The organism is Paraburkholderia antibiotica, assembly GCF_012927125.1.
Classification (GTDB): domain Bacteria; phylum Pseudomonadota; class Gammaproteobacteria; order Burkholderiales; family Burkholderiaceae; genus Paraburkholderia; species Paraburkholderia antibiotica.
In genome coordinates, this window is the sequence record NZ_JABBFZ010000021.1 from 57672 (window position 1) to 114960 (window position 57289).

Here is a 57289-nt window from a genome sequence, read left to right on the forward strand (position 1 = left end):
CTGTTCATGATCTATGCTGCCGGCAATTTCATCGAGGCGTCGGCGGTGAATCCGTATTTCCAGATCGGTGAGGCGAAGTACGGCAAGCCGATCATCGACCGCGTGCTGACGCCGTCCACGCCGCTCGACGAAGCGGCGAAGTCCGCGCTGATCTCGATGGACTCGACGCTGCGCTCGAACCTCTCGGTGGGGTTGCCGCTCGATCTGCTGGTGTACGAGAAGGATGCGCTGCGCGTCACGCGCTTCGTGTCGATCGATCGCGACAACGCGTACTTCGACATGCTTCACCGCACGTGGGGCGAGCGCCTGCGGCAGGTGTTCGCCGAGATTCCGGATCCGGACTGGCAGCAGTCGCTGAACGCGCCGCCGGTGCAGTCGGAGCATGCGCTGGTGCTGTATCACGCACCGGTCGACGCCGACGGTATCGAGCACGAGCGTGATCTGGCGCCCGCGCAGACGCTCGCGCAGGCGGAGAGAGGCAAGGCGCAGCGGCGCTAAAGGGAGAGGCGCTGGAGGCGTCTGACGCGTCCTGGGTGGGCGCGCAGCGTGGTCACAGGCTCGCGTCATGGAACATGAAGCGCGCCGCACCATGTCCACCATGCCGGGCATCACAAGCTCGCGCTTCACACCTCACTACACGTCGCGCACCACCCGCCGCCCAAACCTCAGGACGAAAAAAAGCCAGCCATCGGCAATGCCTTTGGCTGGCTTTTCGACCGCTACGCAGCTCGTCAGCTGCGTAGCAGATCCGTTCGACAGTCCGATTAGAACTTGTGACGGATACCGACGCTGACCATGACCTGGTTGTCGGTGCTCGACTGGTTGCCGTACGAACCGATCGAAGCCGTTGCCGACACGAGGCCGCCGGTCGTCGGATCGCGCTGTTCGCCGCTGGCGTGCTGCCATGCGCCGACTGCGTAGAAGTCCGTACGCTTCGACAGCGAGTAATCCGCGCCCAGCGAAACCTGGTTGTACGTCGCCGTTGCGTCGCCCGTGCCGCGCGTGTAGGCGTAGCCGAGACCCAGCAGTGCTGCCGGCGTGATCTGGTAGCCGAGGAATGCGCGGCCGACGTTGAACTTCTGCGTCGTCTCGAAGCCCGATTGCGCATCCGGCTTGTACTGTGCGTTGCTGTAGCTCAGGTTAGCCGTGAACGGACCCGCCACGTACTGAACCGCTGCCGAAGCGATGCCGATTGCCTTCGAGAACGAATAGGCCGCGTTGATGCCTGCGTTACCCGGGAAAGCGGTGTCGAACGTGCCGCCTGCCGTACCGGCCCAGCCGCCTGCTGCCGTACGCGTAGCCAGCGAGTTCGCGTTGCTTGCGTGCAGGTAGCCTGCCGCGACGCTGAACGGACCCGTTGCATAGGTTGCCGCGCCTGCCCACGTTTGGCCCGAACCCGTCGAACCTGCGACGCCGCCCAGTGCGTACATGCCTTCGACCTGGAAGCCCGACCACACCGGCGAAACATACTTCAGCGAGTTGTTGACGCGGAAGCTGTTGTCGTTGTTGTCGACGTCACCCGGCGTTGCGAACGTGCTGCCGAAGTAGTTGTCGCCCGTCAGCGGCTGGATCATGTCGACCAGCGGGTCGTACTGACGGCCAGCCGTGAACGTGCCGAACTGGTCGCTTGCCAGACCGACGTAAGCCTGACGATTGAAGATGGTGCCGCTCGACGACAGGGCGCCGTTGTTGATGTTAAAGCCGTTTTCCAACTGGAAAATCGTCTTCAGGCCGCCGCCCAGGTCTTCCGTGCCTTTCAGGCCGAAACGGTTGCCTTGCAGGTTGCCGCCAAACAGTTGCACGACGCTGCCGCCATGGGGCGTCGCGTTGTTCACGTACTGGACCGATTCATCGATCAAGCCATAGAGGGTCACGCTGCTTTGCGCGTGTGCCATGCCGGTGACGCCGAGCAGCGCCAGCGAGAGGGTAGACAGTGCGATTCGTTTCATCCAATTCTCCACGCAGATGATTGTTCGTTGTTGCGGAAAGCAGAATAGCTCACTGCTTCAAACGTTAAGAACAGGAAAAAAAAGAGTGTCGTCAAAAACTGACAAGTCGCGCAAAGCCTTGTATTTAAAGCTCATCAACGATTATTTCTATTTTTGCAATATTTATTGGTGTGCCACGCATTATTGTTGATTCGTTGATAGTCGGCGAATGATCAACTGCATTTCAAGCAGTGAATTGAATGCAAAATGTAATCTAGTCGTCTAGTCGTCCAGCTCACTTTCTAGTGACAATCTAAAAAATCATGCTGACTAGATGACTAGACAGGCTGGACAGAATCGGTCGCTTATGCACCGACGCGACTTTTTAGCGCTTCTGCGCACCCCGGCGCGCAGCTGTCACCGCCGCCGCGGTCAGTCCGGCGGCCGCCGCGAGCGCCACCGAAGTCCAGGGATTGCGCCGCACGTAGCGATCGGCGGCCTGCGCCTGGCGACGCGCTTCGACCAGTGCCGACGCGGCCATCCGGGTGGCCTGCGCTTCGGCATCGAGCATCTTGCGGGCGAGTTCCACTGCGCTTGCGTGCGTGGAAGTGAGCGAGCGGGCGGGGCTGCGCAATGTCGCTGTCGGATCGGCCGGGCTCGCCGCCAATGCGGCCGCGGCCGCCGTGCTAGCCGTAGCGTTCGCGCGCCGGGCGGCATCGGGAGTCGGTGCATCCGCCGCGACCGTCGATGCCGCCAGCACCGACGCGAGCTTCGCGCGACTGCCCGGCGGCGCGCCGGCCTGCATGCCCCAGCCGCCGCGCGGATCGTGCAGCCGCCCGCGCGCCGCAGAGAACTCCGCGCCGAGCAGCAGCACCACCGCCGAGAAGTACAGCCACATCAGCAGCACCGCCAGCGAGCCGGCCGCGCCGAACGAGCTGGCCATGCCGGCATGCGCGAGATAGAGCGCGAACAGCTTCTTGCCGGCGGTGAACAGCACCGCCGCGACGAGGCCGCCCACCAGCGCGTCGCGCCACAGCACGCGCGCATCGGGCAGGAACTTGAGCAGGCCCGCGAACGCGAACACCAGCACCAACAGCCCGACGCCCAGTTGCAGCAGATTGCCGATCACCACATAAGGCGAGTTGCCCCACAGCCAGTTGCCGATGAACACGATCACCGTATCGAGCACCAGCGACACGATCAGCAGGAACGCGACGCCGAGCACCAGCCCGAACGAGATCAGCCGCACCCGCACCATCGCGAATACGCTGGAGGTACGCGGCCCGGTGTACGGCCACACTATGTTGAGCGCGCTGTTTAACGACGAAAACGTCGCCGACGCGCCGATCGCCAGCAACGAAAACGAGATGAGCGTCGCGATGCCGCTTTTGGCGCCCGCGTGATGGGCGTTCTCGACGATAGTCTGCACGCCGGCCGCGGCCTGGTCGCCGATCAGGCCGTTGATGTGGCCGTACAGTTCGCCGCGCGCGGCCGCCGGGCCGAAGAACCAGCCGGCCACCGCGATCACCATCACGAGCGTCGGCGCGAGCGAGAACGCCGCGTAGAACGCGATGCTCGCCGCCATCGCGGGACAGCGGTTGTCGGAGAACTGCCGCAGTGCGCCGATGGCCCAGTTGGCCTGCTGACGAGCCGCCTGCTGGAGGTTCTCGCGGGAGAGGGAGTCGATGTCCATGATTGTTTCTGTACCGTGCCGGCGCCTTGCTGGCGTTCGCTTGCGGTGCCTTTCGCAAACCTTGTGCCCGTCACTATACAAGCTAACCGGCGCGGCCCGCGGCGGGTCGCGCAAGCCGGCGCGCGACACGTCGCACAACCCGCCGCGGGCAGCCGTCGACCGTCGCCGGCGGCGTCCGTGCCGTTAGAATGCAGCGAGTTCTTCCTACCTTCCCATCACCTTCCTGTCGCCTTCTTCCTGCCATGCATTCGCACGAATCCATCCCGCAACTCGACCTCATCGCGCCCGAACAGTGGGGCGCGCATCTGCCCGCGCACGTCATCGAACAATTGCCGGCGCAGGGCATCACGGTCTTTCGCGTCACCGACGACGCGTCCGACACCGCCGCCTTCAGCGAGCGCTACGGCTTCGGCCTCGAAGACTGCGCGAACACCATCGTGATCCGCTACAAGAAGGACGGCGGCGAGCATTACGCGGCGCTGGTGTCGCTCGGCTCGCGGCGGCTCGACATCAACGGCGCGGTGAAGGCCGCGCTCGGCGCGCAGCGGCTGTCGTTCGCGAAACGCGAGGCGGCGGTCGAGCACAGCGGCATGGAGTTCGGCGGCATTACCGCGTTCGGGCTACCGGCCGACTGGCGCATCCTCGTCGACGCCGCGGTGATGGAGCGCGCGCAGATCGTGATGGGCGCGGGCCTGCGCGCGGCCAAGCTGCTGCTCGCGCCGGCGCTGCTGCGGCAATGGCCGCGCTGCGAGATCGCCGCGCTGACGCTGCCGGCGGAGTGACGCGGCGCCCGCCTGCCGACACCCAAAGCTCGTCCTGTCCCTGAAGTTTTCCCTCGTCGCGCCGTTAATCCCTGCAACGACATGAATCGTTTGCGGCCTCCGCCTGCGCGGCGCGCCGCCGACTACTACGAGGGGTATGGAAGATGGAACGGTTTCGCCTGAAGGTGCGGCTGTGGCTCGCGCTCGCGGTGATGTGCATGGGGATTCTGGCGATTGGCCTGTGGGGCGCGTTCAAGTCGCGCGACACGATGATCGCCGATCGCGAGGCCGAGCTGAGAAGCGTGATCAGCGTTGCCTACAGCGTGATCGACCGCTATAACGCGCTCGCCGCGGCCGGCAAGATGCCGCTCGCCGACGCGCAGCGCGCGGCGATGGACGACCTGCGCGCGATGCGCTACGACGGCGCGGGCGGCTACATCGTGATCGAGGACAGCCGCTCGCGGGTGCTGATGCACGGCGTGCGCGCCGAGCTGGTCGGTCAGGACATGACCGGCGTGGTCGATCCGAGCGGCCGCCACGTGTTCCAGGAAGGCTCGGACCTCGCGCAACGCGACGGCGAGGCTGTCGTCCGTTTGCAATTTCCGAAGCCGGGCTCGACGGCCCTCGCGCCGAAGATCAACTACATGCGCTTCTACAAGCCGTGGGCATGGGTGCTCGTTACCGGCGTCTATATCGACGACATCGACGCGGTGTTCTATCGGACTCTCGTGCAATACGTGATCGCGGCGCTGGTGCTGTGCGCGCTGGTGTCGGTCGTGATCGGCGTGATTCTGCGCAGCATCCTGCGCCAACTGGGCGGCGAACCGGCCTACGCGGTGCAGATCGCGTCGCGCATCGCCGACGGCGACCTCGACGTGGTGGTCGAGACGAAGGCCGGCGACGGCACCAGCCTGCTCGCCGCGATGCAACGGATGCAGCAGCGTCTCGCGCAGGCGATCGAGCAGATTCGCGGCGGCGCGACGCTGATTTCGTCGGTATCGAACGAGATCGCCGCCGGCAACTCGGATCTGTCGCGCCGCACCGAGCAGCAGGCGGCCGCGCTCGGCGAGACCGCGTCGAGCATGGAGCAGATCACCGCGACCGTGCGCCAGAACGCCGATAACGCGAAGCAGGCGAGCCAGCTCGCGCACAACGCGTCGGAGACCGCGACGCGTGGCGGCGAAGTGGTCGGCCAGGTGATCGAGACGATGCGCGGCATCTCGCAGTCGTCGCATCGGATCGGCGACATCATCGGCGTGATCGAGGGGATTGCGTTTCAGACCAACATTCTCGCGTTGAACGCGGCGGTCGAGGCGGCGCGCGCGGGCGAGGAAGGCCGCGGCTTCGCGGTGGTCGCGGGCGAAGTGCGCACGCTCGCGCAGCGCAGCGCGGCGGCCGCCAAGGAGATCAAGACGCTGATCGAGGAATCGGCCGCGCAGATTTCGGGCGGCTCGGAATACGTGGGACGCGCCGGCGAAACGATGCAGGAAGTCGTGCAGGCGGTGCGGCGCGTGAACGACATCATGGGCGAGATCAGCGCGGCCTCGGCCGAGCAGAGCTCGGGCATCGAGCAGGTCAATATCGCGGTCGCGAGCATGGATCAGACGACCCAGCAGAACGCGGCGCTGGTGGAAGAGGCGAGCGCCGCGGCCGACGTGCTGAAGGTGCAGACCGGGCAGTTGTCGGCGGCGATCGCGGTGTTTACGTTGCCGGAGCAGCGTTAAAAGCTGGGGTGGGCGCGGTGCGTGATCGGCCTGCACCCGCGCAGTGCCTCACGCGCAGCCCCTCACGCGAAGCCGATCCCCGCACGGCTCAGCAGTTGCCGGTTGCGCTCCGACAGGTTCTTCATCCGCAACTGCTTGCCCGCCTTGCGATAACGCTCGGCGAGTCCCTGCAACGCGGCGAGCGCCGAATGATCGGCGAGCAGCAGATGGCTGCAATCGACGGTCACGCTGTGCGGATCCCGGGCCGGATCGAACAGCTCGTTAAAGCGCGCGGTCGACGCGAAAAACAGCGTACCGCGCGGCACATAGGTTTTGTGATCGTCGCGCTGCTCGGCATGCGCGTGAATTTCGCGCGCATGCTGCCACGCGAAATTGAGCGCGGCGATGACGATGCCGCACATCACCGCGATCGCGAGATCGGCAAACACGGTGATCACGGTGACCGCGACGATCACCAGCGCGTCGTTGCGCGGCACCTTGCCGAGCACGCGCAGCGAGCCCCACGCGAAGGTCTGCTGCGCGACCACGAACATCACGCCGACCAGCGCCGCGAGCGGAATCCGTTCGATCAGCGGCGACAGAAACAGGATGTACAGCAGGATCATCACGCCGCTGACGATTCCCGAAAGTCGCGACCGTCCCCCCGAATTCAGATTGATCATGGTCTGGCCGATCATCGCGCAACCGCCCATCCCGCCGAACAGACCCGATGCGATATTGGCCGCGCCGAGCGCCACGCATTCGCGGTTCGGCTGACCGCGCGTTTCGGTGATCTCGTCGGTCAGGTTGAAGGTCAACAGCGTTTCGAGCAGACCGACGATCGCGATCAGCACCGCATACGGCAGGATGATCTGCAGCGTGTCGAGGTTCCGCGGCACCTCGGGCAGACGCAGCGTCGGCAGATTGCCGGCGATGTGCGCCATGTCGCCGAGCGTGCGCGTCGGCAGATGCAGCAGTTGCGTGAAGATGCCGACGCCGAGAATCGCCACCAGCGCGGGCGGCGCCGCGCGCGTGACGCGCGGCAGCAGATAGACGATCGCCATCGTCAGCGCGACGAGCGCGGCCATCGTCGCGAGTGCGCCGCCGTGCAGCCATTGCTCGCCGTGCGGCGTCGTTTCCTTGAAGTGCGCGAACTGCGCGGTCGCGATCACGATCGCGAGACCGTTGACGAAGCCGAGCATCACCGGATGCGGGACCATACGGATCAGCTTGCCCAGGCGCAGCACGCCGAACAGCACCATCAGCAGGCCGCTCAGGATCACGGTGGCGAGCAGATATTGCGCGCCGTGTTCGACCACAAGCGCGACGATCACCACCGCCATCGAGCCGGCCGCGCCGGAAATCATTCCGGGCCGCCCGCCGAACAGCGCGGTGATCGTGCAGATGAAGAACGCGCCATACAGGCCCATCAATGGATTCAGATGCGCGACCAGCGCGAACGCGATGCACTCGGGCACCAGCGCAAACGACGAGGTCAGGCCGGCGAGCACGTTGCTGCGGATGCCGGCAAGCCACGTGGGCCGGGCGGAAGCGGGACTAGCGGTGTTCATGTTTACGGGATGGGCGCGCGAGCGCGATGCGGGCGGTGCGCGCGAGTGCGGAGGGTTTTACCTCGCGGCGCGCGTTGCACCAAAGAAACGTCCGCTGGACGCGGACGGTTTGCGAAAGGCGCGGATTTTACAGCAGGACTGTGAATGGCGCCGGCGACGTGGGTGGGCGTTGCGCGGTGGAGGCGACGCGTGTGCGTGTGTGGGGAGCAGTGTGGTACCTGAGCGGGCAGTGCGGTGTGGAGCGGTACCGGAGCGATGCAGTGCGCTGCCGCGCGGTGCCGCTGCGCTGCACGCGCCGCTCCGGCAGGCGGGCGCGCCGCGAAGGCACGGCCACGCCGCCCCGTGCGAGCGCCGCTTCCCGCGCGACGACTCAGATGATGAGCCGCGACACCTTCGTCCCTTCGAGCGAGACGCCGGCCATCAGGCCGCCGTTGGTGAGCACGAAAGCCTGCACCGGGCTGGTGGCGGTCGATGTATCGACCGCGCCGTTCGCGCCGACCTTCAGCACCGCGACCGTCGCATTGGCGCCGACGGCCCAGCCCTGGCTGTGCAGGAATTCGTCGAGCGCTTCCTGGGTCATGAACAGGAACACCAGTGCCTTCGACTGCGCGCCGATCTGCAATCCGAACGATCCTGCGAGTGTGCTGTAGTAGCCGACCGTGCGGCCGCCGACGCGCAGTGCCCCCTCGCCATACTGTCCGCCGACCCAGAAGCCGGCTGCGATCACCGACGGGAACACCAGCACGCCGCGCGCTTTGGCGACCAGGTCGCGCGAGCCGTCGACGTTTTCGTACAGACGCGCGAGCGTCGAGTCGATGCCTGCGTTGATCGTGTCGCGTTTGCCGGCGTTGGCCGCCGGCGACGCGCCCGAGGACGGCGAAGTCGTCGTGCAACCGGTGAGGCTCAGGCCCGCGACGGCCAATGCAGTGCTGCCGGTCGTGATGAACTGTCGTCTGCGCATGAGTCGTTTTCCTTTGCGTTTCCAACGCGTTTTGATCGTTATTGGAGTGTGCGGCGTTGTCGCCCGCCTCTGTTTGTGCACATTTGCGTGCCGGAGGTTCCGCACGTGCCGGGATTGCCGCGTTGCGGGTGAGGTGCCGCGACGCTCGTGGGGCAAGAGCGTCGGCAATGAGATAGCAGGTTGTGTGCCCATCGACGTGCTGCCTTGGGGAGCGGCGTGTCGATGGGCGGGCGAGGTGAGGTGGGCGGGCGCTTGTGGGCAAAGTGACGTGGGCAGGGGCGTGAGCGTGAGCCTGTTGCGGCTGGCGCACCGTGGTGTCGTGATGCCGTCGTGCCGAATAGGGTGGTTTGTCCGTCGCCCGTTTTATAGCTCAGTCTGCCCGCTGTGCCGCTAAACCGTCGGCCGGATGTTCTGGTTGTGATGGAACAGGTTACGCGGATCGTAGCGGTTCTTCACGGCGACGAGCCGTTCATAGTTCGGCCCGTACGCCTCGCCGATGCGGCCGCCTTCCTCCTGGGTCATGAAGTTCACGTACACGCTGCCGAGCGCGAAGGGCTTCGCGGCATCGAAGAAGTTGCGTGCCCACGCGATGCAGCGTTCGTCGTCGCGCGCATCGTCCCAGCGGCCGTGCACGTTCATCGCGTAGAGCGTGTCGCGGCTCGAATAGGCGGTTGCATCGACCGGCGCGCGCTGCGTCTCGCCGCCGATCAGCCCGAAGAAAATCTCGCATTGCGGCGATGGCAACGTGTCGATCGCGTGGATCAGCGCGTCGATCAGACCGTCGTCGATCGCGGCGAGATTGTGCGACTTCCAGTAGTTGCGCGCGCCCGGCGTGAGCAGCGGATCGAACGCCTGTTGCCACATTTCGTACGGCATCGGGCCGAGATGTTCGCCGAGCGGCGAGCCGAAACCGCGCACCGCTTCCACCGCCGCCGCGCCGTTTTCGAGCGGCCCGTTGTAGCACATCGCGAACACCAGCACCGGCTTGCCGTGCACCTCGGGCGGCAGGAACGGCAGCGGCGGCGCGAGCCGCGCGACGGCCCACACCGCCAGCTCTTGCGGCATGCCCGGTGTCGCCGCGCGATATTTGACGAGCGCGTCTTTCGCGTCGGCGAGCGGCAGCACGACGAGGCCGCCGTAGACGAGCGGGCCGACCTCGTGCAGCGCGAACTCGAATTGCGTGACGACGCCGAAATTGCCGCCGCCGCCGCGGATCGCCCAGAACAGGTCGTCGTTCTGATCGGCGCTCGCGTGAAGCAGTTCGCCGTCGGCGGTGACGACGTCGGCGGCGAGCAGGTTGTCGATCGTCATGCCGTAACGGCGGCTGAGCCAGCCGAAGCCGCCGCCGAGCGTGAGACCCGCGACGCCCGTCGTCGAGTTGATGCCGAGCGGCGTCGCGAGTCCGAACGCCTGCGCTTCATGATCGAAATCGTGCAGTGTCGCGCCCGGCTCGACGTACGCGCGACGAGCTTGCGGATCGATGCGCACGGATTTCAGCGCCGACAGATCGAGCACCAGTCCGTCGTCGCACAGCGCGCTACCGCCGATGTTGTGGCCGCCGCCGCGAACCGCGAGCGGCAGGCCGTTGTCGCGCGCGAAGGCGATGCCGTGGCGTACGTCGGCGACGCCCGCGCAACGCAGAATCATCGCGGGGGAGCGGTCGATCATCGCATTCCAGATGCTGCGCGCGGTGTCGAAGTCCGGCGTGTCGGGCAATAGAAGCTGGCCGCGCAGGCCGGATTTGAATTCGTCGATCGCGCTGCTGGAGACAGTAACCATGATGTACCTCGTCGGAGAGGAGAGCACGCCCGCCAGACGGTAATCAGCAGACCAGAATAAACGGCGGACGCTGCATGAAAGCAGTTTGAGAGCCTGGACTGCGTCCAGTAAACGGGGCGATGCGCCGAAGTCAAACAAAGGTATACCCGCGCCTACCGACGATCGGGCGCGACGGCGCGTGCGGCAGGCCTGCGCGGGCGGCCGGTGCGATGAGATCGGCTGCGCGGCGCCGGATGGTGGAAATGCTTCGGGAAAAGCTGGCGCGATCAAGTGTTGGTTGTGTGCCGCGCTGGTGGTTGCGTCGCGACACTTTGCGGGCGATGCGCGTGTACGGCGCGCTTTTCCGTGGTGCGCTTTTCGCGGGGTACTTTTTTCTGCCGGCTGTGTTGCGGTTGTGTTGCGCATGCAACTGCGCATCTGGCGAGGCTGGCGTGTGTGGGTTAGCGCACACCGTACGAGCGATTTTTTACGGGGCGAATGCGATGTGCGGGCTCGTGGCGATTCACGCGCGCGATGCGATGTTTTTGTGAAGAGTGTCTGTGGGATTACGCTCATTCGGCGTTTCGCATTTTCCTTTTTATGTGCGGATAGTCACATGAATAAAACGGCTGATTGATAAGAAACTCGCTTTAATGCGAGAAAACCATGATGAATTTATTTTTATCTGATTGGGGTGCGGCGAGCGTAATGAATCGAATTAAATGTCTGAAGAAATGATTTATCTGCTTTTTCCGCCGATATATCGATGAATGATGCCGGATCGGCCACGGCAGCCGTTCTCCCGGGCGTTCCGGCGCTACTGCATTGCGTGGTCTAGCGCACGGTAACCCGAATGCGGCACGAATAACTTCAGTGTCCATCAAGCTTCGCTGTGCCGTTCCATTGACGATGTCCGCGCACAGTCAGCCGATTCTCTCGAAATACGCTAAATCGGACCGGGGATTTTCCGCGAGAGAGGGGTTTAGTGCGACCGGGGGTAATGCGCACGAAACGAAACCGGCTGGGCTTTGAATTTTCGTTTTCCCAGTAAGCGGAGATTCACTCGTTATTTGGACCGGTCGTTGCAGACGGAATAATTAGGAGAGAGAAATGAAAAAGCAAAGCGGGGACGCGTGGCGGTTGGGGACACGGCGCGCGGCGTTGGCGGTCGCGGTCAGTCTTTATGCGGCGATGGCGGGCGCGCAGACCAATGCAGGGGACGCGGGCGGCGAGGCCGCCAATTCTGGCGCGATGGTTGTTGCGCAGGCGCGCGGTGGGTGTCCGTCGGGCGGAGGGCCCGGCTGCACTTCGCAGGGCGGCGGACTGCTGGCGGCTGGCGGCGCGGGCGTCGCGTCGGCGCTGGGATCGACCTCGCAGGCGGGTAGCGGGACGTCGTCGCCGGGCGCGGGCAGCGGCAATAACGCGAGCAACGGTAATAGCTCGGCGAATTCCGGCTCGGGCGGATTGGGGTCGGGTAGTACTGGGAATAACAACGGTAACGGCGCCGGCAACGGTGGCGGCGACGGGCCTGGAAATGGCGGCACCGGTGGCGGCACTGGTCCCGGCGGCGGCGATAACGGTGGTGGCGATAACGGCGGTGATGGTGGCGATGGCGGTGATGGTGGGCATGGCCACGGACATGGTCATGGACATGGCCACGGCCACGGCGGTGACGGTGATGGCGGTCACGGTGACGGTGACGGTGGTCATGGTCACAGTGGCGACGGCGATGGCGGTCACGGAGATGGCGGCCACGGTCACAGTGGTGACGGTGATGGCGGCCATGGCGACGGCGGTCATGGTCACAGTGGCGACGGTGATGGCGGTCACGGTGACGGTGGTCATGGTCACAGTGGCGACGGCGATGGCGGTCACGGAGATGGTGGCCATGGCCACAGCGGCGACGGCGATGGCGGTCACGGTGACGGTGGTCATGGCCATAGTGGCGACGGCGATGGCGGCCACGGCGACGGCGGTCACGGCCACAGCGGCGATGGCGGTCACGGCGACGGAGGCCATGGCCACAGTGGCGACGGTGACGGCGGTCACGGCGATGGAGGCCGTGGTCACAGTGGCGACGGCGATGGTGGTCACGGCGACGGAGGCCACGGCCACAGCGGCCACAGCGGCGATGGCGACGGTGGTCACGGTGACAGCGGTCATGGCCATAGCGGTAATGGCGATGGCGGTCATGGAAGCAGCGGTGGCCCGGCTAACGGAGGCCATGGTGGTGATGGCGGTGCCGGTAATGGTGGCAAAGGCGGCGGCCAGGGTAACGGCGGTTCCGGTAACGGAGGCCACGGTGGCGACGGCGGTGCTGGTAATGGCGGCAACGGCAACGGCAACGGCGGCGGCCAAGGCAATGGCGGTTCCGGCAACGGAGGCCATGGCGGCAGTGGCGGCGCTGGAAACGGCGGCAATAGTGGAAACGGCGGCGGCCAGGGCAGCGGCGGTTCCGGCAACGGAGGCCACGGCGGTGGTGGCGGTGCTGGAAACGGCGGCAGCGGTGGCGGCCAGGGCGGCGGTTCCGGCAATGGAGGCCATGGCGGCGGTGGCGGTGCTGGAAACGGTGGCAACGGCGGCGGTCAGGGCGGCGGTTCCGGCAACGGAGGCCATGGCGGTGGTGGCGGTGCTGGAAACGGCGGCAATGGCGGTGGCCAAGGCAATGGCGGTTCCGGCAACGGCGGCCAAGGTGGCGGGGGCGCTGGCAATGGCGGCAACGGCGGCGGTCAGGGCAGCGGCGGTTCCGGCAACGGAGGCCATGGCGGCGGTGGCGGCGCCGGAAACGGCGGCAACGGCGGCGGTCAGGGCAGCGGTGGCTCCGGCAACGGAGGCCATGGCGGTGGCGGCGGCGCTGGAAACGGCGGCAACGGCGGCGGTCAGGGCAATGGCGGTTCCGGCAACGGAGGCCAAGGCGGTGGCGGCGGTGCTGGCAACGGTGGCAACGGCGGAGGCCAAGGCAACGGCGGTTCCGGCCACGGTGGCCACGGCGGTGGCTCCGGCAACGGTGGCCATGGCGGCGGCAACCACTGATCGATGGCGCAAGCCCCGCGCAACACGAGGCTTTCCACGAGTGCGGAGGCCGGCGCCAACCGGCCTCCGCACCACCCGTCATCGAGCGTTGCGGCAAACAGCCTGCGGTCTCGGCCACATCGAAGTCAAAGCCAGGTCAACCGAGACCTCGCGAAGTAAAAGCACACCGAAACAGACCACAAAGTGGACGGCTCCGCCCGTCCACTTACCCCTTCAGTTCGATCACCTTCTCCTGCACCACCAGAAAAACGCGTTCCCCCGCGATCCGTCCTGTCTCCCTCGCGCCCCCGGTAAAACTCCCGAATGCCGGCAGCACCCCGCAGTCGCTCCCGAAACGGAAACACGGTACCCGCACCGAATCGGTCCGCGTCGCGATCCGGTAGACCGGATGCACATGCCCGGCGAGCACATACGCGTGCTCGATCGCGCGCGGGTGATGGCACAGTGCCCACGGTCCGAGCCGCCATGGCTCGCGTACGGACTCGACGTCCAACGTGCTCGGCAACGCGCCCGCATGCCGGTCGTGATTGCCTTCGACGAGCACCACGCGCAATGACGGATGCCGTGCGCGCCACGCGTGCAACGCATCGAGCGTGAGCGTCGACAGCGATTCGCGTGCGTGCAGCAGATCGCCTAGAAACACCAGCATCGCCGGCTCGAACTGCGCAATCAGGCTATCGATACGCCGCAGATTGTCCGCGGTCGATCCCGCCGGCACCGGAATGCCGCGCGCGCGAAACACCGCGTCCTTGCCGAAATGCGCGTCGGCGATAAAGAGCGCGCGCATCACCGGATCGAAGCTCGCGCGCAAGCTCGACAGCACGAGCATGTGTCCGGCAAGGGCGATCGCGAGCGACGTCGGCCTCATCGTTGCGCCGCGTTTTCGAGTTCGGCGAGCATCCGCTCGACGCGATCCGCGAGCTTCTCGGTACTCACTTTTTCGCGCAGGCGTCCGACGATCAACGGAAAAGCAAACGGCGTCGGTTTCTTCGGACGCGTGAGTACCACGCGGCTCGCATTCATTCGTTCGAGTGCGAGACGGATGCGTTGCACGTCGAGTTCCTGCAGCAGTACTTCGGTATCGGCCTGGTCGAGCAGCAGATTGCCGCGATCGTGCTGACGAAAAATCTCGTAGAAAAGCCCGCTCGATGCCTGCAATTGCCGCGCGCTTTTCTGCTGTCCCGGATGCGCCTGAAATACGAGTCCCGACACGCGCGCAATCTCGCGAAAACGCCGCAACGAGAGTTCCGACGAATTGAGGCTCGCGAGAATGTCGTGATCGAGTTCAGCGGGCGAGAGCAGACCGTTGCGCAATTGCGCGTCCCAATCGAATGCCTGTGCGCACAGCAATTCGAAACCGTAGTCGTTCATCGAAATCGAAAACGTGCCGGGATTGTCGCGCGCGACGCGCCACGCGAGTAGCGCGCCGAGACCGATATGCGCGGTGCGCCCCGCGAATGGATAACAGAACAGATGATGCCCTTCGCGCGACTTCAGCAATTCGATCACGAGTACGCCAGGCTCGGGTAATGCCGACCACTTCTTCTGCAATTCGAGCAACGGGCGCACCGCGCGCATTTCGGGTTCGTCGTAGACGCCGCGGGCGGCGCGCGCGAGCATCGTCAGCGTGGCGTCGGCGAGCTCGGACGACAACGGCATGCGGCTGCCGGCCCATTGCGGCATCGCGCCTCGCGACGAACGCGCGCGTCGCACCCACGCGGTCATGTCTTGCACGCGAATCAGTTCGAGCGCGCGACCGCCGAACGTGAATACGTCGCCCGGTTTGAGCCGTGAAATAAACGATTCTTCGATTGCACCGATTCGCCCGCCCGACAGATACGCGACGTTCAGCGTGCCGTTCGCGACGATCGTGCCGATGTTGTTGCGATGCCGGCGCGCGAGATCGTCGCGCGGCACGCGATAAACCCCATCCTCGTCGCGGGCGACGCGGTGGTAGTCGGGATACGCGCGCAGTGTCGCGCCGCCGCCTTCGACAAAACCGAGCGCCCAGTCGAACTCCGTCTGCGTCAGATGCCGATATGCGTAGGTATGCAGAACTTCTTCATATAGTTCGCGCGCGTCGAAGCCGCCGCCGATCGCCACGGTGACGAGATGCTGAACCAGCACGTCGAACGGCTTCTCCGGCGTATCGCGGCTTTCGATCTGCCGTCGTTCGACTGCCTCGCGCGCGGCCGCCGCTTCGATCAGTTCGAGCGCGTGCGTCGGCACGATCGTCACGCGCGACGGCAAGCCGGGTGCGTGTCCGGAGCGGCCCGCGCGCTGCATCAAACGCGCGACGCCCTTCGGCGAACCGATCTGGAAGATGCGTTCCACCGGCAGAAAGTCGACGCCAAGATCGAGACTCGACGTACACACCGCGACTTTCAGTGCACCGTTTTTCAGCCCGCGTTCGACCCATTCGCGCACGGTTTGATCGAGCGAGCCGTGATGCAGCGCAATCAGTCCGGCCCATTCAGGGCGCGCGTCGAGCAGCGCCTGATACCACACCTCGCATTGCGAGCGCGTGTTGGTGAACACGAGCGAGGTACGCGCGGTGTCGATTGCACTCGCGACCGCATCGACCTGGCGCATGCCCATATGACCGCCCCATGGGAAGCGCTCAATCGTCTCGGGAATGAGCGTGTCGACGATCAGCTTCTTCGGAAGCGCGCCGTGTACGCTGACGCGCGGTGTCGTGACCGACGCGAGCAGCACGTCGACCGCGAACGACAGATTGCCGAGCGTCGCCGACAGGCCCCACACCTGCAAGCCGGGTCGCCAATGCGTGAGTCGCGCGAGCGCGAGTTGCGTCTGCGTGCCGCGCTTGTTGCCGAGCAGTTCATGCCATTCGTCGACGATCACGAGCCGTACATGCGACAGCACCTCGCGCGCATCGGCGCGCGTGAGGATCAGCGTGAGGCTCTCGGGCGTCGTGACGAGTGCCGACGGCATGCGCCGGTTCTGGCGCTCGCGTTCGGCCGACGAGGTATCGCCGGTGCGCAGTCCGACGCTCCACGGCATCGCGAGTTCGACCGCCGAGCTTTGCAAGGCGCTGGCGGTGTCGGCGGCGAGCGCGCGCATCGGCGTGATCCACAGCACGGTCAACGGCGCCGGCTGTTTGCGTGACGCCGCCGCTTCGTTCGCGAACGTGGCCAGCGCGCCGAACCACACCGCCCAGGTTTTGCCCGCGCCGGTGCTCGCATGCAGCAGACCGCTCGCGCCCTCTGCGATGTCGCGCCAGACTTCCCGCTGGAATTCGAAGGCCTGCCAGTTGCGCCGCGCGAACCATGCGTCGAGTTTGTCGGCGAACGGACGACGCGTGGCCGGTTCGTCCGGCGCGTAGGACGGAAACGGCAGCGGTTCGAACGCGGGTTCGCGGGCATCGAGCCGCGCCTGTTGCGCGCGGCTGCGCGGGATGCGCCGGTGCCGCGGCGCGCGGCGATGCTCGCCGGTGCCGGCGGGCGTGGCGGAGGATGCAGCGATGGGGTCGTCGGAATCGGCCGGCTCGGTCATCGAAAGCGCTCTGCTGGCAATGGCATGGGATTCACGCGCCGGCGAAGCGCTCGCCGGGATCTACATGTGGACCGCGAAACCGTGACGGTGGTTCAGCGCAGCCGTCAATCGCTAACCCCGGCCGACATCCTCCGCTACAATGAGCCGACTCACCCCACTGGAGATTCGCTTTGAAATCACTCGTTGCTCTGCTGGCTGCAACCGTTCTGTCCTCGACCGCGATGGCCGCTGCGCCGACCACGGAAAAACTGCCGTCCGGTGTCGTCGTCGAACATCTGACGCAAGGCACGGGCCTGCAACCGGTCGCAACCGACGTCGTGAAGGTCAACTACCGCGGCACGCTGCCGAACGGTACCGAATTCGATAGCTCGGCAAAGCATGGCGGCCCGGCGACGTTCCCGCTCAATCGCGTGATTCCGTGCTGGACGCAAGGCGTGCAGAAGATGAAAGTCGGCGGTAAGGCGCGGCTCACGTGCCCGGCGGCGACCGCTTACGGCGATCGCGGCGTCGGTCCGATTCCGCCGAATACGGATCTGACCTTCGAAGTCGAACTGGTCGACATCGTCAAGTAAGCGTGCACCGCATGCGCTGACATTCAGGCCTCGCTCCGGCAATCGCAGCGAGGCCTGCTGTTTTTAGGGGCGCCGAATTGCCCGTGAAAGGACACTCGATGAAACGCGACAAGACCCCGGTGCAGGTGGCGAGCATCGGCTTTACCGGCAAGACCGCACAGAAGTTCTTCGATTCGATCAAAGACGCCGGCGTACGCACGGTGCTCGACATTCGCCTCAATAACACGTCGCAACTTGCCGGCTTCGCGAAGAAACAGGATCTGCCGTACTTTCTCGAACATCTGTGCGGCGCGACCTACGTCGAAATGCCGGAACTGGCTCCCGAGCCAGATCTGTTCAAGCGCTATCAGAGCAAGGAATTGAGCTGGGAGAACTTTCGCACCGAGTATTTCGAGCTGATTGCGCGGCGCCGGGTGGAAAGCAATCTGGATATCGCGCTATTTGAATCCGGTTGCCTGCTTTGCAGCGAACATTTACCACATCATTGTCACCGGATGTTTGCGCTCGAGTACCTGAATCAGCACTGGAATAAGCGTCTTTCCATTACGCATCTGACCTGACTGAAACGGGTGTGGCCGGCTCGTGGCGGCGCATGCGTCGCCTGGTCGGCGTTTTCGTATTTCTGCGATTATTGTCCGAAAAGCGGACGACGTTGCGCCGGATAGCTTCGTTCTTCACTCGGTATCCCAAACAGTCGAGTGGCGCAAACCGTTGAAAAAACTCGCTGGAAACGCGTCTTTTTTCAAGTTGCGGGTGGTTTGCCCGTCTACTATCTACTCACGCGCAGCTCGCCGTATCGTCCTGTCCCGTCTTGTCGCCGGCAACCGCCGGCTGTCTTTCTGCGCGCGCTTAGGAGCGCCAGCCATGAATATCGACTTTCACTACGGCGTGGTCTATATCGCCGCGCGGGTCGGCGGCATGACGGCCGGCGATGCGCGGATCGTCGCGCATGCCTGCCAATATGTCGACGACGCCACGACGAACGGGATATTGCGTTTCAAAGGCGGCGAGACGTTCGAGCGTTTTGCCACTGCGCACAAGTTATTCGATTACGCCAATACCGAGAACGACCAGAATCGTCTGGTCTGGACGCCATTTCATTTTCTGCCGGCCGGAGAGGGGATAACCCTGGAAGAAAAAGCGATTTGCCGGCCGGATAGCGAAGTCGCGCGAGAAGTCGTGCGGCGCGCGATCCGGCAGCGCGATTCGGAGACCGGCTTGCACCGACTCGGCGTGACGCTTCATACGTATGTCGATACCTGGGCGCATCAGGGATTCGCGGGAATCGAAAGTCCGTGGAATCGCGTTCATCTTCTCGAAGCGCAGGATTGCACGCGCAAAGGCTGGATCGCGAATCTCGAGCGCGCGGTCGGACATCTGATCGAGCATGTGGAAGAAGACATTCTGACGATCGCGCTGCCGGTCGGCCACGGCGCCGCCTTGCATTATCCCGACCAGCCGTGGGCGCGCTGGCATTACATCGACGGCCGCAACAACTTTATCTCGCGACACAATTTGCCGGATTTCGTGCAGGCCGCCGAGATGGCGTGCCGCGCGGTGCGCGGCTATCTGGCGGGGCGGGAGGACTTCGACACGCAGCCCGGCATGCCGGACGACGTCAAGGATGCATTGACCCGGCTGCTCGATACGAGCCGGAACCCGGACGATAACCTGCGTTTGCGGACAGTCTGCGAATGGGTAAAAGGCGGCCGTATTCCGGGTTTGAAAGAAGCGGTGCCCGGTTATATCGCCAAAGGCCGAGATTCGTGGAAATACCAGGCCACCGGTTTACTGTGCGACGACGACACCGGGGACAGACCGGAGTGGACCCATGCGTTCGAGAAAAGCGACTACCGTCTCTTTCACGACGCGGTCAAGCAGCACCGCTTCGTCACGACTCAGGAGATCTTGCCTGCTCGTGGATTGCGGATAGCGTGAACGAAGCGTGAGTGAGGCATGAATGAGGCGAATGAGGCATGAGCGAGGCGTGAATGAGCGCAGCTGCGCGTATCGCTGCGCAAGCATGCCTCGACCTTCCTGTTGGGTCGCCGCCCCACGAGAATTCGCGGCGGCGGCCCCATCCGCCTGACTATTTATTGCATTCCGACCTGCTGATGCTGGGCGACGTGCGCCGCTGCCTGTTCTTCGGCGTGCTTTTTGGCCATATGCCTGCCGACGATACAGCCGCCGACCGCGCCGGCCACCGCGTGATGTCCCGCATAGTGCCCGGCGACGCCACCTACCACCGCGCCTTTCAGGCAACCGGCCGCATGCGCGGTGCCGGCCATGGTCAGAGAGATTGCCGCCGCCGCGAGGGCAGCCCGAATATAACCAGCTTTCATTGCAAGTACCGTATTGTTGAATGGATCGAACATGGCGTTTCCACGCCTCTTTTCAATAGGCCGCCGAATAGCGCTCGCTGCGCGACGGCTTTCTATCGGCCGGACTGAGGCAGCCGGACACCGCTCGAAGTGTAGAAGGATGGGCGCGACTCAGGCGCAACCGCTACTGCAAGATTGGTAACCGTAGGTTACGGTCCGCGACAGCCGCATTGACAATTTTCCTTGCGCCGTTTTAGTGGATTTCGAATCCGCTGTCCGATTGCCGGATGCAAAAAAGCGTCGCTTTTAAATAAAAATGAACTACTCTCCTTTGAATATTTGAAAGCTTGCCTATAGTAGAAGCGGTTATTGCCATCAAGCACAGCAATGGCCTTCCTGTCGACGGGGAAACACACATGGCAACACCCAATTCTGGGATTTATCCGACCCGGACTTGTACGCCGGAGTCGTTGCGCACCCTCGCGAGCTTTCTTGAATTGGCGCTCGACGAGGGAAAAAGCGTGGTCGTGATGCGCATCGGCAAGCAATTGCGCAGCGTCTATGTGGGAAATCCATCCGGCGCTTTGGAGGATTTGACGGATTCCGGTGTGGTCGACGCTTTTCAGGCTGATGAAATGCTGATGCTCACCTGTCTGGGAATCAACCGGATTACGGCGGACGGTCAACACTACCGCTTTATACGAAGTGTCAGATACATTGCCGATCGGCAGGTCGTCGTTTTTACACCCATTTGAGCGAAGGGAACTGAAGCGGAGAAGAGGAATCAGGAGGAAGGTAAAAGGAAGGAGGATAGGGCGAGTCCCGCGCAGTGTCTGAAAGCTTTTATTAACGCCGTGTGACTAAGCACCGCATCCATGTCTATCGAAGTACTGAAGGTTTGGATAGGTTGAGACTGCCTTTCTTCCGTTATTCATGGCATAGTTCGACGATTACCACATAAGGAGCAATCAGATGCCCACGTTAGAGCAAATCCAAGCAAAGCTTAAGAAGCTCCAGCAACAAGCTGACGTTCTCATTGCCAGAAAAGCACAGACCGCAGTCGATCAGATTCGCGAATTGATGCTCAAGCATGGTCTCACCACAGCCGATATCGAAGCACAGGCAAAGGCACGCCGTACCGCGCGCGGTCTGAATGGCGTCACGGGCCGCGGTCGTGGCCGACCCGCCGGCGTGACCAAAGCCGCCAAAGCGGCAACGCCGGCGAAGTATCGCGACCCGAAGACGGGCGCGACGTGGACCGGTCACGGCCGCGCACCGGGCTGGATTGCCAACGTCAAGGATCGCACGTCGTTTCTCGTCGACGGCGCGAGCGAAATGAAATCCGCGGCGGCGCCCGCAAAGCGCGGTAAAGGTCAGCCGAAAGGCGCGCAGCCGCCGAAGTACATCAATCCGAAAACCGGCGCAACCTGGAGCGGTCGCGGTCCGGCACCGGCATGGCTCGCCACGGTCAAGGATCGCAGCAAATTCCTGATCGATGGCGCAGCGGCTCCGGCATCGACCAAGGCGGCGGCTAAAACCGGCAAAGCGAAAGCGACCGCCGCAAAAAAAGCGGTAGCCAAAAAGGCAACGCGCAAGACGGCGGCAAAAAAGGCGGTTGCTAAAAAGGCCGTCGCCAAAAAGGCGACGCCGGCTAGCAGAAAAGCCGCGGTGAAGAAAACCGCCGGCCGCAAGAGCGCGGTGAAGACCGCCGCGAAGGCACCGGCACGCAAGGCCGCGGCAAAGAGCGCCGCTGCACCTGCGGCTCCGGCGGCAGCGCAAACGTCGGCGGTGCAGGCTAGCGCGGCGTAATGACAGCCAATAGCAACGGATGGCAGCGGAGTCGTGAAGTAGATGGTTAGCACCTTCGATGCATCCCAGCAGGAAGACCAGGTCGTCCTGCTGGACTCTGTTCCTCAACCGGCCACCGATGCCGCCGAACCGTTCATTGTCGCGAGCGATCGCCGCGTGATTCTGACTTATCCGATCGCGGAATCGGACTTTGAGCGTTTCGGGCCTTTCGATCCCGACGACGATCCTTTTTGCGCGGTGCTATTTGCCGACGCCGGTTTTCATCGGCTCGGTCCGCCCGGCGACGCGGATCTTTCCGTTCATCCGCTCGCCGGGCAGGGTCTGTGTAGCTACGCCGTGCATGAGGTCGTCAATTCGTCGCTGTGCGCGGAGCTAGCGGCGGTGGCGAATGACGACGCGTCGATGGCCACAGCGCCACTCGTGCGGCGTCATTTCGTCATCACGTTTCAGGCGTCGACGTTCGAATGCGTGGCGTCGGACTACACGGTAATCGGCGTATTCGGCGCGGGCGAAATTGCGAGTCGCGAGGCATTTGCGTTGGTCAGATAACGCCCGTGACTAGCAAAAGCCGCGTGAAAAACCGCAGCATCCGGTCGCGATGAATCCCGACCGGGCTGCGAAAGAATTAGAAAGACACGCCGCAATAGCAAACCCTCTAGCAAGACGCGGTCCCGTCACGGGCACGCGTCGTGCGTACTGTGGCTAAAACGAAATTCGGGTACGAATGTGGGCACGTCCGCCGAGCGCGGGACATGTCGATAGGCTCGCCGCCCGGCATCGAGGCCACGCATGCTGACTATTGTTCTGACCGCGTTTATAACGCTCGTGATCGTTCTCGTGATCGCCAATCTGTCGAGCGGCGAGAAGAAGATCGAACACAAGATCGAGCGTCTTTATCAAAGTGACGATCCGCAATTCCTGCGCTCGATGGGATTGCTACTCGGTCCGCCGGTGATGGCGGGCAATCGCTTCGACATGCTGCTCAACGGCGATCGCATTTTCCCGTCGATGCTCGAGGGCATTCGCGCGGCGCGTCAAACCATCACGTTTGAAACGTTCATTTACTGGTCTGGAGAAATCGGCGAACAGATTGCCCACGCACTCGCCGATAAGGCGCGCGAGGGCGTCGCCGTGCATATTCTGCTCGACTGGGTCGGCTCGTCGAAAATGGACCGACGCTATCTGGACCTGCTGCGCGACGCCGGCGCGGAAGTGGTCAAGTATCACAAGCCGCATTGGACCGGTCTCGGCCGCATGAACGATCGCACGCACCGCAAGCTCCTCGTGATCGACGGGCGTATCGGCTTTACCGGCGGCGTTGGCATTGCGCCGGAATGGACCGGCAATGCGCAGGACGAAAAGCATTGGCGCGATACCCATTTTCGCGTCACGGGTCCGGTGGTCGGCCATATGCAGGCCGTGTTCATGGATAACTGGATCAAGGCGACTGGCAATGTGCTGCATGGTCCCGCGTACTTTCCGCCTATCGATGCCGAAGCGAAAGGAGAAGGCGAGGGTCTCGCGCATATGTTCAGCAGCTCGCCGTCGGGCGGCAGCGACGATATGCAATTGATGTATCTGATGGCGATCACCGCGGCCACGCACAGCCTGCATCTCGCGAGTGCCTATTTCGTGCCCGACAAGCTGACCATCAATGCGATCGTCGAAGCCGCGAAGCGTGGCGTAAAAGTCCAGATCATCACGCCGGGCAAACGCATCGACACGCACACGGTGCGCGAGGCATCGCGCGCATGCTGGGGAGATCTGCTTAAAGCGGGGGTCGAGATCTACGAATATCAGCCGACGATGTTCCACTGCAAATTGCTGGTGGTCGACGAATACCTGGTTTCGGTCGGCTCGACCAACTTCGATAGCCGCTCGTTCAAACTCAACGACGAAGCGAACCTGAACATCTACGACCGCGACTTCGCGAAGCAACAGACCGCCGTGTTCGCCGACGACATCGCCAGATCGAAGCGCATCACGCTCGGCACATGGACGCATCGTTCGCCGACAGAGAAGCTCCTCGAAAAGTTCGTGCGGCTACTAGACACGCAGCTTTGAAGCCGTAAAATGGCGCCCTTGACGTCAGCCGATTGCATTACGCATGCATTGGATTTCATAAGAAATCCGTTAGAAAATTATTTATAAAAATAATTTGGCTGACGTATATTGACATCTGGTGTTCATGCATTTTCGTCAGACTGTCGTGCTGAAATATGCGTATTGTTTATTCAGTCGATCCTTCAGAAAGATTCGGTAAGTTAATATAAAGACATTACAACGAGGCATCGCAAGCACGGTTCTGGGGCATAACCTCATGGGTTACGCATATCGAGCCGATACGCATCATACGAGTGATGCGCTTCGATGTCGTAGCGGTCGTCGCGGATCGGATTTGCCTCGCGCAGGCAGATCGTATGGGCCTGATTCGCGGTAGTACGGCCGCATGGCGTCCGTTTGCGCGGGCGCGGTATCGGTACGCATTTGCGTTGCGCAAGTGCAAGCGAATACGCCATGCCCATCGAAAAACTCGTTGTTCCGCTTCCCGCGGGCCTGAAAGTCTACGTTGAACGCCACGTATTCAACCCGGCTTTCGAAAGCGTCATTCTGATCAATGGGGCGCTGGCTACAACCGCGTCATTCGGTCAGACCATCAAATATCTCGGTGAACGCTATAACGCGATCTGCTTCGATTTGCCTTACGCCGGGCAATCTAAGTCGCATAATAAATCCGGCTTCATTCTGACTAAAGACGATGAAGTCGACATTCTGCTGTATTTAATCGGCTTATTCGAGCCGGCCTTCCTGCTGTCGGTGTCGTGGGGCGGGGTGGCGTCGCTGCTTGCGCTGTCGCGGGCGCGTACGAGCGTGCGCCGCGCGGTGATCGCGTCGTTCTCGCCGCGCCTGAACGCGGCGATGACGGCCTACGTGAGCTCCGCGCGCGACTATATCGGTGCCGGCGAGAACCTGAAAGCCGCGCAATTGCTGAACGATACGGTCGGCAAGCATCTGCCGCGCATCATGAAGCTATACAACTTCCGTTATCTGGCGACGCTGCCGCGCGAAGAGCAGGAGCAGGTGGCGTTTCACGTCGAGCAGATTCTGGCGATCCGCCCGGAGGATTATCTGCACGAGTTTCGCAACATCGCGTGCGGGCTGAAGTTCCTCAACGGCGAGCGCGACGAATACACGACGCCGGCCGACGTCCGCTCGCTCGCCGCGCATCTGCAGGACGCGGAGTTTTCGACGATCGGCGAGGCAGGCCATTTCCTCGATCTCGAAGGCAAGGCCGCGCTGCGTCAGGTCCGCGCGCAAATCCTCGATTACTTCGGACCCGCGTCGGCGCAAGCGGGCAATCGCGCGCTCGACTGTTTCGACGCGCTCGCCACCCGCTCACCCATTCTGCCGAAGCAAGCCGCGGCCGACGCCGCCGCCAGCGCGAACGTGTCGAATGCCGCGCTGCAAGCCGCCGCCGATTACTCTTTCCAACAGGTCGAACTACCGTGAATATCGCTCAGAGCCTCGCCATCGTCGTGCCATGGACTGTCTGGCTGCTGTACTGGATCGCGACCTCCAAACAGGTCAAGGCGATCGCGCGCAAGGAAGCGTCGTTTTCGCGCACGATCCAGTCGATTCCGCTGATCGTCGGTGGTGCGTTGATCGTCCTGCCCGAGTTCGCCGCCAGCGCATGGCGTTTCGATGCGCAGTCGCTCGGCGCGCTGCAGTGGGGTGGCTTCGCGGTCCTGCTCGCGGGTCTGGGCTTTTCCGTGTGGGCCAGACTGCATCTCGGCACCAACTGGAGCGTGTCGGTGACGCTGAAGGAAGGGCATGAACTGGTGCGCAGCGGACCTTACGGACTGGTTCGCCATCCTATCTATACCGGTTGCCTGCTCGCGTTGCTCGGCGCGGTGCTGATCGGCGCGCAATGGCGCGGCGCGGTCGGCCTCGTGCTGATCTTCGCGTCGCTCGCGTACAAGGTGCGGGTGGAAGAAAGCTGGTTGAGCGGCTATTTCGGCGGCGCTTACGCGCAGTATCGCCGCGATGTCGCCGCGCTGATTCCGGGGCTCTTCTGAGCGCGGCATGACGAGAATCGTCATTACCGCGATCGGCTCGGCGGGCGACGTTCATCCGCTGCTCGGCATTGGCGCGGCGCTGGCGTCGCGCGGGCACGAGATCGTGTTCTGCAGCCATCCGCCGTTCGAGGCCGCCGCGCTGAGACAGGGTTTCGCGTTCGAAGCGATCGGCACCGCCGACGAATACGCCGCCGCGATGGCGAACCCGGCGCTATGGAATCCGCGCACGTCGTTTCGCACCTTGTGGGCGGTGATCGCGCCCACATTGCGGCCGCATTTCGACACGCTCGCCGCGCTGACCACTGCCGACACCGTGCTGGTCGGCAGCCTGTGGGCGTTTTCCGCGCGGCTGATGCAGGAGCTGCATGGCGTGCCGCTCGTGTCGGTGCAGGTGTCTCCGTCGACGCTGCTGTCCGCGCATGCGCCGCCCACGCATCCGCGCCTGACAATTCCGCGCTGGTTGCCGCTCGGCGTGAAGACCGGCGTGATGCGTTTGATCGAGCGTCAGGTGCTCGACAAGGTGTGCGGTCCCGAGCTCAATACGTTGCGCACGGAACTGGGTTTGCCGACAGCCACGCGCATTTTCGGAAAATGGCTGCATTCGACCGATGGCGTGCTGTGCCTGTTTCCCGACTGGTTTGCGCAGCCCCAGCCGGATTGGCCCGAACCGCATCGGATGAGCGGCTTTCCGTTGTTCAACGAAGCGCAGCCGCAGGAAGCCGACCCGCAACTCGAAGCGTTTCTCGCGTCCGGCGAGCGGCCCGTCGTGTTCACGGCCGGTTCCACGCTGACCGACCATGCACGTTACGCGCAAACGGTGCGCGCGGTGCTGCGCGATAGCGGGCTGCGCGGCATTCTGTTGACGCCGGACGCGCACGTGCCAACAGCGGAGCCAACAAAGTCATCAGATGAGAACATCGCGCTGCTCACGCGCCGCTATGTCCCGATGCGCACGCTGCTGCCGCGTTGTCGCGCGCTCGTGCATCACGGCGGCATCGGCACGGCGGCGCTCGCGTACGCTGCGGGGATTCCGCAAGTCGTGACGCCGTTCGCGCACGATCAGTTCGACAACGCGCAGCGTATCGCCGCGAGCGGTTGCGGGGTTCGACTCGATGCGCCGCTGCACGCGCAAGCCTTGACGCGCGCGTTGAAGCAGGTGCTCGCATCGCCGTCGATCGCGACGCAGTGCGGTCGCATGCAGGACCGGCTGGCGACCGCGCCCGACGGTTGCGATGCCGCGGCGCGCTATATCGAGAGCTTCATGGGTGGCCCCGCGCGTGCGGCGGCAGGTGGCCGCGCACCGTCGCTGGTGCTGGTCGCGGGCGGGCACGGCGCATGAGCGCGACGACGCCTTTGCCCGACAACGCGCACGCGCCAAAGGACGACGCGCGTGTCGCCGCATCGTTAGCTACGAACGACAGCATGCGGGGCGTGCGCCTCGCGTTGCTGACTTTCGCGCTGTCGCTCGCGACGTTTATCGAGGTGCTCGACTCGACCGTGACGAACGTCGCGGTGCCGGCGATCTCCGGCAGCCTCGGCGTATCGAATAGCCAGGGCACGTGGGTCATCAGTTCGTACTCGGTCGCTGCGGCGATCGCGGTGCCGTTGACCGGTTGGCTCGCGCAGCGACTCGGCGAAACGCGGCTCTTTCTCGCCGCCGTGATCCTGTTCACGTCGACGTCGCTGCTCTGCGGGATGTCGCACGACTTCCATCTGCTGGTGGTGTGCCGCGCGTTGCAGGGGCTCTTTTCCGGGCCGATGGTGCCGCTCTCGCAGACCATTCTATTGCGCAGTTTTCCGCCTGAACGCCGCGTCGTCGCACTCGCTTTGTGGGCGATGACCGTGTTGCTCGCACCGATTTTCGGGCCGGTCGTCGGCGGCTGGATCATCGACAACTTCTCGTGGCCATGGATCTTCCTGATCAATCTGCCGATCGGGATCTTTGCGTTCTCCGTCTGCACGTCGCTGCTGCGCTGTGACGAACCCGCAGCGCACGAGGCAGGCAACGCCACCTCACGCGTCGATCTGCTGGGTATCGCGCTGCTGGTGCTCGGCGTGGGCTCGCTGCAGATCGTGCTCGATCTCGGTCATGAGCATGGCTGGTTCGACTCGCCGCTGATCCTGACATTGTCGATCGTCGCCGCATTGTCGATCGTGTCGCTGCTGATCTGGGAAGCGGGCGAGTCGCATCCGGTGATCGATCTGAGCCTGTTTCGCGATCGCACGTTTTCGTTCTGTGTGCTGATCATCTCGCTCGGCATGATGAGCTTCTCGGTTGTCGGCGTGGTGTTCCCGCTGTGGTTGCAAGCCGTGATGGGTTACACCGCCTATCACGCGGGACTGGCGACCGCGCCGCTCGGCATTCTCGCGCTGGTGTTCTCGATACTGGTCGGCATCTACGCGCCACGTTTCGACGCACGCGTGCTCGCGACCTTCGGCTTTCTGGTGTTCGCGGCCGTGCTGTGGTGGAACGCGCACTTCACGCTGACCATGACCTTCGTGCAGATCATCACGCCCGGGCTGATCCAGGGCATCGGCCTGCCGTGCTTTTTCATTCCGCTGACCGCCGCGACGCTGTCGCGCGTGCCCGATCACAAGCTCGCCGCCGCATCGAGTCTGTCGAACTTCCTGCGCACGTTGTCGGCCGCGTTCGGCACCGCGATGAGCGTTACGTTGTGGGACAACCGCGCGCTGTTTCACTACGACGTGATCGCGCAGTCGGTGACGAAATCGTCGGGCAATACCCAGCAGTTCGTGCAGAAGCTGCACGGCTTCGGCATCGACGGCGCGCGCGAGGTCACGAGCCTGCATCACATCGTGCAGCAGCAGGCTTACATGATGGCGACCGGCGACATGTTCTACATGGCGAGCCTTACCTGTCTCGCGCTCGCGGCGATGATGTGGCTGACCAGCCCGAAGCGCGGCGCGGCCATGACGATCGGTCACTAGGAGATCACGATGACGACTCTCGCCGCGCTGGTCGTGCTGTTTCATCCGAGCGATACGCAACTCGCGCGCGCAGTGCAGATGCGCGCGAGTTGCGACCGTCTGCTCGTGGTCGACAACTCGCCGCAGCCCGATCCGCGTGCCGCTCAGGTGTGCGGCGACGCGGGCATCGCGCTGCTGCATCACGGCAATCGCCATGGTATTGCCGGCGCATTCAATAGCGGGCTGCTGCGTCTGTATGGCGATGGCGCCGACGCGGTCGCGCTGTTCGATCAGGATTCGACCGCGCCGGCTGGCTATTTCGACACGATGCGCGAGCAGTGCGCGCTGCTGGAGCACCGGCCGTTTCTGATGGGCCCGCGTATCTTCGACGAAAACGACCAACGCTTTCTACCGGAACTGATGACGAGCGGCCTCGCGGTCAAGCGGCTGTCGCTGAATGCCGACGATCCGCCGCAACGCTGCGCGTTTCTGATTTCGTCGGGCTGCGTGATCTCCCGCGATGCGTTCGCGCAACTCGGCCGCTTCGACGAAGCGCTGTTTATCGATCACGTCGATACCGAGTACTGCCTGCGCGCATTGCTGCGCAACGTGCCGGTGTATGTCGTGCCGTCGCTCGTGCTCCTGCATCGGATCGGCTCGCGGCGCCGCCACCGCTTCGGCGGTTTCGAACTGACGACGATGAATCATCCCGGCTTTCGCCGCTATTACAGCGCGCGCAACGCGATGCAACTCGCGCTGCAATATGGACCGCGCGTGCCGGTCGCGTTCGTGCCGAACCTGTTGACGCTGTGGCAGATCGCGCAGATCGTGCTCGCCGAACAGGACAAGCTCGCGAAACTGCAGGCGATCGCGCTCGGGGTGATCGATGGACTATTCCGCCGCATGGGGCCGCTCGAACACACCCGGCCTCGGCTTGCCGCGAAAGCGGCGCGCGCACAGGCAGCGAAGGCCGCTGCGGCAAGCCCGCCCGCCACGCCACATCCGCATCATTCATGAAGCTATCCACCATGCGATTTCTCACGCGACATGCGTTGCAGCTGATCGTCATCTCGGCGGCACTGACCGGCTGCGTCAGCGATGCCGGTCTGCATGCGCGCGTCGAACCGCTGCAACCCACCGCCGACACGCTCGCGACCACCGTCGGCCCCGATGCGAACGGCGCATGGCCCGCGCCCGATTGGGTCAAGCGCTATGGCGATCCGCAGCTCGATCGACTGGTGGCCGAGACGTTGCAGCACAACCCCGATCTGCAGATCGCGAAGGCGCGGGTCGGTGCCGCGCAAGCGCAGCTCGAACAGTTTGCTTCGTTATCCGGATTGAACGGCACGGCGCTCGCGTCGGTGAACAAGGCCCGCTTGCCGCAGCCGGATAACGTCGCGAACGTGTCGGTCGCCGGTCAGCAGTTTCCGGTGCAGTTGTTCGACGATCCGGTCGTGTCGCCGTCCGCACTGATGGCGGGGCTCAGCTATCAGCTCGATCTGTGGGGCAAGAATGCGGCGTTGACGCGCAGCCTGCTGTCGTCGCGCGACGCGGCGCGTATCGATGCCGAACAGGCGCGCCTCACGCTGACGGTTGCACTGGTCACGATGTATTGCGAACTCGACCGCGCGTTTGCGCAGCAGGCGATCCTGCAGCAAAAGCAGCAGTCGGCGCAGCAGATCGACGCGGTCCTGCGCGAGCGCAGCGCGCGCGGCATCGACAACGCCTACGACGCGGCCGACGCCGCGCTCAAGCGCAGCCGTCTCACGTCGCAGCAGGCGCTCAATGAAGAGCGCATCCAGCTCGCCGAACTGCAGATCGGTGTGCTCAGCGGGCGCGGTCCGGAGCGCGGCCTCGCGCTGCATCGTCCGCAACTGGCGGCGACCGCCGATGCGCCGCTGCCCGCGCAATTGCCGGTGGATCTGATGGGCCGCCGGCCCGACATCGTCGCCGCGCGTTTGCGCGCTGAAGCGGCGCTCAGCCATGTCGACGCCACGCGCGCGCAGTTCTATCCCGACGTGAATCTCGCGGCGTTCGCGGGCCTCACCGCGCTGACGCCGGCCGCGCTGTTTTCGCGCGCGGCCTTGACCGGCTCGGTGGGCCCGGCGATTTCGCTGCCGATCTTCGATCGCACCCGCCTGCGCGCGCAGCTGCATGGCGACTATGCAAGTGTCGACGCGGCGGTGGGCCTCTACAACAAGACCGTCGACGAAGCGCTCGGCGACGTCGCGCGTCAACTGACTTCGTTGCGCACGGTCGAGCGTCTGTCGGACGAACAGAACCGCGCGGTCGATTCGGCCACGCGCATCGTCGCGATTGCGCGCGAGCGGCATCGACGCGGCATCGGCATGCAGAAGGACGTGATGCTCGCCGACCTGTCGCTGCTCGACGAACGCGCGCAGCAGGCTGATCTGCAAGGCCGCCGCATGCTGTTGCAGGTCGCGCTGATCGGCGCGCTCGGCGGCGGCTTCGACGAACACAAGCTGGACGGTGCGCCGATCGTGCATGCGCCGACCACGCTTTTCTCCCACGCACGCCTCATGGATTCGCACTTCGACTGAATGCACAACGATAAACAGGCACAGCAGGCGGCCGGCTGGACCCAGGACCAGGGCCACACGCCGCGCGCGGAGGACGATGCCGCGCTACACGCGAAGCGCGCGACACGGCGGCGGCGTTTTGCGATTTTCCTCGGCGTGGCCGCGCTCGCCGGCGTCGCGTGGCTCGGCTACTGGAGCTTCAGCGCGCGCTTCTTCGAGGAGACCGACGACGCATACGTGGCCGGCAATATCGTGCAGATCGCCGCGCAGATTCCGGGCACCGTCACCGATATTCTCGTCGACAACACGCGCCAGGTGCGCGCCGGTCAGCCGCTCGTCAAACTCGACGATGCGGAAGCGTCGGCCGCGTTCGCGCAGGCGCGCGCGCAGCTGACCTCGGCGGTGCGGCAGGTCGCGAATGCAACGATCTCGCGCAAGCTGTACGTGCAGTCGATCGACGCGCGCCGCGCCGAACTCGCGCTCGCGCAACGCGCATTGGCCGCGCGCGATCATGCGTCGGTCGAAGTGGTGTCGCCGGAAGAACTGGCGCGCGCGAAGGAAGCGGTTGCGGTCGCGCAGGCGAATCTCGCGTCCGCGCAGGTGCAGCTCGATGCAGCGCGCGCGCTCGGCGGCAAGTCGTCGATCGAAACGAGTCCGCCGGTGTTGCAGGCGGCCGCGCAATTGCGGCTCGCGTACCGGAACCTGCAACGCACGACGGTGATCGCGCCGATCGACGGCACGGTCGGACAGAAGTCGGTGCAGGTCGGTCAGCAGGTCGGGCCAGGCGTTACGCTGATGTCGATCGTTCCGCTCGAGCGGCTGTGGGTCGAAGCGAACTTCAAGGAAGGGCAGATTCGCAACATGCGGGTCGGTCAGCCGGTGAAGCTCGTGTCGGATGTATACGGCTCGCAGGTCGTGTATCACGGGCGCGTGGAAGGATTTTCGGCGGGCACAGGTAGCGCGTTTTCGATGCTGCCGTCGCAGAACGCCGCTGGCAACTGGATCAAGGTCGTGCAGCGGGTGCCGATCGTGATTTCGCTGGAGGCGGCCGAGCTTGCCGCGCATCCGCTGCGGCTCGGGTTGTCGATGCAGGCGTCGGTGGATACGCATGAGCGCGGCGGGCATCTGATCGGCAACGATACGTCGGTGAGCGCGCTGAGCACCCGCGTGCACGACGACGTGTCGCGCAATGCGGATGCGTTGATCGACAGGATCGTGCGGGAAAATAGCGAGCGCGTTGGCGCGGCGGCGGATCAGTGAGCGGGGTTGGCTGCGGGGCTGGCCAGGTACGCTTCGACTTCGGGGCGAGAGGGGAAAGCGTCGCGGTCGGCCTCGACGTTCGCTGCTTCGACTAGCCGCGTCCTCGCATGCAGATACGCGTTGGCGAAACCGCGCAACTGCTGTGTGACCGGACGATCGTCGAGGCGTCGTCGCGTGAGGGCCTGCGCGATGCTCACGGGCAGACAACCAGCTTCGCAAAAATCACGGCAATGGCGCTCGCCGTTGCGCGCGGCGACGTAGCCGAACGGGACCGCGCTGCCCCTGCCGTTGTTTATCGCGCCGTCGCTCACGTCCCACTCAACCTGAAGATCTGTCAGCACGGCCGTATGCCCTGACAACGGGTTACGCCGAGTGAGTAGTAAGGCGAGAAATCACTTCGCGCTTCGAATAATCAGACGACTATGTAAATAGTTGTCAAAGTCGGATTATCCCGATTTAAAGTGTTTGACCGTGACCGCTCCGATGGTTAATTTCCCACATATCACCAGAAAAAATTAAGGAGTCCCATGGAGAGATTGAAACAGGAAAGCAGTGGGGCGAACTATTCGATCCAGGAAGAGTGCCTGCTTTGTCGCACTACCTATTCGATCTATTCCAACTTTTCGCCGATGCCGTCGGCACAAGCCTTGAACGTCGAAACCGGCGAGTTCTTTCCGTTTGACCGGGTGCGCTCGCTGCCAACCGGTTACGCGATGGCCGAAGCCCTGGGTTACGCATGGGCGTGCAGTTGTCGCGGACGCGCACAGAAGCGTTTCGATGAACAGTTCAGACTGAAAGACCACAGCGGGCGCGCGCTCGCAAACGTCCGTTACCGGATCGACACAGGCGACGGAAAGTTTATTACCGGCACCACGGATGCGGCAGGAAGGACGCTGCGTGTACGGAGCCACGCTGCGGCGGGTCTGAAAATTTACATCTAAGGAGCGGTCTGGAATGGATGGCTTTCGCGACAAAAATAAATACGGGCTTCAGGTCAAGGAAAATGAAGAGTGGTTCCTGGTTCATTCGGGGGCAGTGACTAATACAAATCCAGGGTCAATGGTCGATGTCACGATCAACACGGACAAGATATGCCCGAATATGTCAAACAAAGATTTTCGCGACATGATTCTGAAGCATCGAGACCGTGCTGTTGGTTATGTTGAGATTCGTTTAAAGGACTTGGCACGCTGGTCCGCATCGGATCAGGAACGGGTACGAGCATGGTTTGGCTATTGCGACGAGTCAGCAAGAAGCCGCCTGGTGAGTGGCCTAACATCAATTGCTCGCGTGTTACGAGGACTGACCGGTGAGAATTTCGTCCGATGGGAACCTGAGACGGCAAGATACCTGGGATGCGTACCTAACCCCGTAAAATCCGGTGTAGTTGCCGAAGTATGCGCGCCAGACACCAGAACGCACACGATCGCCATTCAACTGGATTTTTGTTCAATGCGTGATTTCTCATGGGACAAGGATTCAGTTGTTTCTACGCTCATTCATGAGGTAAGTCATTTTCAGGACACCATGGGAACCAAGGATTGGAAATACTTCATGGATGAGTGCCTTTCGTGGGGGGGGGACAAACCCCGAACAGGCCATCAATAACGCTGATAGCATCGCAGGATATGTTATCTACAATGCGTAAACTCTATGTCATCCTTTTGGTCCTGATGTCGGGGCATGTTTTCGCATGTATGCCTGGAGAGAATTTCGATATTTACTTTCCACCAAATAGCGCGATTATTCCCACTGATGAAATTTTACGGCTTGCCAACTGGGTAGTCGATCAAAAGATTACCTATGCAAATCATAAGACTAAAGAAACAATGCTGGTAAGCGGGCATGCCGAGGAAAACGAACAGAATCCGGCGCAGTTAGCCCAGGCTCGCCTGGCAGCGGGTAAGGCAATGCTAGATCAACTTGGCTTCTTGCGTGGAACGTTAAAGACAAGTTCACGCATCTACTCGAAGAACGATGTTGAAAACGGACGGCGAGTTGAAATATCGTTTGAGCCGGATTGTCCTAACAAGTGTTGTACGGGGCAGTAGCGCTTGTCTTCGATGTGCGTTAAGGCGTGACTGAGTCAATTCCACTATGTAAGGATAGCCTCGTTTTGGCGGACCTTTTCATTGGTGTGACCAGAACAATTACAGCGACAAGACATGCGCCGCTCACGCTTCCATCATCGGGCGGCGATTATGGGCCGCAAGTCGTATATCACGGGCGCGTGGAGGGATTTTCGGCGGGCACGGGTAGCGCGTTTTCGATGCTGCCGTCGCAGAACGCGGCCGGCAACTGGATCAAGGTCGTGCAACGGGTGCCGATCGTGATTTCGCTGGAACCGGCCGAGCTTGCCGCGCAATGCGGATGCGTTGATCGACAGGATCGTGCGGGAAAATAGCGAGCGCGTTGGCGCGGCGGTGGATCAGTGAGCGGGGTTGCCTGCGGGACTGGCTAGATACGCTTCGACTTCGGGGCGAGAGGGGAAAGCATCGCGGTCGGCCTCGACATTCGCTGCTTCGACCAACCGCGTCCTCGCATGCCGATACGCGTTGGCGAAACCGCGCAACTGCTGTGTAACCGGACGATCGTCGAGGCGTCGTCGCGTGAGGGCCTGCGCAATGCTGCGTTCGATCAGTGCGAGCTGACTGTCGACATAGTCGATGCATAGCGTGCGGCAAAGCGTCGAAGCCGCCGCGACCGTCAGCAGCGCGGGCACCAGCGAGATCGTCAGAAAGCCGCCGGCGGGAATGCGCGCGAGCGCGGCGGGCGAGTCGAACAGATCCGCGCGCAACGCATCGAACACGGCTTGTGCCCACACCGCGCGTTCCTGTTCGAGTGCGCGACGACGGCGCGTGAGCGCCGCTTGCGCTTTTACGTCAGCAATGCAGCCTTCGTCCACCAGCAACGTCGCGTCGGCACGCGGACCTTCCTGAATGCATGCGCTGCCGACGTAGACGGCGCTCTGACTGCGTTCCGCCAATACTAGGTGCTGCAAACGATCCGGCACGAGCGGATCGAGCGGTACGACTTCACACGTGAGTGGCTTGCCGTGAAGATGGATCGCGCAGCGTCCGTCATCGGCGAGAGCAGGGCAGCGCGCGAGCGATGGATAGTCGTAACCTTGCGCGACGATGCTGAAGGTCTCGCCCGCGCGGTACAGCAACGCATCGGCGATCTCTTCGAATGCCGCGCAATCGGCCTCATCGAGCACCGCTTCATGCCGGCCGACGCGCACGCGTTCGCCGGGCCGCCGTCGCGGGACTCGCCCGATCGCAATGCAGCCGATAAACCGGTCGCGATGACGGAACAATTCCGCGAGCGTCATCGACGGCGGGCTGTTGCAGCATTGGCCGCACGCGGAGCACGAAAATGAAAACGTCTTCACCACGGCCGGCGCACCGAGTCCTGATAGCGCGTGAGGATGAAGTGCGCGACATCGCTCGAGTGATAGGCGGTAATCAGCTGCCCGACCCACGCGTTGCCGCGATCGCTGTCGCGCACCGTCAGCACGTTCGCGTACGGCGCCCGTGCATCTTCGAGACTGAGACTGTCGCGCGCCGGATGGAGACCCGCGCGCGCGGCGCTGTCGCTATCGATTACCGCAAACGCGACGCTGTTCAGCGTGTCGTACAAACGCGCGCGCGGCACCGCGCGAATCTTCAGACCGAGCCGGTTGCTGGTGATGTCGGCGAGCGTCGCGTGCAGGCCGGCGCTGTCCCTGAACGTCAGCAGCGTTTCGTTCTGCAGCAAAATCAGCGCGCGGGCGATGCCGTCGCGATCGTCGGGAATCGCAATCGTCGCGCCGCGCTGCAATTGCGCGAGATTGGTCAGCTTGCGCGAATACAGCGCGACCGGAAACGTGACGGTCGTCGCCACGCTCGTCAGCGCATAGCCGTGCCGCTGGCGTTGCGCGTCGAGCGCGGGTTTGCTTTCGAAGCTCGCCACGTCGATCTGCTTCGCCGCGAGCGCGGCGTCGATGCGCGAGGTGTGATCGAATACGACGACGTCGAGCGCAAGGCCCTCGCTCGCGGCGACGCGGCGCACCTCGTTCATGATCTCGGCTTGCGCGCCGGGTGTGACGCCGACTTTGATGGTGTGCGGCGCGGCCTGACATACAGCGGCCAGCAACGCGAGACTTAACCCGAGCCCAGCAAACCGTGCACCGTGATGTCGTTTCATGACGCATCCCTCAGAACGGTGCGAAAGCCGATGTGCGACGCAGGCAAGTCCGCTTCCTGCTGTTCGCGCGACGCCGCGCGATACCGGACGCAATAGTCGCGCGAGCACAGGAACGAGCCGCCCTTGATGACCATCGGCGTATCGTGCCGATGACCGAGCGGCGCGACGGCCGACGTATCGCCGTTCGTATGCGACTGATGCGGGCCGGCATAGACGTCCCGCGTCCATTGCCACGCATTGCCGATCATGTCGTAGAGCCTGAAATCGTTCGCCGCATAGCAGCCGACCGGCGAAAGTCCAGCGTGACCGTCCTCGGCGGTGTCGAGCACCGGAAACACGCCCTGCCAGTAGTTCGCGCTCGGCTTGCCGTGCGCGTCGCGCGGCGCGGTGTCGAGATCCGCGCCGTCGCGGCCGGCCTTGCCCGCGTATTCCCATTCGGCCTCGGTCGGCAGATCGCGGCCGAGCCAATGTGCGTAGGCGAAGGCGTCGGCCTGCGTGACCAGCGTCACAGGCTGGTTCATGCGTCCGTCGAGCGTGCTGCCGGGGCCGCGCGGATGATTCCACGCGGCGCCCTTGACCCAGCTCCACCACGCGAGATCGCGAGCGTTCATTTCTTCGCGCGTCGGCGTATGGAACACGACGGCGCCGCCCTGGCGCTCGGCATCGCTGATATAACCGGTGGCTTTCACGAACGCCGCGAATTGCGCATTCGTGACGTCGGTCTGATCGATCCAGAAGCCGGCGACGCGGGTCTTGCCGTCGCCGGCCGGACGTTCGTCTTCGTAGCCGAGCTTGCTGCCGAACACGAACTCGCCGCCATGCAGATGCACCATGCCGGCTTGCGGATCGTCACGCCAGCGCGCGGGCAAACCGGAGTAACGCGCGCATTGCTGCTCTGAGCCGAGCGCGGCGAGCGGGCGCGAGCGGTTCAGTGCGTCGAACGCGCTTTGCTTGCCGCCGCCGAACGCCGACGATGCAGCCGATTCCACCGCGAACGCAGCCGCAAATGCAGCGGCAAACGCGGCGACCGCGATCGCGGCATAAGTGCCGTACGGCACCGTGCCGCCGTTGAGCCTGAATGGAAGCTTCATCGCACGCTCAATAGTAACCGCGCGGACGCAATGGCTCGACGCCGCCGACGCTCGTCATGTAGTTGTTCCACTGCTGCACGAGGCCGTCGATGATCGACGGGTTTTGTGTGGACACGTCCTGCGTTTCGCCGCGATCGGCGCTCATGTCGTACAGCTGCCAGTGTCCGTCGACAGGGCCGAGCGGCGGCTCGGTCCACAGCGCCTTCCAGCGGCCGTCGGCGCTGCGCAGATAACCGCGCCCATATGCTTCGTCGCCGAACGACGCGGTGTGCACGGCCGTCGTGCTCTGATCGTTCAGCAGCGGCAACAGCGATTGACCGGTGACCGGATACACGTAGCGGTTGTTGTAGACCACCTTGCCCTTGTTCTGATCGACGCCGGTCAGCGTGTTGATCAGTGCGGGCGCGGGCGTGGTGGGCGGCGCGATCTGCGCGACCGCGAGGAACGTCGCGGTGTTGTCGGTCACGTGCGTAAATTCGCGCAGCGTCGGCTTCTGCGAGGTTTGCCCCGGCAGATGCACGATCAACGGCGTCGACACGCCGCCTTCACCCGAATAGCCCTTGGTCAGGCGGAACGGCGTCGCGCTGACTTCGGCCCAGCGCAAGCCGTACTGCAGGCGCTGCGCATTCTGCTTGCCGTTGTCGGTGCCGAGTTGCGAATAGGTCGGCTCGGTCGCGTTCGCGGTGTCGGTTGCGGTCGGGTCCGCGCCGGAATCGATCGGCCAGCCTTCGGCGCCGTTATCCGACTGGAACATGATGAAGGTGTTGTCGTATTCGCCGATATCCTTTAGATGCTGGATCAGCAGGCCGATGTTGTGATCGAGGTTTTCGACCATGCCCGCGTAGATTTCCATGTAGCGCGCCTGCGCTTTCTTCTCGGCGGGCGAGAGGCTGTCCCACTTCTTGTTCACGTAGCCGGGACCGTAGTCGGTGTAGCCTTGCGTGGCGCTATGCACGGCGCTCACGTATTTCGCGTTGACGGTGCCGTTGTTCGCGGTGGCCGGACTCGCGGCCAGCGTTTCCGACGCGCCGCCATACGGTACGAAGTCCTGAGGAATGATGCCGAGCGCTTTCTGCCGTGCGATGCGCGCGTCGCGGATCGCATCGTAGCCGGCATCGTATTTACCGACGTAATTGTGCAGATAGGGATCGGGCACCTGCAGCGGCCAATGCGGCGATGTATAGGCCGCGTACGCGAAGAACGGCTTGCCGTCGCCCTTGTTCGAATCGATGTACGAGATCAGCCGCTGCGTGTAGAAGTCGGTCGAATAGAACACCGCGGGGCTGCCGCCGGTGCCGCCGGGTTGGCCAGGCTGACCCGGCTGCACGTACTTGCCGTCTTCCGTGTAGTTCTGCGAGCCGGCCAGTTCGTGCGCGAAGTGATTGGTCGCGGCGCCGCCGAGCAGCGCATAGCTGTGCTCGAAGCCCCATTGGTCCGGTGTCTGTCCGCCGCCCGTCGTGCTGCCGACGATGCCCGAGCCGATGTGCCACTTGCCGGCCATATAGGTGTGATAGCCGCCGTCTTTCAGCAACTGCGCGACCGACAGCGCGCGGTCGTTCAGATAGCCTTCGTAGCCTGGTAGTCCTTTGCGTTCGTCGGTCGGCACGCCCATCGTGCCTTCGCCGACCAGATGGTGGTCGGTGCCGGAGATCAGCATCGAGCGCGTGATCGCGCAGACGGTGCCGGTGTGATGGTTCGTCAGGATGCGGCCCGATTGCACGAGCGCATCGAGATTGGGCGTGTTGATTTCGCCGCCGAACGCGTGAATGTCGGAATAGCCGAGATCGTCGGCCATGATGTACAGGATGTTCGGGCGCTTCTGGCTAACGGCCGGCGTGGAAGCGGGCGCGGCCGTGGCGGTCTGCGCGGCGGCGGGCGGATGGTCGTCGCCGCACGCAGCGAGCGTGACGAGGCTCGCGACAGCGGCGCCGATCAGCGCAAGACGAAAAGTGGGAATCTCGGGGCGGCGTGCTCGATGCGTTGTCATTGTTGTGCGAACCGTTGGATTGGGTCGCCGATGTTAGCAACGACATCGGCGAGGCCAAAAGAACGATTTCTGCGTTGCTATCGACGTTTGTCGATATAGCCTGCCATGCACACCATGTCCGCCGCGACCTCAATTGCCCGGTTCGCGCACCGGCTTGTCAGGATTCGCCTGGGTCCGGTACGGCAGTTGCGCGGCATGCGGATCGCTAACCGTGTTGTCGATCACGCGCTCGACGTCCGCCGTTTTCGCGAGCTCGGAGAGAAACGTCTTCCTGTCGAAGCCGGGCGCGACGCAGCCTTCCACGTAGATAAAGCGGCGTTGCAGCGTGAGCCAGAGCGTCGTCTGTTCGCGCCAGTGGGTCGCGACGTTCAGGTTCGCGAGTCGGCGTTGCACGCTGTCGGCGATTTCCGTGTCGTACAGGTATGCATTCGGCAGCCGGCAGCGGCCTTCGATCCAGCAGCTATTGCCGCGTTCGATCCGGTAATGGCTGTCGTCGAGCCATTCCTTGTCGGTCTCGAACGGGCCGAGCGGAGTCGGGCAGTCGGCGATCGCGTGCGAAATCGGCATGAACGGATCGTGGCCGCGATTGACGCGCGCCGGCTCGGCGTGCGCGTGCAGTGTGCCCATGCAGAGCAGCCAGGCGGCGAGACGGAGTGGGGAAAAGCGTTTCATGCCGAAGCCGCTCCACAGGTTGAACCGCGCTTCGCACCGCTGTGCGAAGGTTTAGCGGCGCGTGCGCCGATACTCGACCGCGAACTTGATCAACTCCGCCTGACCTTCGATATCGAGCTTGCGCTTCAGATTCAGGCGATGTGTCTCCACGGTCCGCACCGACAGATCGTTGCGCTGCGCGATCTGCTTGCTCGACAGACCGTCGGCGAGTGCATCGAGAATATCGCGTTCGCGCGGTGTCAAACGTTCGACCGGCGATTGCGTCGCCGACGCCTGAATCAGCCGTGCGCTCAGTTCCGCGCTGAAATACGTCTTGCCGTCGAGCACCGCGCCGATCGCCTGGATGATGTCGAGCGCCGGCGAATCCTTCAGCACGTAACCGCTCGCGCCCGCGCGCACCGCCTGAGTCACGTATTCGAGGTTGTCGTGCATCGACAGCATCAGCACACGGATCGCCGGAAAGCGCTCATGAAACAGATTCGCGAGCGCGATGCCGTTCATCCCGTTCATGCCGATGTCCATCAGCGCGAGATGCGGCGTTTGCTGTTCGGCGAGCGCGAGGGCTTCCTGCGCGTTGCCGGCTTCGCCGACCACTTCGAAATGACGCACCGCTTCGAGGCGCGCGCGCAAACCGTCGCGTACCAGCGGGTGATCGTCGACGAGCAGCAGCCGCGCGACGGAGGGAGTGGGGTGATTCATGACTGGGCTTCCTGCAGGGATGCGACGGCGGTTTCGGCAGTGCCACGCAGCGGCACGCGCGCGGTGACGACGGTATGGCCCGCTTGCGAACTCAGCGACAGCGTGCCGCCGAGCGCTTCGAGCCGCTCGCGCATGTTGCGCAGACCGATGCCCGCGCGACGGCCGACGAACGCCTCGCTCACGTCGAAGCCGCGGCCGTTGTCGGAGATCGTCAGCGTGACGGCGTCGTGCGAGACGTCGAGCGCGAGCGCCGCGCTCGACGCCTGCGCATGCCGCACGATGTTCGTCAGTGCTTCCTGGGCGATGCGAAACAGCACGGTGTTGACCGCATCGGGCAACGTCGCCGCATGCGTGTGCGCGATCTGCGTGAAGCCGATCCTGATGCCGGATTCGGTGCCGAGTTCGCGCGTTAGTTGTTCGAGCGCGGCGGCGACGCCGAGGTCGTCGAGCATCGACGGACGCAGCGCGTGAGAAATGCGCCGCACTTCGCGTAGCGTGTCGCCGAGCCGCGTGAGACCGGTGGACAGCGCGGCTTCCGCGGCCGGTTCGCGCGCGTCGCCGCGTTCGAGCCGCGCGAGCGCCGATTCGAGCAGCAGTTTCACCGACACCATCATCTGGCTGATGCCGTCGTGCAACTCACGCGAGAGCCGCGCGCGTTCGTGTTCCTGCGACTCGACCACCTGCCGCGCGAGCCGCTTCAGTTTCGCGTCGGCGCTGCGATATTCGGTGACGTTTAGCACCAGCGCGCACAGCGCGATCACCGCGAGGCCGGCCAGCGCGATCGCGTCGATCCACTTCACCGTGCGATCGATATTGGCGGCGGCCTCGGCGTCGATATGCGCGAGCGCCGTGTCGACGTCGTCGAGATAGATGCCGGTGCCGAGCATCCAGCCCCAGCGTTCGAGCGGCACCACGTAGCCGAGTTTCGACGCGATCTTGCCGGTCGACGGCCGGTGCCACTGGTAGCGCACGTAGCCGCCGCCGTGCGCGGCGGTGGCGAGTAGCTGCTGGATCGTCGGTACGCCCTGGCTGTCGCGCAGCGACCAGAGGTCGTGGCCGACCAGTTCGGGTTCGCGCGGATGCATCAGCGCGCGGCCGTGCAGGTCGTAGACGAAGAAGTAGCCGTCCTTGCCGAAATCCATTTTCTCGAGCACGTCGAGCGCGCGCAGGCGCAGCAATGCGTCGTCGCGGGCATTGTCGCGGCCGGCTTCGTAGAGCGGCGCGATCGCGCTCGTTGCAAGCTCGACGTAATGTTTGAGTTCGAGCTGCTTGCTCGCCATATACGCGGCCTGGGTGGTCGCGTGCTGCCGTTCGGCGAGCGCCGTGGCTTCGCGGCGCACGCCTATTTCGATGCTGGCGATCGCCGCCAGAAAAGGCACGATCGCGAGCAGCACAATCTTTGCTTTGAGTTTCATCGTCGGAAAAGCGGCCGGTGGGCTGCGTAGTCGGGCTGCGTAGTATTACGTAGAGGGCATACGTAGTTGCGCGCTTGTGGGCGCGCTCGTGAAGGCGAATACTACATGCCCGCGGCATACCCCGCTTCGCGGGGCTTGGCGCGCGTGTTCGTCGTGGCGATTTTTTCTCACGACGCCCGCTGTTCCCGCGTTTTTCGCCTGAGCCCAGGCAACCGGACCATCGCATGCCGGCCGCGAGCCGCGACGCGCGATGTCGATAATAGACAAGGAGATGTTCGTGGAGACCTCCCCCTCCGCCGGCCGTTCGTGGCGCTGGCTGATTCTGCTGATTCCGTATATCGCGCTGCTGTGGCTGCCGTTCTATAACGACACGCATCCGTCGCTCGCGGGCTTTCCGTTCTTCTACTGGTATCAGTTTCTGTGGGTGCCGTTGACCTCGCTGCTGATTTACATCGTGTATCGAGGTATCAAATGAACGAACTGAATCCTGTCAACCCGGTCGCGATGTCGGTCTTCATCGCGTTCTTCGTACTCGTGACCGTGATCGGCTTTTTCGCGGCACGCTGGAAACGCGGCGATCTCACGCAACTGCATGAGTGGGGCCTGGGCGGCCGTCAATTCGGCACGATCATTTCGTGGTTTCTCGTCGGTGGCGATTTCTACACGGCTTACACGGTGATCGCGGTGCCGGCGCTGGTCTATTCGGTCGGCGCGTATGGCTTCTTCGCGCTGCCGTACACGATCATCGTTTATCCGTTCGTGTTCGCGGTGATGCCGAAACTGTGGAAAGTCGCGCACGCGAAAAACCACATCACCGCGGCCGACTACGTGCACGGCGAATACGGCGGCAAGTGGTTTCCGGCGGCCGTCGCGCTGACCGGGATCGTCGCGACAATGCCGTACATCGCGCTGCAACTGGTCGGCATGCAGGTCGTGATCAAGGGGCTCGGCGTGACCGGCGAACTGCCGTTGATCGTCGCGTTCGTGATTCTCGCGCTGTACACGTATGCGAGCGGCCTGCGCGCGCCGGCGATGATCGCGTTCGTCAAGGACATCATGATCTATATCGTCGTGATCGCGGCGGTGTGGCTGATTCCGGTGAAGCTCGGCGGCTACGGTCACGTGTTCGACATGGCCGACGCGCACTTCCAGGCGAAGGGCGGCGCGACCGGCATTCTGCTGAAGCCGACGCAATACACCGCGTTCGCATCGCTCGCGCTCGGCTCGGCGCTCGCCGCGTTCATGTATCCGCATACGATGACGGCGGTGCTGTCGTCGGCGTCGCAGAAGACGGTGCGCAAGAACGCGATCTTCCTGCCGGCCTATACGGTGCTGCTTGGCCTGATCGCGCTGCTCGGCTATATGGCGATCGCCGCGGGCGTGAACGTGAAGTCGGCTAGCGATGTGGTGCCCGCGCTGTTCGGCACGCTGTTCCCGTCGTGGTTCGTCGGTTTCGCGGCCGCCGCGATTGCGATCAGCGCGCTGGTGCCGGCCGCGATCATGTCGATCGGTGCGGCGAATCTGTTCACGCGCAATCTGTGGCGTCCGCTGGTGTCGCCGAACATCACGCCGCAAGCGGAAGCGGCCAATGCGAAGATCGTTTCGCTGGTCGTCAAGTTCGGCGCGCTGCTGTTCATCGTGTTCCTGCCGACGCAGTACGCGATCGATCTGCAACTGCTCGGCGGCGTGTGGATTCTGCAGATTTTCCCGGCCATCGTGTTCTCGCTGTACACGCGCCGGCTCAATACGCCGGGCCTGTTCCTCGGCTGGCTGGTCGGTATCGTGCTCGGCACGGGTCTCGCGATTTCGCAAGGACTCAAGCCGGTGTATGGGCTGCATTTCGGCCACGAGAACTATCCGCTGTATATCGGGCTGATCGCGCTGGTCGCGAATATCATCGTGAGCTTTGCGGTGTCGGCGGTGTCGCCGCGACGGGCTGTGGTGACGGCTTGATCGAAGGCGGGTTGCCTGCATAAAGAAACGCCGCGAAGCGCTTGCTTCGCGGCGTTTCTGTTTGTTGCGGTGGTTTGTGCCGCGGTTCGCGTAGTGGTGGCGTGCAGGGGAGGGCCGCTCAGGCATCGGCCCAGCGACGTAGCAGATTGTGATAGATCCCGGTGAGACTCACGACCGTAGCGTCGTTCGAACCGCGTTCCGCCGCGAGCGTCTGCACGTCGTTGTCGAGCTGGAATAGCGTCGTGCGTTGGCCGTCGTCGCGCACCATGCTCTGAATCCAGAAGACCGACGCAACCCGTACGCCACGCGTAACCGGACTCACGTGATGCAGGCTCGAAGCAGGGTAGAGCACCATGTCGCCCGCCGGCAGTTTCGCGCGATGCACGCCGTAAGTATCTTCGATGCAGAGTTCGCCGCCGTCGTACGTGTCGGGCTCGGCGAGAAAGAGCGTCGCGGACAGGTCGCTGCGAATCCGGAAGTCCGTGCCGCGCAGTTGGCGAATCGCGTTGTCGACGTGGGTGCGGAAGCCGTCGCCGCCCGCATAGCGGTTAAACAGCGGCGGGAACACTTTCAGCGGCAGCGCGGCGGAAAAGAAGCGCGCGTTGCGGCCGAGCGCGTCCTGAATCGCATCGCCGATCGCACGCGCGGCCGGCGATCCTTCGGGCAGTTGCTGATTGCGCTTGGCCTGCGCGGCTTGCTGACCGGACGTCGCATTGCCGTCGACCCATTGCGCCGCGTCGAGCACGTCGCGGCATTGCGCGACCTGCGGTTTGCTGAGCACGGCGGGCAGATGCAGCATCATGAGTGGGATTCCTGCGTGAAATTCATCGCGGCGGCGGGGCGTGTAGCAAGCTGTTGCAGCGGCGGCGGGTTCTCGGCGAGACTGCGCTCCAGCGCCCGAAACGCGTTGACGGGCGATGCCGCCAGCCAGCCGCGCATCTTCGCTATGAATGCGGCGGTCGCCGTGCGCGGCACCCTCTGCAGCCATTGCAGCGCTTCACCAATCTCGCCGCGCTCCGCGAGCAGTCGCGCGTAATTGAACTGGCCACGAAAATCGCCGCCTTCGGCCGCACGCCGGTAATAGCCGAGCGCAACCTCCGCATCGGCTTCGACGCTCCAGCCATCCTCGTAAAAGCTGCCGATAAAGTTCAGCGATTTCGCGTGCCCGAGGTCGGCCGCGCGCCGGAACCACACCAGCGCTTCCGCACGATCGCACTCGATACCGTTGCCGAGCGCGAGCGCCGACGCGTAGTTGTACATGCCCCAGTCGAGCCCGGCGCGCGCGGCGAGCCGATACCAGTAGACCGCGACCGGTGCGCAAGGGGCGGTGCCCCAGCCATGCTCATAGCAGCGGCCGAGCATGTTCATCGCCATCGGATGATCGCGGCGCGCCGCGTGTCGGAACCAGACGAACGCCGCGTCGACGTCGCGCTCGGTGCCGTGCCCGTCGAGCAGATACTGGCCGTACACCGCCTGCGCTTCGACGATGCCGTTATGCGCGGCCGCCGCGACCCACGCGGCCGCCCGTTCGGGCGGGCCGGCGAGAATCGCGGCGAACTCGTCGCGCGACACGTTGGCGAGCGCCTTTACGGAGACGCTCTTCGTCGCGGGTTGCATCAATAGTGCGCGTTAAGCGTCAGGAAAGCCGAGCGTCCCGGCGCGATCGACGCGTAGTGCGACGCATATGCCTGGTCGTAATACGTGCGGTTGAAAATGTTCTGCACGTTCAGCTGGAAATCGAGGTGCTTGTTCACGCGGTACGTCGCCATGCCGTCGAAGCGCCAGTACGAGGGCACCGCACGCAGATTCGCGGTATCGCCGTAGACCTGCGACATATAGAACGCGCCGCCGCCGATCGTGAACTTCGGCAGCACCTGGTAGTTGGTCCACAGGCTGATGCTGTTCTTCGGCGTATTCGGGAACTGGTTGCCGTTATCCGCGGTGGTCTTGCCGTTGTCGCGCAGTTCGCTCTTCAGATACGTGTAGCCGCCGAACACCTGCCACTTGGGAGTCAGCTGGCCGGCCACGCCGAATTCGAAACCCTGCACGCGCTTGCTGCCGACCATCGCGTAGCTGTTGTCCGGCAGCGTGACGCGCGCATTGGTGGTGTCGATCTGGAACACGGCGCCAGTCAGCGAGAGCTTGTTGTCGAGCACGTCCCACTTGGTGCCGAGTTCGATGCTGCGGTTCTTTTCCGGCGACAGGTCGGCGGCGTTCAGACCGACGCCACCACGCCCGGCCGTCAACGACTGCGTTTCGCTGCCCTGACCGAGCAGCGAGCCGGCCGGCGTCGACGAGGTCGCGATCGACGCATAGACGCTGCCGTTCGAGGCCGGCTTGAACACCAGACCGAACTGGTAGTTGAACAACGTATCGTCGCGCGATACGCGGCCCGCGCCGTTGGAGACGGTGTTGCGGAAATCGGTCGAGTAGTCGTCGACGCGCAGGCCAACGTTGGCCTGCCAGCGTCTGGTCAGCTCGATCGTATCGAACGCGTAGATCGACTTGGTGGTGGTGCGCTGCTCGCTCGGGTCGTTGGTCTGGCGGACCGAGCCGGCCCACGGATCGCCCGGATTCGGCGTCCACAGACTCGTGCAGTTATAGCCCGACGACGCGCCGATGCCGTTGGTCCGGCAGATCGCGCCGGTCGCGGCCGCCACCGTGTACGAATCGTTGACGCTGGTTTCGCGCGACAGTTCGATGCCGGTCGTGAAGCTGTGCTTCAGGAAGCCGGTCTTGAACTCGCCGAACAGCTCGGTCTGGTTCGCGAGGCTGTAGACGTTGCTCGCACGCGTATTCGCGCGGCGCCACACCATGCCATTGACGACGTTGCCCTGGCTGTCGTCGGGCTGGGTCCAGATGTAATCCTGGGTCGACTTCGTGTAGCGCGTGGTGTTGCGGATCGTCAGATCGCTGTTGATGTCGTGCTCGACGCGCACGGTGGCGACGTCCGAGGTGGTCTTGCGGAAATCGCGGTCGATCAGGCCGTAGAAGTTGTGGCGATCCACCGCCGCCGGATAGATCGTGTCGACGTTCGCCGGCTTGTTGCTCGTCGTGTAGTAGTACGGAATACCGCTATCGGGCAGGTCGTCGGTCTGCAGGTGGTAGTAGCTGGCGGTGACGCGGGTCGGCGTGCCGAGACCGTACGTGAACGACGGCGCGATGCCCCAGCGTTCGTTGTTGACCGCGTCGCGGCCGGCCACGTCGTTGTTGTGGCTCATCACGTTCAGGCGGAACGCGGCGTGATCGGCCATCTGCCAGTTGCCGTCTGCGGTAAAGCGGCGGTAGCGGTCGGTACCGAAGCCGGCGCTGCCGTCGGCGGAGTTGCCCAGATGCGGGGTTTTCGTAATCAGGTTGATGCTGCCGCCCGCGCCGCCGCGGCCGCCGAACGCGCCGTCCGAGCCCTTCGTGACTTCGATGTTCTCGATGTTGAACACTTCGCGCGTGGTTGCGCCGACGTCGCGCATGCCGTCGACGAAGGTGCTGCCCTGAGCGTCGTAGCCGCGAATGAACGGCCGGTCGCCAAGCGGGTTGCCGCCTTCGCCGGCACCGAAAGTGATGCCCGGCACGGTGCGCAGCGCCTCGGTCAGCGTCGACGCGCCGGTGCTGCGGATCAGTTCCTGCGGGATCACGGTGACCGACTTCGGCGTATCGACGAGCGGTGCGGTGAATTTCATCGAGGCGGAGTGATCGACCTTGAAGCCGTCGTCCGACTGGCCCTCCACCGTGATCGGCGCGAGCTGACCTTCGCGGTCGGGCGGCGCGGCGGTGTGGGTGCCTTGCGCGAAGGCAGGGCCGGCAGCCAGTACGCCGCACAGTGTCGTGCTGATTTTGCCGAGCTTCGGATCGTCGGACCGCAACTTCATATTCTTCCCCGTCTGGTTCAGGACGTCAGGTCGGGTGTCAGTCTCCTTACCCCGACATTCCATGTTTCTTACAAAGTGTTTGCGGGCTGCATTCTATGCAAATACTTAGTAATTGAGAAGCGTTCTCAATCAATATTTTGTGGAAAGGTGTCCGGGGCGGTTCGGGGTGTAGAGGATTTATAAGGAGAAAGGCGGGGATGGGGCGATGAATGGCACTACTTGGCAGCAAGTCGAAGAACTTGGAGAAACGTGGTTTGTGGCCAACACAAGGCAGAAATGGTACTTATCGGCGTATCTGCCGGGCCTCAGAGTCATCTGGGGCGAGGCCAGAAATGGGCAATTCGCCCACGCGGTCGCCCCGTCGGACCGAGGTTTTGTTTCTTTTCCGCTTACAGATTGCTGCGGGTGCCGCTCAGACCTCTCAAGCCTGTCTGGGCGACAGATGGATGCCCGCCAGCATGCAGCGCACCGATCCGCCAGCCATTTCGATTGTCGGCACGCGCAACGGCAGCAGTTGCGCGGAGCGTTCGATCAAATCTTTCTGGCGCGTGCTCAGACAGGATGCGGCGCGCTCGGAAAGCGCAAGTACGCGGCCATCGCGACCGGAGAGTTCGAGCGCGTTCGCGGCGAAGTTATCGATCTGTGAGGAATCCAGATCGATCACGGTGCGGCCGCTTTCCAGCAGACGTCCCCGCACTTCCGCACGGCGACGTTCATTGACGATCAGATCGAGCCCGATCAGCGCGAACTCAGTCGCGACGCTCATCATGACGTTGGTGTGGTACACCGCGCGGCCCGCCGCGTCGGCGGTCTCGAAGCACACGGGCTCGAAGTTGAAGTGCGTGCAGAACCGTTCGAGCGCCAGCGGATCCGCGCGGTACGAGCGCGCGGTGTAGGCAATGCGCGCGATGTGATCGAGCACCATCGCGCCGGTACCTTCCAGAAAGACGCCGTCGTACTCGAGTCCCGAATAGTCGATCACGTCCTGCACACGGTACTGCACCTTCAGCATGTCGATCACATCCGCTCTGCGCTCGCGTCGACGGTTCACGCAGTACATCGGATAGAGCGCGACGTGCCCGCCGGGATGCGTCGAGAACCAGTTGTTCGGGAACACCGAATCGGGCGTGTTGCGGGTGCCGTCGTCTTCGAACACATGAACGCGCACGCCGGCCGCTTCCAGCGCCGCGGCCGCGGCGGTCACTTCGTCGTGTGCCGCGGCCGCGAGCGACTGCGCTTCCCGTTCGTCGCCCGATTCGCCCGTGCGTTGAAACGCGTTGTCGGTCGCCGTCTCCGGGTTGGGGTGAAAACGATGCGGCCGGATCATCACGACGGCGGACGGTGCCTGAATCGACAGAAGGCTCATGGATTTCGATGGTGGAAGTGAGGGCGGGTGATGTGTTGGCTCGCGACGGTTCTCAGGCCGACGCCAGTGCGGTGTCGGCCTGCGCGGCGCCGCTCGCGGCTGTCGCGAGTTCGCCGAACAGGTCCTTCGGATCGGAGGTCGCCGGGATCAGCGCGACGTCGATGCCGACATTGTGCTCCTGCGCAAGCGCATGCAAATAGCGAAGCGCCGAATAGTCTTCGAGCGCGAAGCCGACCGAGTCGAATACGGTGACCTGTTGGGCACTTTCCCGTCCCGCGATTTCGCCGCTCAACACGCGCCACAGTTCGATCACCGCCGAGTCGGCGGGCAACTGCTGGATCTCGCCTTCGATGCGGGTTTGCGGTTCGTACTCGACGATCACGCGACTCATGTTCAGCACGTCCGCATGCAGTTCGGTTTTGCCCGGACAGTCGCCGCCCACCGCGTTCAGATGCATGCCGGGTTCGATCATGTCCGGTGTGATGATCGTCGCGTATGCCTTGTCGGCGGTGACCGTCGTGACGATATCGGCGCCGCGGACCGCCTGTGCGGTCGATGTCGCACGAACGATGCGCAATTGCGGCCATGCGGCGAGATTGCGAATGAGTTTGTCGGTGGCGCGGCTGTCGACGTCGAATAAGCGAATCTCGTCGATACCCAGTAGCGTATGAAAGGCGATCGCCTGGAATTCACTTTGCGCGCCGTTGCCGATCAGCGCCATGCTTCGCGAGTCGGGCCGCGCCAATGCCTTGGCCGCGAGCACGGAGGTCGCCGCCGTGCGCAACGCGGTGGTCAGCGTGAGTTCGGAAAGAAGCAGCGGATAACCGGTATCCACCGAAGCCAGCGCGCCAAACGCCATCACGGTATGCATGCCGCGCCCGGCGTTGATCGGATGTCCATTCACGTATTTGAAAGCAAACAGTTTCGCATCGGCGACCGGCATCAATTCGATCACGCCGAATTGCGAGTGGCATGCGACGCGCGGCGATTTGTCGAAATCGCTCCAGCGCAGATAGTCGTCGCGAATGGTTTGCGCGAGCTGGTCGAGAAAGCGCGGCACGCCGATATCGGCGACGAGTCGATAGGTGGCGGGCACGTCGAGGAAGCGGGTCATGATGATGTCTCCGTTATTGATGCGGGCTCCTGCTGCGGAGCGATAGCGAGATTATTCCTTGCACACGTGCCAAAAAAAAGACGACAAACGTTGCAGTTTTTCGATTGGCGATGTCAAGATGAGCGCACCCGATAAGCATTTTGTACAGTAGCGCGCTTCTGTGTGAACCATGCGTTCTCGCAGTGGCCGGAACTGGCATCGACCAGGCACACAATAATGATCGATCTCGACGATATCGACAGGCAACTGATCGCTTTACTGCGCGACGACGCGCGAATGTCCGTCGTGACGCTCGCGAAGCATCTGCGGGTCGCGCGCGCGACGGTGCAGAACCGGCTCACGCGTCTCGAGCAGGGCGGCGTGATCATGGGCTATACGGTGAGGCTAAAGCCGGTGGCGGAAGCGCATCGGATTCGCGCGCTGATGTCGATAGCGGTCGAGGGAAACCGCGCGGCCGACGTGCTCAGGATACTCAGAGGACACCCCAGCGTTGCGACGATCCACAGCACGAATGGACGCTGGGACCTGATCGCGGAGTTGCGGGCGGACTCGCTGGAGAACTTCGATCGGGTGCTGGGTGCGATTCGTCTGATCGATGGAATCGCGAGTACGGAAACCAGCATTCTGCTGTCGACGCACAAGATCTAGACCACGCAGACCCGGCGGATTCCGCTGCCGTGCGCATGCCGCATGGTTCTTCCGCATTGATCGAATGACCGGCGCAACCAGAGACTCGCGTGAGTCGCGCCGCGTATCACGCCCCCTCGACCTGACCCAGTCTCCTCGATACCACCCGACGTTCAGCGGAATGCGCTGCATGCTCCCTCGCATTCAACGCATTCCGCTGCGTCCGATGCGAAGTTCGACGCAATTGATCAAATTTGATGCTCAATAATTTATCGACCCCCCGGGCTGTTCGACATCCGGGCTATCGAAACCGGGACCTGGTCCCTCACTGAGATACCTTCATGCACTTCAGTCAAGCGATTGTCCGGCGTCCCGCCGCTTCGTGTGCGAGCGGCCTCACGACTGCGCAGCTCGGCGCGCCCGATTACGAAAAGACCTTGAGCCAATTCGATGCGTATTGCGCGGCGTTGCGTGATCTGGGTCTGAAGCTCGCCGAGTTGCCGGCACAGAGCGAATTTCCCGATTCGCACTTCGTCGAAGACACCGCGGTCGTGATGCCCGAACTGGCGGTCATCACGCGTCCGGGCGCACCGGCACGACGCGGAGAAACGGACACGATCGCGCCAGCGCTGGCAGCGTTCCGGGAACTCCGTCCGCTGGCGGCCGGCAACATGGACGGTGGCGATGTGCTGATGGTCGACAAGCGCTTTTTCATCGGTGTGTCGGGACGCACCGACGCCGCCGGCATTCGCGCCTTTACGGATATCGTCGCACCGCACGGCTATACGGTCGATGCGATCGAAGTCGCCGGCGGTCTTCATCTGAAGTCTGTCGTCAACTATATCGGCAATAACGTGCTGCTGCTCAACGAAGCGCTCGCGGACCACGAAGCGTTTCGCGATTTCGAGCGCATCGTGGTCGACGCCGAAGAAGAGTACGCAGGCAACACGCTGTGGATCAACGACACGCTGATCACGCCGCAAGGCTATCCGCTCACGTTGAAGCGACTCGAATCGCTCGGCCTGCCGCTCATCCAGCTTGACACGAGCGAGTTCCGCAAGATGGACGGCGGGCTGACCTGCCTGTCGCTGCGCTTCTAATGCCGCGTTTCTAATGCTGCGCTTCTAATACGGCGCGTTTAATCGCACCTCTCCAGTCAAACCGAAGGATCCGACATGAAAGCGGTCATGGCAGCCACGCTGCTCGCGGCGGTGGCGTCGCTGGGCGTCACGAATGTTGTGCATGCGGCGGATAGCGCCGCGATCAAGGAGCTGCGCTGGGGCGTCGACGGCGGCTACCCGCCGTTCGACGAACTGTCGCCGGCCGGCACGATTGTCGGATTCGATCCGGATATCGCGACTGCGATCTGCGAAGGCATGAAGGTGAAATGCGTGTTCGTGGTGCAGCCGTTCGAAAGTGCGATCGCCGCATTGAATCAGAACAAATTCGACGCACTGATCGCGTCGCACGGCGTGAGGATTCTCTCCTACGCGAACCAGGAGAGCGTGTATCTGGATCTGCTGTCGGGACGGATGGATGCCGCGCTGCAGGACGATATCCAGGCGCAGGCGAGTGTTCTGCACACGCCGCGCGGCAAGAATTTCCAGTTCGTCGGACCGGCGGTGGAAAACGCGGATTCGCGCGTGGCGATTGCCGTGCAGAAGGGCAACCTGAAATTGCGCGACGCCATCAACAAATCGATTGCGAACATCCGCGCGAACGGTAAGTACGACGCCGTGCGCAAGAAGTACTTCGCGTTCGATATCTACGGGTCGTGATCGGCGTGTGCCTGCGCATCGATTGAGATACTCGCGACACTTGCGATACCAGCGTCGATTGCCGCGCCGATTGCCGTGCCCCGCCACTGAACCGGGAACCTGACTCATGGTGCAAGACTATCTTCCGACGCTGTTGCACGGCGCGTGGCTGTCCCTCGAAGTCGCGCTGGCTTCGCTGCTGCTAGCGGTTGTATTCGGGCTGGCCAATGCGCTCGTCAAGCTGTTCGGCAGCGGCTGGCTGCGTGCGTTGTCCGTTGCCTATACGACGGCGATCCGCGGCGTGCCCGAACTGGTGATGATGCTGTTCCTGTTTTACGGCGGCGAGCGCATCACCAATATCGTGGTGGGCGCATTGGGCGGCCCACAGATCGATTTCAACAAGTTTGCGGCCGGTGTAGTGACGATCGGCTTCGTTTATGGCGCGTACTTCACGGAGACGTTTCGCGGCGCATTTCTCGCCGTGCCGCGCGGCGAACTGGAAGCGGGGATGGCGTACGGAATGTCCGGATGGCAAACCTTCCGCTTCATTCTATTGCCGCGAATGATTCCGTTCGCGCTGCCGAGCGCGAACAACAACTGGCTCGGGCTGATGAAAGCCTCGGCGCTGGTGTCGATTCTCGGCCTGCAGGACATGGCATGGGTCGCGGAGCAGGCGGGCCGCGCGACGCAAAAGCCTTTTCTGTTTTATCTGCTCGTCTGCCTCGCCTATCTGGCCATCACCACATTGTCGGGCGGCTGTGTGCGCAGCCTGCAAAAGCGCTACGAACTCGAAGGACGGCGGATCTGATATGAACGCGAGCGACTTTCTTCAGGACCTCGGCACTTTTCTCTGGTCGAACGGTTTCGATCAGACCGGACTCGTCGTGACGGCACGGCTGTTTCTGCTGGCTGCCATTCCGGGGCTTGTACTCGCGTCGGCTTGCGCGCTGTTGCAGGTCTATGGCCTGCGATACGTCGCGCAACCCATTGCGCTCTTCGGGTACTTCTTTCGCGGCACGCCGCTCTACCTGCAATTGATGCTGATCTACTACGGTCTGTCGCAATTCGAGGTCGTGCAGAACGGCTGGGCCGACGGCAATCCGTTCTGGCTGATGTTCCGCAATGCGCTTTTCTGCGCGGTGATCGGCTTCGCGCTCAATACGGCGGCCTACTCGATGCAGGTTCTGAAAGGCGCGCTGCTGAGCTATCCGCGCGGCGAGATCGTCGCGGCCGAAGCGCGCGGCATGTCGTTCGCAAAGATCGTCTTCAGGATCGTGCTACCCGGCGCGCTGCGCAGAACGGTTCCCGCATATAGCAACGAAATGGTGTTTCTCTTGCACGCGACCTCGCTGGCCAGCACGATCACCTTGCTCGATATCACCGGCGTCGCGCGGGCTATCTACGCGAGTACCTATTCGCTGTTCTATCCGTTCTTCGTGGCCGCGCTGTTCTACATGACGTGCACGTTTCTTCTGCTGTATGCGTTCCGGCAGGCGGAAAGAAAATGGCTCGCGTTTCTCAGGCCCGCCGCGCCTTCGATGGTGGCCAAACCCTCACTATGAATTCTTCCGCTTGGGATCAACGAATGAATCTGCTCGACCTTCCAGGTCTGGACCCGCGGCCGGCCACCGCGCCGATCAAACTGCAGGCGCGCGACATTCACAAGCGCTACGGCGTGGACGAGGTGCTGAAAGGCGTGAGTCTCGATGCGCGAGCGGGCGACGTCATCAGCATCATCGGTTCGTCGGGCTCGGGGAAAAGCACTTTTTTACGCTGCCTGAATCTGCTCGAATCGCCGAGCGCCGGCAGTATCGCGCTCGACGGAGAAGAGGTCGCGCTCGTCGCGGATCCGAAAACGGGCTCGATGCGTCTGGCAGACCGCAAGCAGCTTCAGCGGCTACGTTCTCGGCTCGCGATGGTGTTCCAGCATTTCAATCTGTGGGTTCACATGACGGTGCTGGAGAACGTGACCAAGGCGCCGGTCCATGTACTGGGCGTGTCGCGCGACGAGGCCGTGGATCGCGCGCGACGGTATCTTGCGCGCGTCGGTCTGGAGCGCTTCGAAAACGCTTATCCGTCGCATCTGTCGGGCGGCCAGCAGCAGCGCGTTGCCATCGCAAGGGCGCTCGCGATGGAGCCGGAGGTGATGCTGTTCGACGAACCGACCTCGGCGCTCGATCCCGAACTCGTCGGCGAGGTGCTACGCGTGATGCGCTCGCTCGCGGAAGAGGGCCGCACGATGGTGGTGGTGACGCATGAAATGGCGTTTGCCCGAGAGGTGTCGAACCAGGTACTGTTCGTTCACCAGGGCCTTGTCGAGGAGCGTGGGGACCCCGCCGAGGTTCTGTCGAAACCGCGCAGCGGCAGGCTCGCGCAGTTTCTGTCCGGCACGTACAAGTAGCCGCGCGTTTCGCGCGGGTTTCTTCAGCGCGGATCGCTTCAATACGCTCGCGCCGTGCCTGCTTCACAGCGCGGGACGTGCCGGTTGCGCAGAACTTCGCAATCGCGAATCACGCACTCAGGGCGTGGTCGGCGAGTCTCCTGCGATCCGGCAAAGCACCATCCCGCGCGTCGCGAATCGCAGCGTGTTGCGGGCGAACAGCAAGCCGCCCGCATTCGCCTTCACGTCCGTTGTCACGCTCGTAAGCGGATCGATGATCTGCGCAATCGTCTCACCGGCCTCGACGCGCGCGCCGGGCTTTTTTAGGAAAGCGATGACACCCGTGCACGGTGCGACCGGCGACGCGACATGACTGTACGGCAGCGCCTTGCACTGCAGAGCCGGCGCTTCTTTCGGCGTGCCGTCGATCAGTCCGCGTCCGATCAGTGTCTGATAGATCGCGTCCGCGTCGACGCGGGCAAGTTCGTGATCGACGTCGGCCTGGCCGCGAAGCTCGATCGTCACCGCGTCGCATGACGGCGGAATCGGGAAACGGTCGCGGTACCGGTCGGCCAGACGCCACCAGGTTTGCGAGCAACTTTCGTCGAAGCACTGGCCGCTGTCGCCGGTGCCGAGGAGCACGAGCGGAACCTGCATATAGCGCGCGAGGGGTTCGATTCGCGGCAGGTTCGGCGCCTCGGTGTACAGATGCGGAATCGACTCCGTGTCGCAATGCAGATCGAACACGACGTCGGCATCGTGCGCGAGTGCGATCAGCGTGTGGCGCATCGACTCGAGTTCTGTAGTCGGTGCGATCGCGTCGAGGTGGCGACGCATCGCGTCGCGAATCAGGCGGGTGTTCAGTCGCGGGTCGTCGCCCAGCTGGTCGTCGAGCTGGTCGCCGATCAGCGTCGCGAAGTCGGGGTAGGCGCGGTTGAAGTTCTCGCCGCTGCGCAACTCGTAGCGTCCGAGTTGGCCATGCAGCACGGTCTGGGACAAACCGGCGGGATTCGCCACCGGCACGACGACGATTTCTCCACGGATCTCGCCGCGCTGTTCCGCCTGCGCGAGCATCGGGCGCAGATGATGAAGCACCAGCATGCCCGGCAGTTCGTCCGCGTGCAGCGCGGTCTGCAGATAGGCTTTGAGTCCGGATGCCGAAGCCCCATAGTGAAAGCTGACGATGTCGCGTTGCGTCGCGAGGCTGTCGGTAAGAAGCGGGTGTCGTTCGATTCGCATGTCGAGGTTCGAGTCGTTGCGGGAGCCGACGCACAGGCCGCCAGGGTGGCGGATCGCGTACGGATGAGGACGAAGAGGTGAGTCACAGCGCGGCTGCCATTGCGCCGCGCGATTGCTGCGCGGCATGCGGTACGAGGGTGGCTTGCCGTGATGTCATTTTGCGCGAGATTCGATGAATATTACGGGCGAATCATGATTCCACACGGAGCGGTTATGGTCGAAAATCAGCCGGACTGCAGCGGAATCCTCTGCGCGATTGCACCAGGTGCGTACGCGTCAACGATCGATGAAGGAACAGGAATGGATAAAAAGCCGGAACTCGACAAGATAGATCAGAAGATCATCGAGATTCTGCAGGTCGATGGACGGATTTCGTATCAGAAGCTGTCCGAGCAGGTGAATCTGACGCCGCGTCCGTGTCAGGAGCGGGTGCGTCGTCTGGAAGCATTGGGCGTGATTGCGGGCTACCGGGCCGTGATCAAGCCGCAGCGCGTGGAGCGCTCGATCATCG

51 protein-coding genes and 2 pseudogenes (2 of these 53 only partly in view) are annotated in these 57289 nt (G+C 63.4%); 30 read left to right on the forward strand and 23 right to left on the reverse strand.

The features are described from left to right. Positions 1-498 carry the 3' portion of a proteasome-type protease gene (locus tag HHL14_RS26665; protein WP_169500587.1) on the forward strand. Its footprint begins 375 nt before the window's first position, so 498 of the gene's 873 nt are visible here — the last part of the coding sequence; its start codon lies off the left edge, out of view; it ends in the stop codon at positions 496-498. Positions 499-764: 266 nt separating this feature from the next. Here the strand turns inward: HHL14_RS26665 and HHL14_RS26670 are convergent, their stop codons facing one another. Further along, positions 765-1949, reverse strand: a complete 1185-nt coding sequence (locus HHL14_RS26670; protein WP_169500588.1) for a porin — start codon at positions 1947-1949, stop codon at positions 765-767. 364 nt (positions 1950-2313) lie between these two features. Further along, positions 2314-3621, reverse strand: a complete 1308-nt coding sequence (locus HHL14_RS26675; RefSeq protein WP_169500589.1) for a YihY/virulence factor BrkB family protein — start codon at positions 3619-3621, stop codon at positions 2314-2316. A 242-nt stretch (positions 3622-3863) separates the two neighbouring features. On the opposite strand from HHL14_RS26675, the gene HHL14_RS26680 reads away from it, so the two are divergent. Both HHL14_RS26680 and HHL14_RS26685 read left to right on the forward strand, forming a co-directional pair. Next, positions 3864-4403 (forward strand): YbaK/EbsC family protein, encoded by a 540-nt coding sequence (locus HHL14_RS26680; protein WP_169500590.1) that lies wholly within the window; start codon positions 3864-3866, stop codon positions 4401-4403. 143 nt (positions 4404-4546) lie between these two features. Further along, positions 4547-6106 carry a methyl-accepting chemotaxis protein gene (locus tag HHL14_RS26685; protein WP_169500591.1) on the forward strand — a complete coding sequence of 520 codons (1560 nt, stop codon included), beginning with the start codon at positions 4547-4549 and terminating at the stop codon, positions 6104-6106. 62 nt (positions 6107-6168) lie between these two features. On the opposite strand, the gene HHL14_RS26690 is transcribed toward HHL14_RS26685, so the two are convergent. From HHL14_RS26690 to HHL14_RS26715, 6 genes are all read right to left on the reverse strand, one after another. Continuing rightward, positions 6169-7656, reverse strand: a complete 1488-nt coding sequence (locus HHL14_RS26690) for a SulP family inorganic anion transporter (protein ID WP_169500592.1) — start codon at positions 7654-7656, stop codon at positions 6169-6171. 370 nt (positions 7657-8026) lie between these two features. Next, the gene (locus HHL14_RS26695; RefSeq protein WP_169500593.1) at positions 8027-8617 is read right to left on the reverse strand and encodes a BPSL1445 family SYLF domain-containing lipoprotein; all 591 of its coding nucleotides are present in this window, start codon (positions 8615-8617) and stop codon (positions 8027-8029) included. 390 nt (positions 8618-9007) lie between these two features. Then, complete coding sequence (locus HHL14_RS26700) at positions 9008-10396, reverse strand: FAD-binding oxidoreductase (protein ID WP_169500594.1); 1389 nt, start codon at positions 10394-10396, stop codon at positions 9008-9010. Between the two features lie 1038 nt (positions 10397-11434). After that, positions 11435-13390 carry a hypothetical protein gene (locus HHL14_RS26705; protein WP_169500595.1) on the reverse strand — a complete coding sequence of 652 codons (1956 nt, stop codon included), beginning with the start codon at positions 13388-13390 and terminating at the stop codon, positions 11435-11437. A 223-nt stretch (positions 13391-13613) separates the two neighbouring features. Further along, positions 13614-14276: a ligase-associated DNA damage response endonuclease PdeM gene (gene pdeM, locus HHL14_RS26710; RefSeq protein ID WP_169500596.1), complete on the reverse strand. Its 663-nt coding sequence runs from the start codon at positions 14274-14276 to the stop codon at positions 13614-13616. Beyond that, complete coding sequence (locus HHL14_RS26715; protein WP_206002531.1) at positions 14273-16921, reverse strand: ligase-associated DNA damage response DEXH box helicase; 2649 nt, start codon at positions 16919-16921, stop codon at positions 14273-14275. The genes pdeM and HHL14_RS26715 overlap by 4 nt, the downstream gene beginning before the upstream one ends. A gap of 221 nt (positions 16922-17142) precedes the next feature. On the opposite strand from HHL14_RS26715, the gene HHL14_RS26720 reads away from it, so the two are divergent. From HHL14_RS26720 to HHL14_RS26730, 3 genes are all read left to right on the forward strand, one after another. After that, on the forward strand, positions 17143-17493 hold the full coding sequence (locus HHL14_RS26720; RefSeq protein WP_230413219.1) for an FKBP-type peptidyl-prolyl cis-trans isomerase: 351 nt from the start codon (positions 17143-17145) through the stop codon (positions 17491-17493). Positions 17494-17591: 98 nt separating this feature from the next. Further along, positions 17592-18053: a DUF488 domain-containing protein gene (locus tag HHL14_RS26725; protein ID WP_169500598.1), complete on the forward strand. Its 462-nt coding sequence runs from the start codon at positions 17592-17594 to the stop codon at positions 18051-18053. Positions 18054-18357: 304 nt separating this feature from the next. Next, on the forward strand, positions 18358-19431 hold the full coding sequence (locus HHL14_RS26730) for a DUF6765 family protein (protein ID WP_169500653.1): 1074 nt from the start codon (positions 18358-18360) through the stop codon (positions 19429-19431). A 155-nt stretch (positions 19432-19586) separates the two neighbouring features. Here the strand turns inward: HHL14_RS26730 and HHL14_RS26735 are convergent, their stop codons facing one another. Further along, complete coding sequence (locus HHL14_RS26735; RefSeq protein ID WP_206002537.1) at positions 19587-19835, reverse strand: hypothetical protein; 249 nt, start codon at positions 19833-19835, stop codon at positions 19587-19589. Positions 19836-20230: 395 nt separating this feature from the next. Here HHL14_RS26735 and HHL14_RS26740 point away from each other — a divergent pair, with 395 nt between their 5' ends. The 11 genes and pseudogenes from HHL14_RS26740 to HHL14_RS26790 all read left to right on the forward strand — a co-directional run bounded on the left by HHL14_RS26740 (position 20231) and on the right by HHL14_RS26790 (position 32427). Further along, positions 20231-20569 carry a hypothetical protein gene (locus HHL14_RS26740; protein ID WP_169500599.1) on the forward strand — a complete coding sequence of 113 codons (339 nt, stop codon included), beginning with the start codon at positions 20231-20233 and terminating at the stop codon, positions 20567-20569. 217 nt (positions 20570-20786) lie between these two features. Continuing rightward, positions 20787-21623 (forward strand): H-NS family nucleoid-associated regulatory protein, encoded by an 837-nt coding sequence (locus HHL14_RS26745; RefSeq protein WP_169500600.1) that lies wholly within the window; start codon positions 20787-20789, stop codon positions 21621-21623. Between the two features lie 42 nt (positions 21624-21665). After that, positions 21666-22172, forward strand: a complete 507-nt coding sequence (locus HHL14_RS26750) for a hypothetical protein (protein WP_169500601.1) — start codon at positions 21666-21668, stop codon at positions 22170-22172. Positions 22173-22412: 240 nt separating this feature from the next. Further along, positions 22413-23687, forward strand: coding sequence for a cardiolipin synthase (gene cls / locus HHL14_RS26755; RefSeq protein ID WP_169500602.1), 1275 nt, complete (start codon positions 22413-22415; stop codon positions 23685-23687). A 453-nt stretch (positions 23688-24140) separates the two neighbouring features. Continuing rightward, positions 24141-24977, forward strand: a pseudogene (locus HHL14_RS26760) (alpha/beta fold hydrolase); the annotation flags it as partial. Between the two features lie 152 nt (positions 24978-25129). After that, a complete protein-coding gene (locus HHL14_RS26765; RefSeq protein WP_169500604.1) occupies positions 25130-25699 on the forward strand; it encodes a methyltransferase family protein in 570 nt (189 codons plus the stop codon). Positions 25700-25706: 7 nt separating this feature from the next. Beyond that, positions 25707-27038, forward strand: coding sequence for a glycosyltransferase (locus tag HHL14_RS26770; protein ID WP_169500605.1), 1332 nt, complete (start codon positions 25707-25709; stop codon positions 27036-27038). Then, the gene (locus HHL14_RS26775; protein ID WP_169500606.1) at positions 27035-28648 is read left to right on the forward strand and encodes a DHA2 family efflux MFS transporter permease subunit; all 1614 of its coding nucleotides are present in this window, start codon (positions 27035-27037) and stop codon (positions 28646-28648) included. Before HHL14_RS26770 ends, HHL14_RS26775 begins: the two co-directional genes overlap by 4 nt. A gap of 9 nt (positions 28649-28657) precedes the next feature. Next, entirely contained in the window at positions 28658-29644 is a 987-nt protein-coding gene (locus HHL14_RS26780) for a glycosyltransferase family 2 protein (protein ID WP_169500607.1), read from the forward strand. A gap of 11 nt (positions 29645-29655) precedes the next feature. Further along, positions 29656-31188: an efflux transporter outer membrane subunit gene (locus HHL14_RS26785; protein ID WP_407945311.1), complete on the forward strand. Its 1533-nt coding sequence runs from the start codon at positions 29656-29658 to the stop codon at positions 31186-31188. Continuing rightward, positions 31189-32427, forward strand: a complete 1239-nt coding sequence (locus tag HHL14_RS26790; RefSeq protein ID WP_169500609.1) for an efflux RND transporter periplasmic adaptor subunit — start codon at positions 31189-31191, stop codon at positions 32425-32427. Here the strand turns inward: HHL14_RS26790 and HHL14_RS26795 are convergent. Continuing rightward, on the reverse strand, positions 32421-32738 hold the full coding sequence (locus HHL14_RS26795) for a hypothetical protein (RefSeq protein ID WP_169500610.1): 318 nt from the start codon (positions 32736-32738) through the stop codon (positions 32421-32423). The two genes, HHL14_RS26790 and HHL14_RS26795, sit on opposite strands and share 7 nt — an antisense overlap. A 216-nt stretch (positions 32739-32954) precedes the next feature. Between HHL14_RS26795 and HHL14_RS26800 the strand changes: the two genes are divergently transcribed. The 4 genes and pseudogenes from HHL14_RS26800 to HHL14_RS26815 form a co-directional block, all read left to right on the forward strand. Then, the gene (locus HHL14_RS26800; RefSeq protein ID WP_169500611.1) at positions 32955-33368 is read left to right on the forward strand and encodes a hypothetical protein; all 414 of its coding nucleotides are present in this window, start codon (positions 32955-32957) and stop codon (positions 33366-33368) included. Between the two features lie 13 nt (positions 33369-33381). Continuing rightward, complete coding sequence (locus tag HHL14_RS26805) at positions 33382-34035, forward strand: M35 family metallo-endopeptidase (protein ID WP_230413217.1); 654 nt, start codon at positions 33382-33384, stop codon at positions 34033-34035. 32 nt (positions 34036-34067) lie between these two features. Next, positions 34068-34478, forward strand: coding sequence for a hypothetical protein (locus tag HHL14_RS26810; RefSeq protein ID WP_169500612.1), 411 nt, complete (start codon positions 34068-34070; stop codon positions 34476-34478). 149 nt (positions 34479-34627) lie between these two features. Continuing rightward, positions 34628-34789 (forward strand): annotated as a pseudogene (locus tag HHL14_RS26815) (HlyD family secretion protein); the annotation flags it as partial. A 66-nt stretch (positions 34790-34855) separates the two neighbouring features. Here HHL14_RS26815 and HHL14_RS26820 read toward each other — a convergent pair. The 7 genes from HHL14_RS26820 to HHL14_RS26850 all read right to left on the reverse strand — a co-directional run bounded on the left by HHL14_RS26820 (position 34856) and on the right by HHL14_RS26850 (position 42476). Beyond that, positions 34856-35821, reverse strand: a complete 966-nt coding sequence (locus tag HHL14_RS26820) for a hypothetical protein (protein WP_407945309.1) — start codon at positions 35819-35821, stop codon at positions 34856-34858. Then, positions 35815-36612 (reverse strand): MetQ/NlpA family lipoprotein, encoded by a 798-nt coding sequence (locus HHL14_RS26825; RefSeq protein WP_169500614.1) that lies wholly within the window; start codon positions 36610-36612, stop codon positions 35815-35817. Before HHL14_RS26825 ends, HHL14_RS26820 begins: the two co-directional genes overlap by 7 nt. Continuing rightward, complete coding sequence (locus tag HHL14_RS26830; RefSeq protein ID WP_169500615.1) at positions 36609-37703, reverse strand: formylglycine-generating enzyme family protein; 1095 nt, start codon at positions 37701-37703, stop codon at positions 36609-36611. The genes HHL14_RS26825 and HHL14_RS26830 overlap by 4 nt, the downstream gene beginning before the upstream one ends. A 7-nt stretch (positions 37704-37710) precedes the next feature. Continuing rightward, entirely contained in the window at positions 37711-39690 is a 1980-nt protein-coding gene (locus HHL14_RS26835) for an arylsulfatase (RefSeq protein WP_169500616.1), read from the reverse strand. Positions 39691-39819: 129 nt separating this feature from the next. Next, positions 39820-40362, reverse strand: coding sequence for a hypothetical protein (locus HHL14_RS26840; RefSeq protein WP_169500617.1), 543 nt, complete (start codon positions 40360-40362; stop codon positions 39820-39822). 51 nt (positions 40363-40413) lie between these two features. After that, entirely contained in the window at positions 40414-41061 is a 648-nt protein-coding gene (locus HHL14_RS26845; RefSeq protein ID WP_169500618.1) for a response regulator, read from the reverse strand. Continuing rightward, on the reverse strand, positions 41058-42476 hold the full coding sequence (locus HHL14_RS26850; protein WP_169500619.1) for a cache domain-containing protein: 1419 nt from the start codon (positions 42474-42476) through the stop codon (positions 41058-41060). The genes HHL14_RS26845 and HHL14_RS26850 overlap by 4 nt, the downstream gene beginning before the upstream one ends. Positions 42477-42753: 277 nt before the next feature. Here HHL14_RS26850 and HHL14_RS26855 point away from each other — a divergent pair, with 277 nt between their 5' ends. Both HHL14_RS26855 and mctP read left to right on the forward strand, forming a co-directional pair. After that, complete coding sequence (locus tag HHL14_RS26855; protein WP_169500620.1) at positions 42754-42951, forward strand: DUF3311 domain-containing protein; 198 nt, start codon at positions 42754-42756, stop codon at positions 42949-42951. Further along, on the forward strand, positions 42948-44429 hold the full coding sequence (gene mctP / locus HHL14_RS26860; RefSeq protein WP_169500621.1) for a monocarboxylate uptake permease MctP: 1482 nt from the start codon (positions 42948-42950) through the stop codon (positions 44427-44429). Before HHL14_RS26855 ends, mctP begins: the two co-directional genes overlap by 4 nt. 118 nt (positions 44430-44547) lie before the next feature. Here mctP and HHL14_RS26865 read toward each other — a convergent pair whose 3' ends face one another. The 5 genes from HHL14_RS26865 to HHL14_RS26885 all read right to left on the reverse strand — a co-directional run bounded on the left by HHL14_RS26865 (position 44548) and on the right by HHL14_RS26885 (position 50775). Further along, the gene (locus tag HHL14_RS26865; protein ID WP_169500622.1) at positions 44548-45231 is read right to left on the reverse strand and encodes a Fe2+-dependent dioxygenase; all 684 of its coding nucleotides are present in this window, start codon (positions 45229-45231) and stop codon (positions 44548-44550) included. After that, on the reverse strand, positions 45228-46046 hold the full coding sequence (locus tag HHL14_RS26870) for a tetratricopeptide repeat protein (protein ID WP_169500623.1): 819 nt from the start codon (positions 46044-46046) through the stop codon (positions 45228-45230). Before HHL14_RS26870 ends, HHL14_RS26865 begins: the two co-directional genes overlap by 4 nt. Next, on the reverse strand, positions 46046-48295 hold the full coding sequence (locus HHL14_RS26875; RefSeq protein WP_169500624.1) for a TonB-dependent receptor: 2250 nt from the start codon (positions 48293-48295) through the stop codon (positions 46046-46048). Before HHL14_RS26875 ends, HHL14_RS26870 begins: the two co-directional genes overlap by 1 nt. A 421-nt stretch (positions 48296-48716) precedes the next feature. Continuing rightward, positions 48717-49661, reverse strand: coding sequence for a citrulline utilization hydrolase CtlX (ctlX, locus tag HHL14_RS26880; RefSeq protein WP_169500625.1), 945 nt, complete (start codon positions 49659-49661; stop codon positions 48717-48719). Positions 49662-49713: 52 nt separating this feature from the next. After that, entirely contained in the window at positions 49714-50775 is a 1062-nt protein-coding gene (locus tag HHL14_RS26885) for an ornithine cyclodeaminase (RefSeq protein WP_169500626.1), read from the reverse strand. Between the two features lie 216 nt (positions 50776-50991). Here HHL14_RS26885 and HHL14_RS26890 point away from each other — a divergent pair, with 216 nt between their 5' ends. The 6 genes from HHL14_RS26890 (at position 50992) to HHL14_RS26915 (ending at position 55560) form a co-directional block, all read left to right on the forward strand. Further along, complete coding sequence (locus HHL14_RS26890) at positions 50992-51423, forward strand: Lrp/AsnC family transcriptional regulator (protein ID WP_169500627.1); 432 nt, start codon at positions 50992-50994, stop codon at positions 51421-51423. A 320-nt stretch (positions 51424-51743) separates the two neighbouring features. Beyond that, positions 51744-52502 (forward strand): dimethylarginine dimethylaminohydrolase family protein, encoded by a 759-nt coding sequence (locus HHL14_RS26895; RefSeq protein WP_169500628.1) that lies wholly within the window; start codon positions 51744-51746, stop codon positions 52500-52502. 75 nt (positions 52503-52577) lie between these two features. Next, positions 52578-53180, forward strand: coding sequence for a transporter substrate-binding domain-containing protein (locus HHL14_RS26900; RefSeq protein WP_169500629.1), 603 nt, complete (start codon positions 52578-52580; stop codon positions 53178-53180). Positions 53181-53286: 106 nt separating this feature from the next. After that, a complete protein-coding gene (locus HHL14_RS26905) occupies positions 53287-53967 on the forward strand; it encodes an ABC transporter permease (protein WP_169500630.1) in 681 nt (226 codons plus the stop codon). Position 53968: 1 nt separating this feature from the next. After that, on the forward strand, positions 53969-54721 hold the full coding sequence (locus HHL14_RS26910; protein ID WP_169500631.1) for an ABC transporter permease: 753 nt from the start codon (positions 53969-53971) through the stop codon (positions 54719-54721). A gap of 23 nt (positions 54722-54744) precedes the next feature. Continuing rightward, positions 54745-55560: an ABC transporter ATP-binding protein gene (locus tag HHL14_RS26915; RefSeq protein ID WP_206002532.1), complete on the forward strand. Its 816-nt coding sequence runs from the start codon at positions 54745-54747 to the stop codon at positions 55558-55560. Positions 55561-55677: 117 nt separating this feature from the next. Here HHL14_RS26915 and HHL14_RS26920 read toward each other — a convergent pair whose 3' ends face one another. Continuing rightward, positions 55678-56778 carry a succinylglutamate desuccinylase/aspartoacylase family protein gene (locus tag HHL14_RS26920; RefSeq protein WP_169500633.1) on the reverse strand — a complete coding sequence of 367 codons (1101 nt, stop codon included), beginning with the start codon at positions 56776-56778 and terminating at the stop codon, positions 55678-55680. A 300-nt stretch (positions 56779-57078) separates the two neighbouring features. On the opposite strand from HHL14_RS26920, the gene HHL14_RS26925 reads away from it, so the two are divergent. Continuing rightward, positions 57079-57289, forward strand: partial view of an Lrp/AsnC family transcriptional regulator gene (locus HHL14_RS26925; protein WP_169500634.1) — the 5' end (the start) only. Its footprint extends 251 nt past the window's final position; 211 of the gene's 462 nt are visible here — the first part of the coding sequence; its start codon is at positions 57079-57081; its stop codon lies off the right edge, out of view.

Coding starts and splice junctions, on each gene's coding strand:
- HHL14_RS26670 (WP_169500588.1), bottom strand. CDS start 1,949: ATGAAACGAATCGCACTGTCTACCCTCTCGCTGGCGCTGCTCGGCGTC.
- HHL14_RS26675 (WP_169500589.1), bottom strand. CDS start 3,621: ATGGACATCGACTCCCTCTCCCGCGAGAACCTCCAGCAGGCGGCTCGT.
- HHL14_RS26680 (WP_169500590.1), top strand. CDS start 3,864: ATGCATTCGCACGAATCCATCCCGCAACTCGACCTCATCGCGCCCGAA.
- HHL14_RS26685 (WP_169500591.1), top strand. CDS start 4,547: ATGGAACGGTTTCGCCTGAAGGTGCGGCTGTGGCTCGCGCTCGCGGTG.
- HHL14_RS26690 (WP_169500592.1), bottom strand. CDS start 7,656: ATGAACACCGCTAGTCCCGCTTCCGCCCGGCCCACGTGGCTTGCCGGC.
- HHL14_RS26695 (WP_169500593.1), bottom strand. CDS start 8,617: ATGCGCAGACGACAGTTCATCACGACCGGCAGCACTGCATTGGCCGTC.
- HHL14_RS26700 (WP_169500594.1), bottom strand. CDS start 10,396: ATGGTTACTGTCTCCAGCAGCGCGATCGACGAATTCAAATCCGGCCTG.
- HHL14_RS26705 (WP_169500595.1), bottom strand. CDS start 13,390: ATGGCCACCGTTGCCGGAGCCACCGCCGTGGCCACCGTGGCCGGAACC.
- pdeM (WP_169500596.1), bottom strand. CDS start 14,276: ATGAGGCCGACGTCGCTCGCGATCGCCCTTGCCGGACACATGCTCGTG.
- HHL14_RS26715 (WP_206002531.1), bottom strand. CDS start 16,921: ATGACCGAGCCGGCCGATTCCGACGACCCCATCGCTGCATCCTCCGCC.
- HHL14_RS26720 (WP_230413219.1), top strand. CDS start 17,143: ATGGCCGCTGCGCCGACCACGGAAAAACTGCCGTCCGGTGTCGTCGTC.
- HHL14_RS26725 (WP_169500598.1), top strand. CDS start 17,592: ATGAAACGCGACAAGACCCCGGTGCAGGTGGCGAGCATCGGCTTTACC.
- HHL14_RS26730 (WP_169500653.1), top strand. CDS start 18,358: ATGAATATCGACTTTCACTACGGCGTGGTCTATATCGCCGCGCGGGTC.
- HHL14_RS26735 (WP_206002537.1), bottom strand. CDS start 19,835: ATGAAAGCTGGTTATATTCGGGCTGCCCTCGCGGCGGCGGCAATCTCT.
- HHL14_RS26740 (WP_169500599.1), top strand. CDS start 20,231: ATGGCAACACCCAATTCTGGGATTTATCCGACCCGGACTTGTACGCCG.
- HHL14_RS26745 (WP_169500600.1), top strand. CDS start 20,787: ATGCCCACGTTAGAGCAAATCCAAGCAAAGCTTAAGAAGCTCCAGCAA.
- HHL14_RS26750 (WP_169500601.1), top strand. CDS start 21,666: ATGGTTAGCACCTTCGATGCATCCCAGCAGGAAGACCAGGTCGTCCTG.
- cls (WP_169500602.1), top strand. CDS start 22,413: ATGCTGACTATTGTTCTGACCGCGTTTATAACGCTCGTGATCGTTCTC.
- HHL14_RS26770 (WP_169500605.1), top strand. CDS start 25,707: ATGACGAGAATCGTCATTACCGCGATCGGCTCGGCGGGCGACGTTCAT.
- HHL14_RS26775 (WP_169500606.1), top strand. CDS start 27,035: ATGAGCGCGACGACGCCTTTGCCCGACAACGCGCACGCGCCAAAGGAC.
- HHL14_RS26780 (WP_169500607.1), top strand. CDS start 28,658: ATGACGACTCTCGCCGCGCTGGTCGTGCTGTTTCATCCGAGCGATACG.
- HHL14_RS26785 (WP_407945311.1), top strand. CDS start 29,656: ATGCGATTTCTCACGCGACATGCGTTGCAGCTGATCGTCATCTCGGCG.
- HHL14_RS26790 (WP_169500609.1), top strand. CDS start 31,189: ATGCACAACGATAAACAGGCACAGCAGGCGGCCGGCTGGACCCAGGAC.
- HHL14_RS26800 (WP_169500611.1), top strand. CDS start 32,955: ATGGAGAGATTGAAACAGGAAAGCAGTGGGGCGAACTATTCGATCCAG.
- HHL14_RS26805 (WP_230413217.1), top strand. CDS start 33,382: ATGGATGGCTTTCGCGACAAAAATAAATACGGGCTTCAGGTCAAGGAA.
- HHL14_RS26810 (WP_169500612.1), top strand. CDS start 34,068: ATGCGTAAACTCTATGTCATCCTTTTGGTCCTGATGTCGGGGCATGTT.
- HHL14_RS26825 (WP_169500614.1), bottom strand. CDS start 36,612: ATGAAACGACATCACGGTGCACGGTTTGCTGGGCTCGGGTTAAGTCTC.
- HHL14_RS26830 (WP_169500615.1), bottom strand. CDS start 37,703: ATGAAGCTTCCATTCAGGCTCAACGGCGGCACGGTGCCGTACGGCACT.
- HHL14_RS26835 (WP_169500616.1), bottom strand. CDS start 39,690: ATGACAACGCATCGAGCACGCCGCCCCGAGATTCCCACTTTTCGTCTT.
- HHL14_RS26840 (WP_169500617.1), bottom strand. CDS start 40,362: ATGAAACGCTTTTCCCCACTCCGTCTCGCCGCCTGGCTGCTCTGCATG.
- HHL14_RS26845 (WP_169500618.1), bottom strand. CDS start 41,061: ATGAATCACCCCACTCCCTCCGTCGCGCGGCTGCTGCTCGTCGACGAT.
- HHL14_RS26850 (WP_169500619.1), bottom strand. CDS start 42,476: ATGAAACTCAAAGCAAAGATTGTGCTGCTCGCGATCGTGCCTTTTCTG.
- mctP (WP_169500621.1), top strand. CDS start 42,948: ATGAACGAACTGAATCCTGTCAACCCGGTCGCGATGTCGGTCTTCATC.
- HHL14_RS26865 (WP_169500622.1), bottom strand. CDS start 45,231: ATGATGCTGCATCTGCCCGCCGTGCTCAGCAAACCGCAGGTCGCGCAA.
- HHL14_RS26870 (WP_169500623.1), bottom strand. CDS start 46,046: ATGCAACCCGCGACGAAGAGCGTCTCCGTAAAGGCGCTCGCCAACGTG.
- HHL14_RS26875 (WP_169500624.1), bottom strand. CDS start 48,295: ATGAAGTTGCGGTCCGACGATCCGAAGCTCGGCAAAATCAGCACGACA.
- ctlX (WP_169500625.1), bottom strand. CDS start 49,661: ATGAGCCTTCTGTCGATTCAGGCACCGTCCGCCGTCGTGATGATCCGG.
- HHL14_RS26885 (WP_169500626.1), bottom strand. CDS start 50,775: ATGACCCGCTTCCTCGACGTGCCCGCCACCTATCGACTCGTCGCCGAT.
- HHL14_RS26890 (WP_169500627.1), top strand. CDS start 50,992: ATGATCGATCTCGACGATATCGACAGGCAACTGATCGCTTTACTGCGC.
- HHL14_RS26895 (WP_169500628.1), top strand. CDS start 51,744: ATGCACTTCAGTCAAGCGATTGTCCGGCGTCCCGCCGCTTCGTGTGCG.
- HHL14_RS26900 (WP_169500629.1), top strand. CDS start 52,578: ATGAAAGCGGTCATGGCAGCCACGCTGCTCGCGGCGGTGGCGTCGCTG.
- HHL14_RS26905 (WP_169500630.1), top strand. CDS start 53,287: ATGGTGCAAGACTATCTTCCGACGCTGTTGCACGGCGCGTGGCTGTCC.
- HHL14_RS26910 (WP_169500631.1), top strand. CDS start 53,969: ATGAACGCGAGCGACTTTCTTCAGGACCTCGGCACTTTTCTCTGGTCG.
- HHL14_RS26915 (WP_206002532.1), top strand. CDS start 54,745: ATGAATCTGCTCGACCTTCCAGGTCTGGACCCGCGGCCGGCCACCGCG.
- HHL14_RS26920 (WP_169500633.1), bottom strand. CDS start 56,778: ATGCGAATCGAACGACACCCGCTTCTTACCGACAGCCTCGCGACGCAA.